We start from the raw sequence: 52577 nt of genomic DNA, 5'->3' as shown, positions 1-52577 counted from the left end.
GGCATGTCACCAGTAGAGTTCGAGAGGCGCTACGCGCAACGCAGCGACTGAGTGTCTACGGAAATCTGGTCGGTCCAATTACCCCCGGCGAAGCCGCGCACCTCAATGCGGGTGGCGCTTGAGCGACACCGGTTCGTCGCGATAGCGCCAGGTCATCCACATGCCGACCGCAATCGCGTAGCAGATGTTGGGGATGAAGGCGCGATCAAGCGTGGTGATACGCGTGGTGAGCGCGATGAAATTGGTGTAGGCGGCTTGTGAGAGCGTGAATGCCGCGACGATCAGCATGAAGCGGATCGGGATTGGCTGGCGTGTCTTCAGCGCCAGCACGGTGCCTTCGGATACCAGGATGCCCACCAGCACCGGCATCACGCCGCCCATCATCACCATCCACAGCAGGCTGTCCTGTTGGTGCATGCGCACCATCATGTCGGCAAAGGTGACATGCAGTGGGCGGCACAAAAGGAAGATCAATAGTCCGGTGCTGAAGGACATCAGCCTGACGTAGCGTTCGTTGCCTGCGGTCGCCAGGATCACCTTGAACGACACCCATGTCTGCCCGACGATCGTCATCAGGATCAGCATCTGTTGGATGATGGTGAAGGCGTCCCACTTCACGGTGCGGCGTAGTTCTCGGGCAACGGCGCCCGAGCATACGTGGCTATACCTTGGTTGGGAAGCATGGCACCATCGGCCGCGCCAAGGGAACGTCGCGTCAGGGAGGGCGCACCGATGAATGCCGCGAAAGTCGTATTCCTGCTTGTCCTACTCGTTGCCGCGTTGCTCGCCGGCGCGTATCTATCGGGCTTGTTTGTCGGGTTGCTCATCGGTGTGGATGTGCCGCTTGGACCCAAGGTCTGGTGGTCGTACTGGCAAGCCATGGACACCGCGCGCATGCAGCCGTATGTCACCAAGGTCAAGGTTGCGGGGGCGCTGGGTTTCGGCAGCACGATGGTGGTCTGGTTAGGGTTTCTGGTCCTGGCGTTCAAGCGTCAGCAGAAGTCGGCGCATGGCGAAGCCCGCTTCGCGAGCCGGGGCGAAGTTGCACGCCATGGATTGCTCGATGACAAACCCGGTACCGGCATCGTGGTTGGGCGTCTGGGCGGGAAGCTGGTGACGTTGCCGGGCCAGCAATTCGCCATTTTGGCTGCTCCGACGCGCTCGGGTAAGGGCGTCGGCGTGGTGATTCCCAATCTCCTCGAGTACCGCGACTCGATCGTGGTGCTTGACATCAAACAGGAGAATTTTCAGCTCACGTCGGGCTGGCGTCGGGAAATCGGGCAGAGCGTTTACCTGTTCAACCCGTTTGCCGAGGATGGGCGTACGCATCGCTGGAATCCGCTGAGCTATGTCTCCCGCGACCCGGCATTCCGCGTATCCGATCTGCTTGCCATCGCGGCAATGCTCTATCCGGATGTCGGTGAAGAGCAGAAGTTCTGGGTCAGTCAGGCGCGCAACGCATTCCTCGCCTTTACGCTTTATCTGTTCGATTTTCACGATCACGAGATCGCCAGCGGGTTGCCCGCTGCCAAGGCGACGTTCCCTACGTTCGGGCATGTCTATCGGGTTTCGACCGGTGACGGCCGCGATCTCAAGGCCCAGTTCAAGGAGATGCTGGAGCGCCCGTTCGTCAGCCTGGCATGCCGCAATGCGTTCGCGGGTCTGGTGTCGCAGGCCGAGGAGACCTTCGCGTCCATCATCGGAACGTTCAAAGAGCCGCTCAACCCCTGGATCAACCCGGTGCTTGATGCGGCCACGTCCAGCAATGATTTCTGGCTGACCGACCTTCGCCGCAAGCCCATGACGATCTACATCGGCATCACGCCAAACAAGTTGGCGGAAGCGCGTCTGATCGTGAACCTCTTTTTCAGCCAGCTGATCAACGTCAACACACGTGAGTTGCCTCAGGACAACCCGGCACTGAATCATCAGTGCCTGCTGTTGATGGACGAGTTCACCAGCATCGGCAAGGTGGACATCATTGCCAACGCGGTCAGCTACATGGCGGGTTACAACCTGCGTCTGCTGCCCGTCATTCAGTCGATGGCGCAGTTGGACGCCACCTATGGTCACGAGACTTCACGGACCTTGATCACCAACCACGCGATGCAGGTGATCTTCGCGCCGCGCGAGCAGCGCGACGCCAACGACTATTCCGAAATGCTTGGCTACACCACGCTACGCAAGCGAAACCTGAGCCGATCGCGTGGTGCCAATGGGAGCGTTACCCTCACAGACGTCGAGGAGCGCCGCGCGCTCATGCTCCCGCAAGAGCTCAAGGCGATGGGGCGAGAGAAAGAGGTCATCCTCTGCGAAGGGCTGGCCAACCCGATCATGGCCCAGAAAATCCGCTACTACGAGGATCCGCATTTCACCGAGCGCCTGCTCCCGGCCGTGGATGTGGAGCCACTTGCCTTCATGCAGCGCATCAGCCGCACGTTCTGAGCCCCTTGATGGGCCCAAGACTATTTGGCGGTCGCGACGTGACGCAGGGGGTTGAAATGTGACGTAGAGCGTTGCATCATTGCGAAAATTGGACGCAGCGCACTGTCTTTCCAGTTGCCGTTCACCCCATCTTAAGCAATGCGCGGGAAAGGAATCCTCCGTTGAAGTCTCTTTTGCTATCGCTAGCCACGCTGTTTGCGATCTCCGCATGGGGGGCAGACGCCCAGCAGAAGCCCGCCCCGCCGTGCATGGGCGCCTCGATGGACAAGGGCTGTTACACCGAGCTCAGGGATTCCAGCGGCAGGTTGTTCCGCGACGACGATCCATTCCTGTTCTGCGATGACGGGATGAAGGAGCGCCCGCGTGCGTGGAACCCGGTCTCGCCCGCACAGGGGATATGGGCGCCGACACCAGGCTATTGCCCGTACCCGCTGCAGACCTGTCCCTATCCGCTGACGATGCTGAAGGGGTGGTCACAGCGGGAAATTGATGGCGTCTACCTGTTTATGCGCGTGTGTCCCGCAGCCGGGGGCACGGGCAAGTGGGAAGGGAATGGGCGTCCCGAAAACACGCCGCATAGCCACTGAGTCGCCAAGCGTAGCCAAGCTTTGAAGGGGAAGTACACGTGGGGTTCTACCGTAGTGTTTTACCGCTGGTGTTCGCACTGGCGGCCAGCGCATGCCAGACCCAACCGCCGCCGGAATTCCATGGGCGTTGGCGCCCGGTCAACAGGTTGCCTGAGAAGACGCAGGCAATTCCGCTAAACCCAACTTACTTGTTCTACGCCACGCCTGTGGACGGCACGCTGAAGGCGTTGCTGACTCGTTGGGCGCGTGACAGTGGGCTTCAGCTTCGTTACGGCATCAGCACTGACTTCTCGTTGCACGCGCCGGTGGCGCAACTGCATGCGGTCACGGTGGATGACGCGGTGAGCCAGCTGTCGGCCCTCTATGCCGAGCAGGGCATAGCCATCACCACGTCAACGGGCGCCATCGCGGTGGACGCTCGCCCAGCGGCGGCCTCCAACTGAGGCAAGGCGCAACGGCGGCCCAATGGCCGTCGCATCACCGGAATGGGCACTATGTTGAAGCGCAAGACCACGGGCGAAGCGATCGATAAAGCGGTCAAGCGTTCCGTTGATTTCGAGAACACCATTGCCGACATGGCCCGCCGCAGCGAGAAGCGCGCATGGCGCGTCGCGGGTGCGTCACTGGTGATGTCTTTTGTGTTGGCGGGCGGCGTCATCTATTTGATGCCGTTCCTGGAGCGGCGTGAGCCGTACCTCATCATGGCTGATGCATACACCGGCACGGCCTCCGTGGCGCGGCTTTCCAGCGGCAGCGACTTCGTCAACATGCGCGCCAGTGAAGCGGTCAATCGGAGCAACATCGTGCATTACGTACTGGCGCGCGAGTCCTACGATTCCGGGGCCATAAACGAACGCGACTGGCGGACCGTCTACACCATGTCGGCGCCGAAGGTGCGAGAGCAGGTTCGCACTGAACGCAATCCATCCAATCCACAGAGCGCTGCCGCGATGTATGGACCGAACCGCGCGTTGCGCGTTCGCATCCTCAGCGTCACTCCGCTGGGCGCCTCGCAGGGGCGGCCGCCGACCAGCGCAACGGTCCGGTTCCAACGCGTCTTGTTCGAGAAGGCATCGGGTAACACGCGCGTACTCGACAACAAGATCGCGACGATGGAATTCGAATACAAGCCTGACATTCGCATGAACGACGCGGACAGCGTCGAGAATCCGCTGCGTTTCCAGGTCACCAACTACCGCGTCGACAACGATGCCTCGACTCTGGTGCCAACCGAAACAGCCTTGGCCCCAGCGGTTGCTTCGCCGCTCCCGGCTGCTCCGGCGGTTGAACCCGTCGGCCAACCCATCGACCCGGCAGCCCTCCCGGCAACCGCTGCTCCCGCCACCGTAAACAGGTCCCCGGCGCCGGCCGTGGCCACCGAGTCCCCATGATGAGTGCGATGAAAGCAACGAGGCTCGCCTCGGTCCGCCTGCTGCTGCTGTTGCTAGCCATGGTGGCTGGCACGGCCAATGCCCAGGTGATGAAGGAATACATGCATGTGCCGGACGGCATCTACGCCGTACGCACCGGGCTTGGCATCACCACGATGATTGAGCTGAGCCCAAGCGAAACCGTTCTGGATTACAGCCTGGGTTTCACTAGCGGCTGGGACGTGAGCCGCCGCGACAACATCTTCTATCTGCGCCCCAAGAATGTGGACGTCGATACCAACCTGCTGGTGCGCACGGAAACCCACTCTTATGTTTTTGAGCTGAAGGTTGTTGCGACCGACTGGCGTGACCTTGAACAAGCCAAGCGTGCCGGGGTCAATTACAAGGTGATCTTCAAGTACCCGGCCGATGCGCGCTTTGTTGCCAAATCGGAGGACAAGCCGGCGATGCTCAATACCGGCATCCAGGCCGGCCGCGTGTACAGCTTCGACTACGAGTATGCGACCTATTCACGTGCCGCTTGGCTGATTCCGGCGCACGTCTATGACGATGGTCGATTCACCTATATCCAGCTCAAAGACATGCGCGGCCTGCCTACCGGCAGCTTTCCAGCTGTGTACGCGAGAGAGAAAAAACGTTCGGAAGAGTTCCTGCTCAATACGACGGTAGAGGGCAACACCATCATCGTTCACGGGATCTATCCCTACATGGTGATGCGTCAGGGAGACAACGTGATTGGCCTGCGTAGAGGGTTTCTGAAATGAGCAACAACTTCCCTCCGGATTACGATGAGCCCGCGCGGGGCACACAGTCCGCCGCCGATCAACGGTCATCCGCCGCGGACGGCAATCCGTATATGCGCCAAAACGAGCAGGCTTCTCCACCCGACCTTGACGCAGCGGCGCCGACCCTGACCGTCAACGAAGTCCGCCAGCTCAACCGGAAGGCCATGCTCTTCCTTGGCGGGATTGTGGGCCTGCTTTTGTTGATGGCGTTCTGGTTCATGAGCTCGTTGTCCAATCGTGAAAAGGCAGCGCCGAAGAAAGCAGGCGCCGAAGTGGTTACGACGCCGGACCTTCCACAAGTCACGCCGCAGCCCGCGCTCGTGGAGCCGGCACAGCCAATTGACGTGGTCCAGAACGCGCCGCCGTTGCCGCCGCCGCCGCAGAGTTCATACGATGATGGTTACGGCGATGACATGGGTGCGTCGCGCGCGCCGCTACCGCCACCCAGCTTGACCGAGCGGCGCATCGCCGATGGCGGCGGGCAGGCGGGCCAGGGGAGCGGCGCGACGCAAGGGATGGTGCCCGGCATGATGCAGCCACCGGCGCCCATCCAAGCTGAAGTGACCAAGCCCCGCACCGTGGCCAAGCTGCTCAACAACCCGGATGCGCTGATGGTGCGGGGAACCTATATCCGCTGCGTTCTGGAGACGCGGATCGTTACCGATGTGCCGGGTTATACGTCTTGCCTGGTCGCGGAGCCGGTGTACTCGGTCAACGGCCGGAGCCTGCTCTTTCCCAAGGGCACCAAGCTGCTCGGCCAGTATGGTGGTGGGGGTGGTGGCGCCCGGGAACGGGTGGCCGTGGTTTGGGATCGCGCCATCACGCCGCAGGGCGTCGACGTGACCATGGCCAGTCCGGGCATCGACAACCTGGGTGGCGCGGGTCATCCGGGCCAATACGACGCCCACTGGGGCAGCCGCATCAGCTCCGCCATTTTGATCAGCATGGTCAGTGACCTGTTCAAGTACATGGGCGAGAAAAATGGTCCGACCACCGGCGTGGTCTATCCCCAGTCCGGTGTGGTGATCGAGCAGCCGTACCAGAGCAATACCGCGCAGACCGTTCAGCAGCTGGCCCAGCAAGCATTGCAGGAAGGCGCCAATCAAAGGCCGACGATCACCATCAACAATGGTTCGATCCTGAGCGTCTACGTCTCCCAGGACGTCGATTTCACCGGCGTGCTCCGCAGCCGTTGATGCAGGCTGACCACTGGCATGGATGAAGACATTTCCCCGGTCGCCAGGATCTCCAACGAGTTCCTGGAGTACCAGTACGCGGTGTTGGGCGTGCAGGACTTCCTGCGCTCGGAACGAGTGACGGAAATCTGCATTAACCGACCGGGTGAGTTGTATCTGGAGACTCTGGATGGCTGGGAGCGGGTCGACGTGCCGACGCTGACTTTCGAGCGCGCCCGCCAGTTCTGTACCGCGGTGGTCAATGAAAGCAACACGGGTCAGCGCATCACTGATGCGGATCCGATGGTGTCACTGACTTTCCCTACCGGGCAGCGCGCGCAGTTCGTCATCCCACCGGCCTGCGATCCGGGCAAGGTATCGATCACCATCCGTTTGCCGGCGCGGCAGACGCGTAGCCTCGAGCAGTACGAATCCCAGGGATTTTTTGCGGAGATTCTTGAGGGTGACCGCCAGTTGAGCAGTCATGATGCGCACCTACTGGAGCTGCGCGCGCGGCGCGAGTACGGCGAGTTCTTCCGTCATGCGGTTGCCTACCGGAAGAATGTGGTGGTCGCCGGCGCGACGGGCAGTGGCAAAACCACTTTCATGAAGTCGCTGGTTGACCATGTCTCCACGCAAGAGCGACTCATCACCATCGAGGACGCGCGCGAGCTATTCATCTCGCAGCCCAACGTGGTGCACCTGCTCTACTCGAAGGGAGGCCAGAGCGCCAGCAACGTCACGGCCAAGTCATGCATGGAGGCATGCCTGCGGATGAAGCCGGACCGCATCATCCTGGCGGAGCTGCGCGGCGATGAGGCGTTCTATTTCATCCGCAACTGCGCCTCCGGCCACCCAGGCTCCATCACCAGTTGCCATGCGGGGAGCATCGAGCAGACCTGGGACCAGATGGCGCTGATGGTGAAGGCTTCGCCCGAAGGTGCTGGTCTTGAATTCAGCACCATCAAGCGACTGCTCATGTTGACCATCGACATCGTGGTTCACATCAAGGCCCATGCGGGGCGTCGCTTCATCACGGGCATCGACTTCTCGCCCGATCGCGCGCTGGGCGGTGCCGGTGGAGCTTTGCAATGACACGTTCGCAAGCCGCAACATCGCACTTGTTTATCGATGCGCGCGGCTCGGAAGGGGCCAGCAGAAAAGGGGAGGGGAGATGTTGCCGGGAATGGAACTGATGGGTTGCGCGTTGGAAGTGCCTGCCAATGTGATGCACCACGTCGTCAAGGTGGAGTCGTCCTACAACCCCTTTGCGATTGGGGTGGTGGGTGGCCATCTGGCGCGCCAGCCGCGCAATCTGCCTGAGGCCATCGCCACCGCCGAGATGCTCGAAGACCGGGGTTTCAACTTCTCGCTGGGCCTCGCGCAAGTCAATCGCCACAATCTCAAGAAGTACGGCATCACCAGCTATCACGCCGCCTTCCAGCAATGCCCCAACCTGCTGGCGGGCTCACAAATCCTGCGCGAGTGCCATGGTCGTGCCGGAGGGCAGTGGGACAAGGCTTTCAGCTGCTACTACTCCGGCAACTTCACCACTGGCTTCCGCCACGGCTATGTGCAGAAGGTGCGGCAATCCATGCTCGCCCAGCAAGGGAGTGAAGCGCCGTCGTTGGCCATTCCTGTCGTGGATACGCGCAAACCCACCGTCAAGGCCCTCGGGGCGCCAGCCAGTCGGGCGGTAGCCGTCCCCAGCCGTGCCATGCAGGCAGGCCTCGCCGGTACGCCCGGCGACAGCCTCCTGCAGCGGCGCATGCAGGTCGTCATCGCGCCCACCCCCCCCGTTGCTGAGGCGCCTGCGCCCGTTGCGACCGCGGCCGCCGACGTTGGAGTGCAGGCACCTCCCGCTGTCGCCGTCTTGACGTCCTCAGCACCCCCGCAACCCGTTCCCCCAAACCCACGTCCGTCGAATCCCGATTCTGCGTTCGTGTTTTGACCCCTGGCCTACCACCCAAGCGAAAGGAAACTGCAATGAAGAATCGTAAGAAGTCCGTTGGCCGCAAGCTCAAGCTCGCCTCTCTCCTGATCCTGTTGGCCTACTTGGTCCTGCCTGCCGTCGCCATGGCGTTTGGCCAGGATCCGTCGCCGGGTGGCACCGAAGCTCAAGCCAAGCTGTGCGGCGTGATGGGAAACGTGCACTCGATCCTGAAGGTCGCATCCATCCTCATCGTGACTGTCGCCATCATCTTCGCCGGCTACCAGATCGCGTTTGCCCACAAGCGCATCTCCGACGTCGCTCCGATTCTCATCGGCGGCCTGCTCATTGGTGCGGCTGGCCAGCTGGCGGTGATGGTCATTGGCAATGGTGATTTCAGCCAGGATTGCGCCACCGCGATGGTGATGCCCGCCGACCAGGTCTGGAATGCGTAAGCACACCGTATTTCGCGGTTGCACACGGCCCCCCATGTTCATGGGGGTGCCGTATGTGCCGTTCTTCATCGGCGCGGGTAGCGTTCTTTTGCTGGCGATGTACAGCGGCCAACTGTTGCTGCTGCTGCTGGCGCCCGCTGTCATTTTTGTGATGCGGATGATGGCCAAGCGCGATGAGCTGATTTTCCGCCTGCTGGGGTTGTCGATGCTGTTCCGCATGCGGGCACGCAACCTCCGTGAACACGACGGCTTGCTGGTACTCAACCCCAATCCCTACCGGGAAAAGCCGGCTCGCAAGAGCTGACCAACCCATCAGGAACACTTTTCTTCATGTTCAGCCCGGACACTTCGACCAGCGAGTTCCTCCCGTTCTCGACCCATGTATCGCCCACCGTGGTCAAGACCACCGATGGTGATTTCATGGTGTCCTGGGAACTGGCGGGCATGCCTTTCGTCGGGCGGCTCGAGGAGGAACTGGAACACAAGCACGGCGTGTTCAATCGGTTGTTGCAAACCTTGCGTGCACCGGATTTTTCCAACGTGGCGTTTTGGGTCCATGACGTGCGCCGGCGCCGCACCATCGGTGATGGCGGGAAATTTTCCGCCGCGTTCAACCAGGACCTGTCCGACCGCTACTACAAGCGCTTGTCGGCCGAACGCATCATGCAGAACGAGCTGTTTCTGACAATGATGTATCGGCCGATGCCGGAGGGTAAGCGCCTTCGCGAGAAGACCGCGGACATCAGGCGTTTGGCGGCTTTGCAGCAGGATGCCATCGACAAGCTCGACGAGATGTCGATCAACCTCGAGACCGTACTTCGCGACTACACGCCACGGCGATTGGGCATGTACGAGGCCGAGAACGGCGTGGTGTTCTCGGAGTTGCTGGAACTCTACGGTTTCATCCTCAACCGCGTGGATGAACCGGTACCGGTGTTGGATGCGCCGGTGCGCAACTACCTGCCTGTCAGCCGCCACATGTTTTCCAGCAAGAGCGGCGATTTCGTCGTCAACACGCCGGACAATCGCAACCACTTCGGCGCCATCCTGAACATCAAGGAATACGCCGAGGGCACCTATCCGGGCATTCTCAACGGAATGAAATACCTGGATTTCGAGTACGTCATCACCCACTCGTTCAGTCCCAAGGGGCGACACGATGCGCTGAAGACCCTTGAACGCACCCGCGGAATGATGATCTCTTCGGGTGACAAGTCGTTCACCCAGATCGAAGAACTCACCCACGCCATGGACCAGTTGGCCTCCGGCAACTTCGTCCTGGGCGAGTACCACTTCATCGTCACCGTCTACGCCGACAGCCAGGAGAAGCTGGCGCAACAGATTGCGCAGACCCGCGCCGAGCTGTCCAATGCAGGGTTCGTGTCCTCCAAGGAGGACATTGCGGTTGCTTCGTCGTTTTTCTCGCAGTTCCCTGGCAACTGGAAGTACCGCACCCGGCTGGCCAACCTCAGCTCCCTTAACTTCCTGGGGCTGTCGCCGCTGCACAACTTTGCCACCGGCAAGCGTGACCAGAACCCGTGGGGTGAGTGCGTCACGACCCTGCAGACGACGAACGGCCAGCCCTACTTCTTCAATTTCCATGCCACCCTGCCGGGCGAGAACTCGTTTGGCGAAAAGGCCATCGGCAATACGATGGTCATTGGAAAGTCGGGTACGGGCAAGACCGCCCTCATCAATTTCCTGCTCAGCCAGACGCAGAAGCTGGACCCCGCGCCCACGATATTCTTCTTTGACAAGGATCGCGGCGCCGAGATTTTCGTGCGCGCCTGCGGGGGCAACTACATGACCCTGCAGAACGGGGAGCCGACCGGGTTCAATCCGTTCCAGTGTGAACGCACGGAAGCCAATGCCCAGTTCCTGGCAGATCTCGTGAAGGTGCTGGCTGGCAAGCCGACTTATACCGCGCGCGAAGAGGAGGACATCTTCCGAGCAGTCGCTGCGATGCTGGACATGCCCATGCATCTGCGCAGCATGAGCAACTTCCAGAAGAGCCTGCCCAACCTGGGCGATGACGGCCTGTACGCACGGCTCCGCAAGTGGACGCAAGGCAACTCACTGGGCTGGGTCTTCGACAACCCACGCGACACCATCGATCTGACCCGCGCCAACATCATCGGCTTTGACTACACCGAGCTCATCGAGAACGAAGAAGCGCGCGTACCGGTCATCAACTATCTGATCTACCGGTTGGAGTCACTGATCGATGGGCGGCGGCTGATCTACGTGATGGATGAGTTCTGGAAGATCCTCGATGGCAAAGGCGGCTTGAAGGAGTTCGCCAAGAACAAGCAGAAGACCATCCGGAAGCAGAATGGCCTCGGCATCTTCGCCACCCAGAGTCCGGAAGATGCGCTGAAGAGCGATATCTCCGCCGCGCTCATCGAGCAGACCGCAACCCTGGTCCTGTTGCCCAACCCCAATGCGAGCCGCGACGACTACGTGGAAGGTCTCAAACTCACCGATGCCGAATATCAAGTGGTGGTCAATCTGGATGAGCGTTCACGCGCATTTTTGGTAAAGCAAGGGCATGCGGCCAGCATCTGCCAGCTGAACCTGCGTGGCCTGGACGACCAGCTCGCGGTGATTTCCGCCAGTACCGACAACATTGAAGTGCTTGACCGCGTCACCGCACAGGCCGCCTTGGACGCAGGGATTGGCGTGGACGAATTGCAACCCGAGCAGTGGTTGCAGGATTTCTATGACCAGCGAAAGGGATCGGGTAAGGCGCCGCGCATCCTGCGCGCGCCGCGCGCCATCCTGTCCAACCCAGTCACCACCCACGATGCAGTTTGACCAGAATTGCCGGAGGAAAGACATGACGCGTACCGCCCGATCCAAACCCGCGAACCACTCGCGCGGGCCCCAGCGCGCCCTGCGCACTGCTTTGTCGATCTTGATGGGCGCCGCGCTGACGGTAAGCCTCTCCGCCTCCGCCGACTGGCGCGTCTACGACGATGACGTGCATGACGAACTCAAGGAAGTCAACAAGAAGCTTGATGCCCGAAATAAAGTGGGGCAGGGCGACTTTGAGCAGAATCCCACGATTGGCGAGCAACAGGGACGTTACAAGGATCCGCCGCGCATGTTCACCCAGGCCGAGCAGGACTCGATTTCCCAGGTGAGCTTGACCGAGGGCGACCGGTGCCCCGAGCCGCCAACACCGGAAGCGCCTGAGGTCGAAAACGTGTCGATTCCCTCAGTGCCATCAAGCGCCAACGGGATTGCGCAGCAGCAATGGACGATATGCAAGGAATTGCTGGAAACCGAAAAGGCCCAGTTCAAGTACAACTTGATGATGAGTGATTTGGCGCAGAAGCGCTTCGATCGCCTGCAAGTCATCCAGCGTGAGCGCAGGAACAACATCGACGATGACAATGCGGGGCGGATAGAAAGCAACACCAACAAGATCTTGGCGTTGTTGACGCTGATCCAAATCGATCAGCAGCAACAGAAGGCCTATAACGACGCCTACACCGCGCGCATCGCCTATCTCCGAGCAATGCAGGATCGCCTGGGCCAGAAAGCCTTTAAAGGCACGGGGGGCGAGGGCGTCGTAGGTCCCGGTGGCGCGACGAACCACCTGGCCGGCGACATCGCCGCCTTCAGCGTCATGCAATTGGCATTTTCGGATGGGTCACCCATTCATGCCGCGCGTCGCGACTAAACATTTGGGCATGCCTGGCAGCCACCTGGAATAAATATAATGGAAAGCATAGGTCAGTGGTTGTTCTTCAAACTGATATTCGATTTCATTGATACGGAAATCGAGACCTTCCGTCACAACCTGATGACCGGGCTGATTGAATGGATCCTCCTGTTCGGCACGATCATGATCACGGTCTGGATCATTTTCCAGGGGTGGCTCATCGTCACCGGCCGCTCGCGCGAGCCGATGATGGCGTTGGTGACCCAGGCTATGAAGGTGGTGATGATTACCCTGCTGGCCACCAGCTTCAGCTTTGGCGGGCAGAGCATCTCCAACCTGCTGAGCAATACCCTGCCCAAGGCCGTCACCGGGCTGGTGAGTACCGAAGAGGACAATCCGGCAACCGAGATTGACCGCAATCTGGCCTACATGCAGCTGATAACCGGCTTGATGGATGGGTATGCCGCCACGTCCAGCGGCCAAGGGTGGAAGGAGCAGATCGACAAGGCCTCCAACATGAGTGCAATCGGCGTGGCAGGACCGGCGGTCATCGGCGGCGCGCTGCTGCTCACCTATAAGGTCGCCTTGGCCCTGTTCGTCGGCTTGGGGCCACTGTTCATACTCACCCTGCTATTCAACAGCACCAAGCCGATGTTCGCCAAATGGCTGACATACGGGATAGGCACGATATTTTCCCTGGCCGTGCTTTCGTTCATGGTGGCCGTGGCAATGAAACTGGTGGGTGTAGTCGCGGTCGCGATGTTCGTCAAGTACCAGATCATCATGGCTACCTCGTCGGGTGTGGGTTCCGCCGGCATCAGCAGCGTGGCCATGCAGCAAGCCGGTCTGGGGGTGATCCTGACGGTGCTGCTCATTGCCACTCCGCCCATTGCGGCAATGTTCTTCCAGGGCACGTTGGCGAACTTCTCTGCGTATTCGCAGTTCGGACAGGCGCAGGCAAGGGATTCGGCGGGGAATCCGGTGGGAACTGGACCGCGCCATACTTCTGTTGCATCGGCAGCAGACACAACGACTGCCCCACCGTCATATTCGGTTGGAACGGCACGGGCTCCAAAAGGGGCGTAGCTTCGTGATGGTTAAGGTGCAGAACGGCTGGAGCGCTAATATAAGGGTTGCCTGTGAATAAGTCTCAGGATAAGCTTTTTTTGAAGATCGTATTTTTGTTTTTCTTTTGCGCCGCTTCATTCGCACAGGCTCCGCCACCAGGCCGGGGACCTTGTCCAGTGGGTGCTCCCGTTAATGGGTCTTGCGGATCACCATCCAATCAAGGTCATTCCACTCCGCCTGCCGAATACTGGCAAGATCGATTCGGCGCAATGGCTGTAAGTCCAAGGGGGGAGCTTATTGTGATTGAGGGTCAACGCAGCGCTCGACGTGCAAAGAGACTGGTACTGGATGACTGCGGGAAAGATTGCATCTTGCTCATGGAGGTCAGAAACGCATGCCAAGTGTTACTCAAGGCCCCGCTAGGTGACGTAGCAGCGGGGGGGGGCACGATCAGTGTCGCGATAGACAAGGCGCGTGCCCAGTGCACTGCTGCGGGCAACCCGACGTGCGAAACAATTTTCTATCAGGGCTGTAGTCTTCCTGTGCGTATCCATTAGTTGCTAAAAAAATGTTTTCGCAGACAGCTGCCCGGTAGTTAAATGCGCGTGAAGCTGAGTAACGATTTATTCCATACCGTAGCGGTCGCAGTGTTCGTCAACTGCCAGATCATCATGGCGGCGTGTGCGGGCGTGGGTTCCGCGTGCACAGCGCGTGGCCATGTGTCGGGGCAGCTGATCCAGAGGCGACGCGTAAATTGCTTCTCTTAAATTGTTCTTCGGACAATCGCCCTAGCCGTGAGGTGATGGACTTGGGGTGTAGTTATCCTGGTGCGTGTACGGTAGTCCCGTTTTGTTTCTAGGCGACAGGGTTGGGGCAGATGATATATCCATCGCAACACGCGCACGGCTAAATCATAAGCTGCGTTGCGACTATTGCCGCTGACCGCGCTTGCGGCTTGAAAATAGATGATTAGAAGAGGGTTGCGAAGATGCGCTTCATTCCTATTTTATTTGTCGCTGGGCTGGCGCTCACGCTGGGTGCCTGTGATGCGCCAGCTGCGCGGTTCGATACCGCTTCGACGCAAGCGGCCTCCAAGTCAGGGGCCCAAGACAACGGAAAGCACGAAGGAAAGGTTATGGGTAGCGCCATGAGGGAAGAGGGCAATACATTGGTGCAAGAGCAGCCGCCGTCGGTGCCCACCATTCTCTATTTGCTCTACGGTCAGGATGGCGACGGCGCGCACGCTTACGAGATCGCCAACCACATGCGGGTGTCGGTATGGGGGCACCATGCTCTGCGCATTGGGGGCCGGCAGTTCTATACAGCTTTTGCCCAAGATACCCCGGCCAAATACGGCAACCCCCCTCAGCCTGAGGATCCAGCGGAAGGTGTAATGCTCTCGGCCGCGACCTTCGAGCTGGTTCGCCCGGGTACGGAGAAACCCTGGAAATTCGTCGGAGGTGAGCTGGCCTTAGGCTTGTATGGATCGTATGGCCGCGAGATCCGGGTTGATCCGACGCGTCTCAAGGTGGAGCACAAGGTTGACGAAAAGCGTTTGTTGCTCGCGATCCCCACCGTGCAAACTTCACTTGCCGGGGATTCCGATGATTTCGAAATGTCGCTATTCTCGTTCGATCTGCCTGATGACAATGCAGATCACAAGCATGCGTGGCGCTATCTCGGAAGCGTGTTGACCGGCGTCGACAACTCCCGGCTGTGCAAAACCAACCCCAAGGCCGACTGCACCAAATGGTCCGGCACATTTGAGATCGTTCCTGCGCCCGACGAAATGCCGGCGCTGCGGGTGGTCAAAAAGGGCACGACCATCGACGATGCGACCGGAAGCATCCGGGCAGTGGATGCAAGCGATACGTCGCTGTACGTGTACGACCAGGAAGAAAAGCGCTATCGCTACAAGTGAATTGGTATTGTCTTGCTGACTGCCTGTATCTGGCGCAAGGATGCGCCCTGTCGGCTCCCACGCGGCCATGGCCGTTCAAGCAGGAGCTGGTGATGAAACTGAAGTTTGAAGTGAAACTACTGTCCCGGATGGAGGTGATCCGTGACTGATCCCGTGATCGTGAAGGTGACTCCACCCACCGACCAGCGTCGCACATTCCAGATGAGTGACGGCAGTATCGTGGTTCGCGATGGCGGCACAGTCGCATGGCGCAACAACAATCCTGGCAATCTCAAGTTCGAGTACAAAGGAGATGCCGACCAGACCCACAACGTAGCGCGGTCCAAGGAACAGGCCTTGGCCTCCGCGCAGCGACGCTATGACGGTGTGGTGGATCTGGACCAGTGGGGCAATGCTATTTTCGCAACTCCCCAGCAGGGCCGGGCAGCCAAGATCAAGCTGCTGACCAACAATGGCGATTTGACCGTCAAGGAGTTGCTGCCGAAGTATTCAACGGCCGATTATTCCGGAAATACCAACCATGCGGCCCAGGAACAGGCGATTTATGCGGTGGGTGATGCTCGTGGAGTGAATCTGCGGGGCAAGCGGATTTCCCAGATGACGCCCACCGAGATTGCTGCTCTTGCCGATGGTATCGGCAAGTTCGAGGGCATGCGTGTTGGGACCGAGTCGGTGGTTCGTGCTCCGTCGGCACAGGCTACGGCAGTCGCAAAGCCGGCGTTATCGCAGGAGGGGACTGGCCAGAGTCCAGGCATCCAGCTGACAGCTGCGTATGCGATGGGGGTGAAGTACGACGATGTGAAATATGCGATCAATGTTCCGGGACATCGTTTGTTTCACCCGGGGGTGAGCGGCAAGGACCTGTCGCAGGGATATATCGACTGCTCGGGCTGGGTTAGCCATCTGCAGAACGCGACCATGTTCGAGATCAACGAAAAATCCGGTCGTGAGGTGTTTTCAAAAGCCGACAGGCTGTATCCGAACATGATGGGATCTGGGGCGATTGTAAAGCTCGGCTTTGACCGCTCCAAGATCCTGCTCAACGACGCCCAGGTCCGCGCCGGTACAGACCTGAAAGAGGGCATGGTGATTGGCGTGGACAGCGGCCGCACCCGGCATGAGCACTGGAAGGGCATCGACCATATCGTGATGGTGGTCCGGGACCCCCAGAGCGGCGTCCTGCTGGCCAGCCAGTCCTCCGGCAGCAAGGGGGTGCACAGCATGCCGCTGGCCGAGTACCTGCGGGGCGTGCCTGCCAGCTACACGCTCGTGGCCAGCGACCCGTTGGCAAAGGCGCGTGGGCTGTTGCAGGGCAAAGTGGAGTCGCGTGAACAGGCGCCTGCGAACCCGGCCCCCAATGGCCGCGCGCAGCAGGCCGCCCCCGGGAACGGCAGCGCGCGTGATGGCCTCCTTGAGCGTAATGACAGCGGCCCCGCCGTGGTTGAGCTGCAGAAGCGCCTGAATGCATTGGGGTATGGCGGAAAGGACGGCTATCAACTGCGCGGTACCGGCAATTTTGGCGCCAACACCGAGAGCGCGGTACGCGAGTTCCAGCGTGCGCACGGTCTGGCGGTGGATGGGATTGCCGGACCAAAGACCTTGGCGGCGCTGGAGCGCAGTGTCGCGCACCCTCTGCTGTGCGAACGCGCGCACCCCAACAACGGCTTGTATCAGGCGATTGCCAGCCGACTGCCAGCCGGTACGCGGCGTGAGGTGATCGCCAACGTGGTTGTGCAAGCTACGGTGAATGGCATCACCGACGCATCGAAGCTGCGCGATATCGTCCAGTTGGACAACGGCGCCGTGCTGGTGCGCGGCACCACGATTGGCGCCGCGACACGCGTGGATCTGGACGCGCCCACGCCCGGGTTCCAGGCCATGAGCGAACACCTGTCACGCGAGTCGGCTCAGCGCCAACAACAGGCTGCAGAACAGGAGCAGCGGCGCCAGCAACAGCCGGTATTACAACCGGCCGGTCAATAGAAGTGGCTACGGGCCCGGAAAACCGGGCCCGTAGCTTTCTCACCTTATTTTCAATTAGGCCGGTCGCAGCTCGCAACACCCAATCTTCGATTTAGAGCCCTCGCGATGAGCTCAACGTTCCCAGTTTCACGCATCCTCATGATCGGCGTCGCCATTGCGCTGCTGGCCGCCTGCGCCGCGGATGCCGTACCGCCCAAAAGCAGGCCCAGAATGACCTCCATGAACGAGCCACTGATCGTCGGTCCCACCGATGGGAATTTCACCTATACCAACGAGCCGCAGTTGACGAAGTTGGGCCCGCACCGGTTCATGATCCCGGCCAACTACTTCACGGATCAGATCGGTCCGGACTTTCAGGGCGGAGCGATATTGGAACTGGTTTGGCCCAAGCTGGAAGCGGCCCCGCCGGGCTGGACGCGGACCACGAATGCCCTGCAACAGGCGCATCTGGTACGAGCAAATCTGGACTACATCGACAAATGGCCATTGCAGAACGCCATGGACAGCTCGTTGCGCACCGGCTCAGAGGATCCGATCCTGCGCCAGGATCCAACGGACAACATCGATTACCGCACCCGCAGGGAAGACGTGTTGGGCCTGGAACGCTGGGTGGTCAGCGAAGAAGACAAGACGCGCTACCTCAAGCTGACCGAAGGGCAGCGCGATCGTTACGGATTGCCCGCAGATCCCTGGGATTTCGAGGATTGGTATCTGCGGCGGGATTCGCATGGTCATGTACTGACCCATATAGAGTGCGCTCCGGCGACCCAGCCTGATGGCTTGATCATCGTGAATGATTCCTTGTTCCGAGAGGACACCACCCGGGTAGCTCTATGTTCGCACGCGTTCTCTGTTCCGAAATACGGTGTTTCGCTCAACGTCACCTATCCCCGCGTGGTGATGCATGAGTGGGAGCACATCGAAGCGCGCTATCGAGCAGTGCTGGATCGGTATTACATCGGCACTGAGCGCGGCAGTCACAAGCCATGAGCGGATTGACCGGGGAGGATTTGGCCATCCTCAAGCACTATGCGTACAAAGCTAAGAACCGCGAGCTCTATTGGAATTACCTCGCCCACCTTCCTGGTAACGATGGCTACGGATTGCTGGCGCTTGGCGTTGTTCGCAACGACAGCATGCCTGGCGCAGTGGCTAATGCCTATGCGCAACACAACGGCGGGCGCAAGCTGAGCGAGCGCGAGTGGGAAGCATTCGGGCAGCAACTGATCAAGGAAGATTTCGAACGCAGACGCCTACAGTTTGAGAAGAATCATGATCCCCAAGCTGCGCTGAACCTGCCAGTCAAGGATGTCCAAGACGCACACGACGTGTCGTTTTCCGTACGTGGCCTGCATCGCGATGCCTGGACCCCTCGCCGCCTGCTGGAAGCCGCGCGCAAGCAGGACGGTGAGCAGGCCGCAGAACATGTGTGGTCCAACATGCTGGACAACTCATGGAAGGGGCTCTCGCGCGGAAGTGATACCGTCAATGCCATTCGGCGCTACATGCCGGTATCCGAGGCGGCTGGCTACACGGCGAAACTGGGCCTGGCCACCTTCATGGCCAAGTACAGCCGCGACGCGGTCAATCCCGATGTCATTGGCGGGGACGCTTTCCACTATCGCTACAGTCCACGCGACCGCAGTTGGTCTTCCATCACGGAGCCCAGTCAGGGAGGCTTACCGGTAATCCAGACCGTCACCGACCCGCGCACGCTGCGCGAACTCAACGACGCCCGGCAGCTGCGTCTGGAACGGCAGGAAAAGGCGGGGCAGTTCCATCCGGACGACCCCTACCGGGAGATCGCACAGAGCCCGCGGACCATTGCACAGCGGGAGCCGGCTGACACCGACCTGCCAGGGCGAGCTTCGCTCACACGCAGCCTTCCCACTGGCTTCGCGCCTGCGCTGCAGGCGCCTGCCGACATCCGCCATGCGGGGCATCCAGGGCACCACGCCTTTGCCGACGCGCTGGACGCGGTGCGTCGCATGGAGGCGAGCAGCAGAATCACCTCCGGTGCGCACAGCGAAGTACTGGCGGCACGTCTTGCGGCCGAAGCCGCCGAGCGCGGACAGGGCATCACCCATGTGGAGCTTGGCCGCGATGGGCAGATCCACGTGATCGAACGGCATTTCGCATTGGAACCCGGCAAGCGCTTTTCCATTCCTGGCAGCGCAGCCATCCGCGACAACATCGAGCAGAGTTCCAGCCGATGGCTGGAGGCCAGCTCGCCACACCATGCCGCGCCGCCGGCGGGTGCGCGCAGCGCAGAGCAGACGGAAGCGCTTGCGCGCCTGAGCCCTGAGGACAGGGTGTTGTTCGCTCATATCCGTGCTGCCGTCCCGGCGCGTCTCGATGACGACATCGTGTCACGGAGCATGGTCGAGGCGAAGCGGGCTGGCATCCATGGTCGCGACGACATCCGGCTCATGGGTTTGAATGGCAACGCGCTTTACATATCGGGCAACTTCCCCGGACGCAGCGCGATTACCGATGTCTCGCAGCCCGCTCCGTCATTGCCACACTCGCTCGAAGCCAGTAGTGCGCTCAGCCAGCAGCGAGAGCAGCCCGCCACACAGTCATCGCAACCTGTTGAACAGGAGCGCGCGCAGATGCAGGCACGCAGCCTCTCGATGGTTTGAGCGTTCTGGGGACGGCAAGGGTGCGGGCTTCGCGACTAGTTCGTTTGCAAGGCCGATGCAAATGACGCTGCCCTGTTTGGATTCTCCCGCCCTTCTGGGCGGCAGCGGTTTTCCGCGCCGCTAGCGTTCGCTTCCCGGATCCATGCGCCTTGTGGCGGGGAGGGCGGGGAGTTCGTCATGCAGCCGGGCAAGGGCGTCGGCCAACCGGCTCGCGCAGCTGTCCAGGCCGCCCCCGTCCTCGCGGCGGCAGGCGTCTTCGATGTCGGCGCAGAGGTCCGCGATCAGCGCGGCGCCCATCGCGCGCGATGAGGACTTCAGCCGGTGGGCTTCGGCGGAGGCCCGCGCATAGTCCCGCGCGCGGGCCGTGGCCAGCATGTCCGCGATCGACGCCGGCGCCATCTTGCCGTACTCCGACAGCAGGTCCTGGACCGCGGCTTCGTCGTCGCCGATCAGGTTTCTCAGCACGGACAGGTCGATGATGGGGTCGTTTCCGCTGCGGGCCGGCGGCGCCGGGGCGACAGGCGCGGTGTCGATCGCGGCGCTGTCCGCCAGATGTTTTTCCAGCGCGGCCTCCAGCTGTTTCAGCCGCAGCGGTTTGGTCAGGTAGTCATCCATGCCCGCGGCGAAGGCGGTTGCGGCCTCGCCGCGCAGTGCGTTCGCGGTCAACGCGATGATCGGCATCCGCCCGTCGCCGGATTCTTCTTCGCGGATGCTGCGGGCCAGCGTGTAGCCGTCCATCAGCGGCATGTGGAGATCGGTGATGAGCATGCCGAAACCGCCCTTGCGCCACAGCGCCAGGGCCTCCTCGCCATTGCCCGCCACTTCCGCGGCGTACCCCAGGATCTCCAGCTGGCGCAGGATGACCTTCTGGTTGATCGCGTCATCCTCGGCCACCAGCACCAGCTGGCCCGCCGCGCGCGCCGCCGCGACGCTCGGCGGCGGGGCGGGCTTCGTCCGCGAGGGCGCCGCAGGAATCCATGCCGGCTTTGTGATGGTGAAGTGGCCGGTCGCGGCGGCCACCGCGCGGATCAACGCATCGCGCCTGAGGATGTTGCCGTCCAGCGACACGATGCCCTCGGCTTCCAGGCGCGGTGCCCTGCGGTTGCCGCGGGTGATGATGACCCTGGCCTGGGTGCCGGATCTGGCTCGGGCGTTCTCCAGCAATCGGCCCTGCTCGGCGCGGTTGGCGATGCCCTCGATGGCAACGCGTTGTGAAGGGGATTCGGACAGGAACGCGTCCAGGTCGTCCACCGGGCCGATGACGTCGGCGCCCGCCGCCCGCAGATAGTCGCCGATGTCGATGAGTTCATCCACGTCGCCATCCGCAAGGACGCAGGTGATGCCGTCCAGCCGCAGCGCCTTGGCGTCTTCCTCCACGGCGTCCACCCGCGCCATCGGCAGGAACACGGCGAAGGTGGACCCGATCGACAGCCGGCTGGAGACCTTGATGCTCCCGCCCATCAGGTCGACCAGGCGTTTGCAGATCGCAAGCCCGAGGCCGGTGCCGCCGAAACGGCGGGTGGTAGAGGCTTCGCCCTGCTTGAACGGGCTGAACAGCCCGGCGATCACCTCGTCCGACATGCCGATGCCGTTGTCGGAAACCGAGATCGAATAGGAATCCGACAGCGCATGCATCCGCACCTCGACCCGGCCCTGCTTGTCGCTCCCGCTGGGGCTGAACTTGATGGAGTTGCCCATCAGGTTCACCAGCACCTGCCTCAGCCGCACCGGGTCGGTGTAGATCCAGGCGGGAAGCGACGGGTCCACGTACAGCGAGAGCTGCGTGCCACGATGCCGGGCAACCGGCAACAGGTTGTCGCATACCTGCTCGGCCAGGTCGCGAAGGTTGACGGGTTCGCATTCCAGCTGCATGTGGCCGGCTTCGATCTTGGAGAAGTCCAGGATTTCGTCGATCAGGCCCAGCAGCGAAAACGCGGATTCGCGGATGGTCTGCACCGCATCGGTCTGCGCGTCGTTCAGTGCGCTGTGCGCCAGCACCTCGATCATGCCGATCACGCCATTCATCGGCGTGCGGATCTCGTGGCTCATGGCGGCAAGGAACGCCGACTTCGCGTGATTGGCCTGTTCCGCCTCCACCCGCGCCCGCGTCAGGTCCTGGATCAGCCGTTCGCGTTCGCTCAGGTCGCGCAGGGTACCGATGAAGAAGCGCTCCCCGTGCGCGCTGTACTGGCTGATCGACAGCTCCAGCGGCACCGTCTTCCCGGACCTGTGGATCGCCCGCACCGAGTGCGCATCGAAGGCCGGCGATGTTCCGGCACGCGACGCCTGCAGTCGCAGGAAGCCGCGGTATCGCATCCGATCCTCTGCCGTCATCAGCATCGACACATTGCGGCCCACGACTTCGTCGATCCGGTAACCGAGCATCCGGCTCACCGCGGGATTGGCGCTGCGGATCGTGCCGGCCTGGTCGATGGAAATGACGCAGTCGTTGAGGTTGTCGAGAAGGGCGCGGTGTTCCTGCTCCTTTTCGTTGAGTTCGGCCAGTGCGCCCTGGTGTTGCCTCACCCGCAGCGCGAGATCCGCGGCGAGTGCCTGGGTGCGCAGCTCCGCGTCGTGCTGGCCGGTGATTTCCCTGGCCACGGCGAGGACCTGGCCGGGAGGCGACGGGTCGGCTCCGAGCGGGCTCGTCTGCACGTCCCACCAGGCGAAGCTTCCGTCCCAGCGCCGCACGAAGGCCCGGAACCGGCCGACTTCACCGGCCAGGGCCTGGTCAAGCGCGGCCTGGGCCGCATGGCCCTCATCGGCGCTCCACAGGTCGAACCAGCTGCTGCCGGCCGGCTCCTGTCCCGCGGGCACGCGCAGCATGTCGCGGGCGGCACCTTCGACCTGGACGATCCTGCCTTCGGCGTCCAGCACGATGATGCAGTCCTGGCTGGCCGCTGCGATCTGCTGCGCGGAAACCGGCGCTCCCGGCGAGCAGCTGGCCGCCGGACGCTGCGCCGACGGCACAAGGCCCTGGCTGTCGGCGTCCCTGGTCATTGCCGCATCGCCTGTGTTCGGCGCGGCGTCAGGGTCCGGCCGCGGTCGCGGGCGATGGGCGTTGCGCCCAGTCCGCCAGCCAATGGCCGAGTTCGGCGATGGGCAGGCCGGGTGAGATCAGGAACCCCTGCGCGCGCGAGCAGCCCCGTTGTGTGCAGGCCTGCCACTGCTCGGGCGACTCGACGGCAACGGCCGTGCAGCGGAGCCGCTGGTTCGTGGCCCGCGTCGCCATGGCGTTGAAGCCTTCCTGCTCGGCCACCGAGTCCGAGGTGCCGGTGTGCGCTCCGATGCGGATTTTCACCTCGTCGAAAGGCGTGCTGCCCAGGGCCGCGGAATCCCGTCCGCCGCTGCCGAACCGGTCGATGGCCAGACCGACGCCCTGCATCGCAAGCCTTGCCAGATTGGCGAGCAGTGTGGCGTTCGGGCTTGGCCCCAGATCCGCTTCCTGGATTTCGATCCTCAGGGCGGCTGCAGGCACGCCGGCGGTGACCAGGAGCTCGGAGAGACGCTCGGGAAAATCGGTCGTGCCGGCCAGGGCCGCGGACACGTTCACGCTCACGAACGCTTCCCCGACCAGCCCGCGTATTGCCGGCAGGTCGGATGCGACGTGCAGGAGGACCTGCCAATCCAGCTGCGCCAAGCCATCCGCCCGCATGGCCGGCAGGAACTCGTTCGGCAGCGCCAGTCGCCCGCCGGGCACCGGCAGTCGCGCCAACGCCTCGAACCCCGCCGGCCGATCGCTGGCGACGTCGATGATGGGCTGGTAGAGGATGCGCGCCTGGTGCATCGCCAGCACCCTGCGGATGTCATCCGCGTCGATCATTGGACTCGGCGCGGCATCGCCGCGGTAGGCCTGCAGCAGGTGCGTGAGCACATCGGGAGGTACCGGCTTTTCGGCGTACGCCACCATGTTCAGCCCATACGCCTTGCCCACCGCAAAAGCGGTCTTCAGCGTGGCCGCGCCCGCGCCCGAGAGCAGCACCACGCCGCCGCGGAAACCGATGTCGGACAGGTGCCTGAGGAACTCGATGCCGTCGATTTCGGGCATGACCAGGTCGCAGAAGAGCAGCCCGACGTCGTGATCCGCGTTGGCCAGCAGTTCGATGGCGGGCCTGACCCGGTCCAGCGAAGTCACCCCGGTGAAGCCGCGGTCTTTCAGCCGCAGGTTGCGCAGCTGGATGTCCAGAAGCCGGGGAAGAAAGGGGTCGTCGTCGACGATGAGGATCTTCATGGATGCTGTCCTTGACGCTGTCAAGTTCGAGGCGGGGTGCAACAGCTCTGCCAGCATGACCATAACTCCGGGCCGGTGATAAGGACAGCAGGGCCGCCCATCAAGCATTGCCGCGCCAGGCAGTTCGCGCCGGCAGGGCAGCCGGTCGCGGGGCCGGGATCGGGGATAATCGCGGGCACTGGATGGGATCGCGTCCGCGCCGCCGTGGTGCGCGGCGGGCATGGAACGGGAGGGCGGTACACACGATGCAAGCAAGCGCGCCCCTGTTCGAGCTGGTGCCGGCCGGCCTTTTCGGCCCGCTGGCCTCGGCCAACCGGCAGCACCACTGGGCGCTGCTGTGCCGGCTGTACGACGAATTCTTCGGGCCGGACGCGCCGCTGGCGCCGCCGATCGGATTCCAGCGTCGCGAGGTCACCGCCGCCATCGAGCGCTACCTGCTCAGTGACGATCCGTGGGAGGACGAGGACGGGCAGGCGCCGGACGCGCCGCTGAACGTCCGCGCCAACGCCATCCACGAGCGCTTCCGCGCGGCCGGCTGGCTGCGCCAGGAGCGGGTGGGTGCGCGCGAGATGGTCAGCATGCCGCCACTGGTGGCGCAGTTCCTGGCCACCCTGGTGGAGTTCGCCGAGCACGGGCCGACCTTCGTGTCGGTGAAGGTCCGCTCGATCGAATGGCAGCTGCGCCAGGTGGTGGAGGGCAGGGCCGGCGGCGATGCGCTGGACGAAGCCGCCGACCAGGCGCGGCGGCTGCTGGTGTCGCTGAGTTCGATGAGCCTGAAGGTGCGCGACCTGATGCCGGAGCTGTCGCGCGCCGAGAGCACTGCCCAGTTTGCGCGGCTGTGGTTCGAGCGCTACGTGTCCGGCTTCTTCGTCGGCGATTACGCCGAGCTGCACAAGGCCGACCATCCGCTGGCGCGGCGCGGTGCGATCCTGGCGATGGCGCGCGAGATCGACACCGGCGACCGGCGCGCGGCGGTGCTGGGTTGGTACGCCGAGTACCTCACCTCGGGCGACATCGGGCGGGCGGAGGCGCGGCTTGCGCGCAGCCTGCGCCGGCTGCACGAGCTGGAGCGCATCGACGAATACCTGGGCCGGCTGGACGAGGATATCCGCCAGGCCAACCGCCGTGCGCTGGCCTTCCTTGATTACCGCCTGCGCGCGCCGGCCAGGCTCGACGTGCTGCTTGCGCGCGCGATCCGCGGTGCGCTGGCGGCGCCGGACGATGCGCTGCGGCTGCCGGTGGCGCCGGGTGCGCTGATGGACGACGAGCAGCTGCGTCCGCCGCGGCGCAGGCCCGCCGCCATCGCCCGCAGCGCCAATGCCGTGGCCCGGCCCACGCCGGAGCAGCAGGCGCGGCTGGCGCTGCTGCGGCGGATCAAGCGCGCGCGGCTGGTGACGGCCGAAGACATGGCCCGCTACGTCGGCCGCCACCTGCAAGAAGGCGGCCGGGTGGACTCGGCCCAGCTTGCCATCGACGGCATCGCCGACCTGCGCGCCTACCAGACCCTGCTCACGCTGGCGCTGCGCAGCCAGCGCATCGGCGGCCTGCGTCGCGACGATCCGCTGACCCGCCTTGCCAAGGGCTTCCGCGTGGAGCTCATCGACGCCGGCGAGCGCAACGACAACGGCTACCTGCGCGCCCCGCGCTTCGCCATCCACCGCATCCGAAAGACCGCATGAAACGCAGCTGGAACGTCCTCTCGCAACTCTCGAACGGCACCTACGCGGTGGCCGATTTCGAGCGCGCCGCTTATCGCCTGGTCACCGAGCAGGTGTTGTACGCCAGCGACCGCGGCGCGCGCATCGCCTACCACCTGGTGGAGGATCATTTCGACGACTACCTGGCCGCGCTGGCGCCGCTGGGCATCCGGCTGGAGCGCAACCCGCACTACCGCTACGTGGTGGCGCTGCCGGCGCATGCCGAGGGCGTGCCGGTGACGCTGGAGGAAACCCTGCTGCTGCTGGTGCTGCGCCAGCGCTACGACGAGGCCGCGCGGCAGGGCAACATCGAGGAGCTGGGCGAAGTGGTGGTGGAACTGCCCGAGCTGCAGGAGGCCTACCAGGCGCTGATCGCGCGGCCGATGCCGGAGGTCGGCAGCCTGCGCGCACTGGCGCGCACGGCCAGGCGCTGGGGCGTGGCGCGGCTGGTGGACTCCGAGCCGGACGATCCGCAGCCGTTCCACCTGCGCGTGCGCCCGGCCATCGTCGACATCGTGGGCGAAACCTGGCTGCAGCGGCTGGACCAGCACAACCGCGACGACGAGATCGAAGACGCCGAAGCCGCGGGCATGGAGGACGACGATGCAGCTGCTTGAGCGCGTGCACCTGGTGCAGTTCTTCCTGTTCGAGGCGCAGACGCTGGAGCTGTCGCCCACCAGCGCCATCATCGCGCCCAACGGCGCCGGCAAGAGCGCGCTGCTGGACGCGCTGCAGATCGTGCTGCTGGGCGGCGACCGCTCGCGTATCCGCTTCAACGCGCAGGCCGGCGGCAGCGCCCGCGCGCGCTCCATCCGCGACTACTGCCTGGGCACCTGGCGCAGCGGCGAGGAAGGCCGCAAGCGGCGCACCGCCACCACCTACATCAGCCTGGTGTTCCGCGACCAGGACAGCGGCCTGCCGCTGACCGCCGGCATCGCGCTGGGCGCCAGTGCGGACGAGCCCGATCATCGCGTCTACGGCCAGTACATCGTCCCCGGCGTGGCGCTGTCGCTGGAAGACCACCTGGAGCGCGCCAACGGCCGCGAACTGCCGCTGGCCTGGGCCGGCTTCAAGGAACTGCTGGCAAAGCGCTGCCGCGAAGCGGGCAGCGGGCCGGGCCCGGAGCTGCATGCCGGCAGCGAGCGCTTCCTCAAGGACCTGCTGCTGCGCCTGCGCGCCGCGCCCGCCGGCCAACCCGACGTCAATGCCTACCGCAAGGCGTTCCAGAACGCGCTGAACCTGCAGCGGGTGGAGGACGTGGACCTGTTCGTGCGCACGCTGGTGGCCGAGGACCGGCCGACCGACATCGCCCGTTTCCACGCGCTGCTGGAGACCTTCCGCCAGCTCAAGGACAAGGTCGAGCAGGTGGTGGCGCGGATCGCCGCCGCCGAGGGCGTGGACGCGCAGTACGAGAAGATCGCCCAGCAGGCCACCCGCGCCGCCAGCTGCCGCGCGCTGGCCGCGGAATTCGCGCGCGATCTGCTGTCGGAGCAGGTGGAGCAGGCCGAAGCGGCTTGCGAAGCGGCCACCCGCCAACTGGCCGACACCCGCCGCGCGCTGGGCGAAGCCAGCAGCGAACAGGCGGCCATCGAAGACGCGCATGGGCAGGCGCAGGCACGGCTGCAGGGCAGCGCCGGCTACGGCGAGCAGGCGCAGATCGACGAACTGGCCGGCCGCGACCGTGGCGAGCTGGCGCGGCTCAAGCGCGAGCTCACCCGCAGTGTCGGCATGGTGCGCGAGCAGTGGCAGGCGGCCGCCAGGCTCGAGCTTCCCGCGCTGGACGCGGCCGCGCTGGCGCAGGCGCAGGCGGCGTGGCAACGCTGGTATGACGCGCTGGCGGCGCTGCCGGTCGATGCCGAACTGCCGTGGCAACCCGCCGCGCTGTTTGCCGAGGCGCAGCAGGCGCTGGCTGCCGCGCAACCGCTGATCGCCGCCGTCGACGGGCACGCCCGCGCCCTGCATGCCGGCGTGGACGAGGCGCAGGGCCGCTTGGCCGCGGCGCGGCAGAACCAGAAGCGCTTGGCCGCAGGCAAGGCGGAGCTGCATCCCGACGTGGTGCGGCTGATGCACTACCTGCAGGACGAAGGCATCGCCGCGCGCCCGGTCTGCGATCTGGTGCGGGTGCGCGATCCGGCCTGGCAGGGCGCCATCGAGGCCTATCTGCGCGGCAACGTCGAGGCGCTGCTGATCCCGGCTGCCGACGAGGAGCGCGCGGTGAAGCTGTATCGCGCGCTCAGCGGCGGGCGCAGCGTGTACGGCGTCAAGCTGGCGCTGTCCAGCGCGGCGCGGCGCGGAAGCGAGGATCCCAGGCCGGGCAGCGTTGCCGCTCTGCTGGAAGGCGACAACGCCGAGGCGCTGGCGTTCCTGCGCCGCACCCTTGGCGAGCTGCGCTGCGTGGACAGCGAAGCCGAGCTGGTCGCCAGCCGCCAGAGCCTGACCCGCGACGGCCTGCTGGCCAAGGGCGGCAGCATCGAGCGTCGGCGCCTGCCGGCGGCCGACGAGCTGAAGATCGGCGCCAGCGACAACCGCGCCCGCCTGCGCGTGCTGCGCGAGGACATCGACGCCGCCGAGCGCGAGCTGCGCGAACTGGAACCCGCGCTGCGCCGCGCCGATGCCTGCCAGCGCGGGCTGGCGCCGCTGGCCGATCCCGAACCGCTGGCGCAGGCGCTGCACGATGTGGCGCTCGAACATCGGCAGGTGCTGCGCCGCTACCGGGACGCGCAGGAAGGCCGCGAGGCCGCGCAGAACCCCGACCTGCTGCGCGCCTCGGAACAGCTGCGCGAACTGGCCGAACAGCTGGCCGCCTGCCGCAGCCGTCGCGACGGGCTGCTGGGCCGGGTGGCGCTGGACGAAGGCGCGGAAACCGCCGCGCAACGCCTGCTGGACGGCCTGCGCGGGCAGGAGGAACTGGTGGCGCGGCGCGCGGTGGAGGCCTTCCGCGACGCCGACGTCGATCCCAACCGGGTCGAGCGCCTGCGCGAGGAAATGGATGGCAAGTGGCCCACGCTGAAGGAGCGCGGCGACCGCTGCGAGGAGCGCGCCAGGGACAGTGATCGGCAGCTGGACAACCTCAAGCCCGAGGCATGGGGCACGCTGTCGCAGTACGCCAAGGACCACGGGCTGGCGCTGGAGTTGGCGCCCGCCGACTGGCGCGCCGCGCGCCGCCTGCTGGCGAGGGAGCTGGCGCAGCTGCGCGAATCGGAGCTGGCCAATTACCAGCGGCAGGCCGACGAGGCCTACGCCACCGCCACCGAGACCTTCCGCAGCAACGTCGCTTCGGCGCTGTACGACAACTTCAGCAAGCTGAAGTACCAGATCGGCACGCTCAATCGCACCCTGCGCGCCAGCCCCGCGTTCTCCAACAACGAGCGCTACCAGTTCCACTACGAGGTCGCACCCGAATACCGCGAGCTGCACCGCTTCATCCAGCGCGTGGCCGACGTGGGCGGCGAGGATGGGCTGTTCGGCAGCGCCGGCGAAGTGCCGGCCGCCTTCCGCGAGCTGATCGAGGACAACGCCGCGCAGCGCGGCGCCGCCTCGGCGCTGGACGACTACCGCCGCTTCTTCCGCTTCGAGGTGCAGATCCGCCAGGACGACAAGGTGATCGGCTCGCTGTCCGAGCGCATGCGCTCCGGCTCCGGCGGCGAACACCGCGCGCCGCTGTACGTGATCGCCGGCGCCGCGCTGGCCGCCGCCTACGGCAAGAGCGCGGCGCATCCGGGCGGGCTGGGGCTGATCCTGCTGGACGAATTCGGCGACAAGATCGATGCGCAGAACGCACGCGCCACCGTCGACTACCTGCGATCGCTGGGCCTGCAGCTGGTCCTGGCCGCGCCCGACACCGCGCAGGGCACGCTGTCCGGCGTGCTGGACAGCTACATCGAACTGTTCCGCGACGGCGACCTGCTGCAGGCCGAACGCATCGAAGTGGGCGAAGCGGCGCGCGCACTGCTGCTCTCCGACCAGTTCGACCTGCACCCGGAACTCCTGGCCGAGGAGGCCGCGCGCATCGCCGCCGGCAAGGCCGAGGTGTGAGCGCGGCAGGCGCGTCGCGGACCGGCGCCTGATCTTTCGCCGCGGCCCCGGCCTAGGCCGCATCCGGGCCGGCCGCGCGCAGCCGTTGCTACACTCGGCCCATGATCGAAGCGCGCCGCTCCCGCAAGAAGACCCGGGTCACCTCGCTGGACATCGCCCATCGGGCCGGGGTGTCGCAGGCCACGGTTTCGCGGGTGCTGGCCGGCAGTCCGCTGGTCAACGCGGAGACGCGGCGGCGGGTGGAGCTGGCGGTGCGCGAGCTCAACTACAAGGTCGACCGCCATGCCTCCAGCCTGCGCACGCAACGCGCCGGCACGCTGGCGCTGCTGTTGTTCGAGGACCCCACCCAGGACGATTCGCACATCAACCCGTTCTTCCTGTCGATGCTGGGTTCGATCACCCGCGCCTGTGCGCGCCACGGCCACGACCTGCTGGTGTCGTTCCAGCAGCTGTCCGACGACTGGCACGCCGACTACGAGGACAGCATGAAGGCCGACGGCCTGATCCTGCTGGGCTACGGGGACTACCTCGCCTACGAGAGCAAGCTGGCGCGGCTGGTGGAGCAGGGCACCCATTTCGTGCGCTGGGGCCAGGTGCAGCCGGGCCAGCCGGGCATTTCCATCGGCTGCGACAACCACGCCGGCGGGGTGCTGGCGGGCCGGCACCTGCTGGCGCAGGGGCGGCGCCGTATCGCGTTCCTCGGCGATGCCTCGACCCGGTTCCCGGAGTTCTTCGCCCGCTACCAGGGCTGCGACGCGGCGCTGCGCGAGGCCGGTGCGGCGATGCTGCCGGAGCTGCAGGTGGACGCCGACAGCACCGAGCAGGCCGGCGCCGATGCCGCCAATGCGCTGCTGGCGCGCGGGCTGCCGTTCGACGCGGTGTTCGCCGCCAGCGACCTGATCGCGATCGGCGCGATGCACGCGCTCAAGCAGGCCGGGCTGCGCATTCCCGAGGACGTGGCGGTGGTGGGCTTCGACGGTACGTCGATGGCGCTGTATGCCAACCCGCCACTCACCACGGTGGTGCAGGACACCTCGAAAGCCGGCGAGTTGCTGGTGCAGGCGCTGCTGCAGCAGGTCCGCGAGCAACCGGCGCAGAGCGCGATGCTGCAGCCCACGCTCGCGGTGCGGGCGTCCAGCGGCGGCTGAATTATCGCGGCAGCCGCGCGCCCGCCATCGCCGCATCCAGCGCCGCGACCAGCGCCGGTTCGGTGACCGGCGCATCCAGCAGGTAGACCTGCACGCCATGCGCCGGCACGCTGGCTTCGAGCTTTCCGCCCGCGGCGACCTCGATCGCTTCGCCATCCAGCGCCGACGTCCAGCGTCCCGCCTGCAGCATCGCATCGATCGCGAAACGCGCCGTCGCATCGCCCTTGTTCAACAGCACCAGCGCGATCTGCGCGTTGCCGGCGTGCTGGTACACCCGGTAGAACGCCGCGCGTGTGCCCTGCAGCTCGACGTTGACCTGCAGGCCACGCTGCAGCGCCGGCGCGGCTTCGCGCACCTTGGCGATGCGCGAAAGCGCCATGCGAATCGGGCTGGCCTTGGCCGCGGTGATGCCCTCCACGCCGAAGTAGTTGCGGTTGCCGCCGTGCTCGGGCCGGCCGCGCATGAAGCCCATCTCCGAGCCGTAATAGACCACCGGGATGCCGCGCGCGGTGAACAGCCAGTTGTGCGCGTCGATGAAGCCGGCGTCGCTGGCATCCATGCGCGGCATGTCGTGGTTGTCGTAGAAGGTGGCGAGGTCGTAGGGGTTCGCATACGGCCCGCCGGTGAGGTGCAGCGCCGGCGCCAGCCGTTCGAAGCCGGCCTGCTTGTGGCCGAAGGCCTCCTCCATCGCCTGCTTCATCGGGAAGTCCAGCACGCTGGTTTCGCCGTGGCCGGGCAGGGTGTGGCGGGCGATGGTGCCGGCGTTGTAGTCGAAGGCTTCGCCGAACATGAAGAAGCCGGGGTGCTTGGCGCGGATGCGGCTGGTGAACTGCTGCCAGAACGCATCCGGCATCCACGCGATGGTGTCGATGCGGAAGGCGTCGGCGCCCTGTTCGATCCATTGCTCGTAGGCGCCGGCCAGGTAGTCCAGCACCGCGGGATTGTTCTCGTTGAGGTCCGAGAGCTGGGCGAGGTTGCCGCTGGCGTATTTTTCACCGTCGACCGGGCCGACGTTGTTGTAGAAGCGGTGCAGCGGGTTGCGCGCGGGGTCTAGCTTTTGCGGCGGCAGGTTCTGGTGGTCGGCCAGCAGCTTGCCGTCCTTGTCGTAGAGCTTGCCGAAGCCGGGCTGATCGCGCTCCATCCCCCACGCCGGCGAGCCGTGGTTGCCCACGATGTCCAGCACCAGCTTCATGCCCTTGCCGTGGACGGCGTCGGCCAGCCCGCGGAAGTCCAGCCCGGGGCTGGGCAGGTGCTCGTCGAGCTTGTGGAAATTCACGCCCCAGTAACCGTGGTAGCCGGTCTTGCCCTTGTCGGCGAGGCTGCCCCCGCAGGTCGGCGCGGTGCCGCCGGTGAACGGCTCGTCAGGGTTGTCCACGACGGGCGTGATCCACACCGAGGTGAAGCCCATCCCGCGGATGTAGTCGAGGTTGTCCGCAAGCCCCCTGAAGTCGCCGCCGAGGTAGCCGATATTGCCGGCCACGCCGTTGCAGGGCGCCAGCGGGAGGTCGAAGGTGCCCTGGTCGCGCTGGTCGTTGGCGGTGTCGCCGTTGACGAAGCGGTCGGTCACCACGAAGTACACCGCCTCACGGGCGAACGGTTCCAGCGTGCCGTAGTAGTCGTTGGCGGTGCGCGCGGCGGGTGGCGCGATGCTGGCGCAGCCGCTGGCGGCGGCGAGCAGGGCGAGAGCGAGGAGGGTGCGGATCTGGCGCATGGCGGGCCTCAGGCGTGGGCGGCGGGTTCGGGCACGCGCAGCACGCAGGCCCCGGCGACAAGCATGCTGGCGCCGCCCAGCACGAGGATCTTCGACGGGTCGTCGGCGAACACGTGCTTGAGGATGTAGCCCAGCGTGGCCACCGCCACCAGCTGCGGGATGACGATGAAGAAATTGAAGATGCCCATGTACACGCCCATCTTTTGGGCGGGCACGCTGTCGGACAGCAGCGCGTACGGCAGCGACAGGATCGAGGCCCAGGCGATGCCGACGCCGGCCATCGACAGCAGCAGCCAGTTCTCGTCGGGCAGGAACGGGATCGAGGCGAGGCCCAGCCCGCCCAGCGACACGTTGACCAGGTGGCTGCCGCGCAGGCCGAAGCGGCGCGCCATCCACGGGATCGCGATCGCCGCCAGCGCGGCGAAGCCGTTGTAGGCGGCGAACAGCACGCCCACCCAGTTGGCGCCGGTGTTGTAGGCGGCCGAGGCGGTGTCGGTGCTGCCGTAGTACACGCTGGTGACGGTGGCGGTGGTGTAGATCCACATCGCGAACAGCGCGAACCACGAGAAGAACTGCACCACCGCCAGCCGGCGCATGGCGGTCGGCATCGCGTAGATGTCGTGCATGACGTGGGCGAAGCCGTTGTCGCGCCCCACCACGTTCAGCGCCAGCAGGGCCACGCCGTAGGCGGCCAGCAGCGCGCCCAGCAGGTACAGCTCGCGCGGCAGGCCCTGCCATGCCACCCCGGCCAGCCCCAGTCCGCCCAGCAGCAGCCACAGCAGGCCGAAGCGGGTGGCGCGCGGCCGGTCCAGCGGCGCGCGGTCCAGCGGCGGTGCCTGATCGAAGGCCTGCAGCGTTTCCGGAGGATATTCGCGGGTGCGCAGCACCGTCCACGCGATCGCGCCCAACAGCACGCCGGCGCCGGCGTAGAAGGCGTAGCGCACGGTGTCGGGGACCTCGCCGGGACCGGCGGTGTTGGCGACGCCCCACTTCGCCAGCAGCCACGGCAGCAGGCTGGCCACCACCGAACCGATGCCGATGAAGAAGCTCTGCATCGCATAGCCCTTGGCCCGCTGCGATACCGGCAGCTGGTCGCCGACGAAGGCGCGGAAGGGTTCCATCGACACGTTGATGGACGCATCCAGCACCCACAGCAGCCCGGCGGCGATCCACAGTGTCGGCGAGTCGGGCATGAACAGCAGCGCCAGCGAGGCGAGCAGGGCGCCGGCGAGGAAATACGGCCGGCGCCGGCCCAGCCCGGTCCAGGTGCGGTCGGACAGGTAGCCGATCACCGGTTGCACCAGCAGGCCGGTCAGCGGCGCGGCGATCCACAGGCCCGGCAGCGAATCCATCTCCGCGCCCAGGGTCTGGAAGATGCGGCTGACGTTGGCGTTCTGCAGGGCGAAGCCGAACTGGATGCCGAGGAAGCCGAAGCACATGTTCCAGATCTGCCAGAACGACAGCTGCGGTTTGGCGGTGGTGCCGGTGGTATGCATGCGGTCCCCAGTGCGCGCGATGGCCGGCCGGAACGGGCGGCGGGGTAGATATACCGCACCGCTTCCGCCGCGCCGTGCATGTAAACGTATTCACGCGCCAGCGGTGCCGCAGCCGTGGCGGCGCGCGGCATAGTCCGCGCTTGTTGCAGGGGCGTGGAGCGGGAATGGCTGGACAGCACTGGTGGCGCGGCGCGGTGATCTACCAGATCTACCCGCGCAGCTTCCTGGACACCAACGGCGATGGCGTGGGCGACCTGCCGGGCATCCTGGCGCGCCTGGACTACATCGCCTCGCTGGGCGTGGACGCGATCTGGATCTCGCCGTTCTTCACCTCGCCGATGGCCGACTTCGGCTACGACATCGCCGACTTCCGCGGCGTCGACCCGCTGTTCGGCACGCTGGCCGATTTCGACCGGGTGCTGGAAAAGGCGCACGCGTTGGGCCTGAAGGTGATGATCGACCAGGTGCTCAGCCACTGCTCGGTCGACCACGCCTGGTTCCAGGAGAGTCGGCAGGATCGCGACAACGCGAAGGCCGACTGGTTCGTCTGGGCCGACGCCAGGCCCGATGGCACCCCGCCCAACAACTGGCTGTCGATCTTCGGCGGGGTGGCGTGGACGTGGGAGCCGCGCCGCGGCCAGTACTACCTGCACAACTTCCTTTCGTCGCAACCCCAGCTCAACTTCCACAACCCCGAAGTGCGTGCGGCGCAGCTGGACAACCTGAAGTTCTGGCTGGACCGGGGCGTCGACGGCTTCCGCCTCGACTCCATCAATTTCCCTTTCCACGACGCGCAGCTGCGCGACAACCCGCCCAAGCCCGCGCACCTGCGCACGGGGCGTGGCTTCAGCGCCGACAATCCCTACGCCTTCCAGTACCACATCCACAACAACACCCAGCCGGAAAACCTGGGCCTGCTGGAGGAAGTGCGCGCGCTGCTGGACCGCTACCCGGATGCCGGCGCGCTGGGCGAGATCTCCTCCGAGGATTCGCTGGCCACCACCGCCGAGTACTGCACGCCGCAGCGGCTGCACATGGGCTACAGCTTCGAGCTTCTGACCGCGGACTGCAGCGCGGCCTACATCCGCGCCACGGTGGAAGCGCTGGAAGCGAAGATGACCGAAGGTTGGCCGTGCTGGGCCATCTCCAACCACGACGTGCAGCGCGCGGTCACCCGCTGGGGCGGCGGCGAAGACGCCGCGATGGCCAGGCAGCTGCTGGCGCTGGTGTGTTCGCTGCGCGGCAGCGTCTGCCTGTACCAGGGTGAGGAGCTGGGGCTGCCGGAGGCAGAGGTGCCGTTCGAGGCGCTGCAGGATCCCTACGGCAAGGCGTTCTGGCCCAGCTTCAAGGGCCGCGACGGTTGCCGCACGCCGATGCCGTGGACCAGCTTGGACGACGCCGGCTTCAGCAGTGCCTCGCCGTGGCTGCCGGTGCCGGCAGCGCATCGCGCGTTGAGCGTGGAGGCGCAGGAGCGCGACCCCGCCTCGGTACTGCACGCCGCGCGCGCCTTCCTGCGCTGGCGCAAGACGCAGCCGGCGCTGGTGCAGGGCACGATCCGCTTCCTCGACGCGCCGGCGCAGGTGCTGGCGCTGGTGCGCGAACACGCGGGCCAGCGGCTGCTGCTGGCGTTCAACCTTTCCGCGCAGGCCTGCGACTGGACGCTGCCGGTGCCAGCGACCCTGCTGGACGTACCGGGCCTGCCTTCACCCGCCGTGGAGGCTGGCGTGCTGCGGCTGCCGCCGCGCGGCGTGGCCTGCGCGTTGCTGACCGACTGAACGGAGGAGCAGGGCATGCAGGCGAAGACGATGGAGATGCCGGTGCGCGTTTCGCTGCTGGCGATCGCGCTGGTCCTGGCGCTGCCGGGCGGGGCCAACGCCGAACAGGTGGCGCAGGTGAAGTCGCCGGATGGGCGCATCGAGGTGCAGCTGGACCTCAACGGCGAAGGCCGGCTGGCCTATCGGGTGTTGCGCGACGGCAAGCCGGTGCTGAAGGATTCGCGGCTGGGGTTCATCTTCCGCAACGGCCGCCAGCTGCTGCGAAATCTTGCGCTGGACAAGCAGGCGCAGCGCAGCGCGGACCACACCTGGGAGCAGCCCTGGGGCGAGCGCCGCTACGTGCGCGACCACTACAACGAGCTGCGCGCGGGCTTCGTCGAGAAGGACGGCGACCATCGCCGCTTCGACATGGTGTTCCGCGTGTTCGACGACGGCATCGGCTTCCGCTACGACGTGCCGGCGCAGCCGGCGCTGCGCGAGGCGCAGATCGTGCAGGAACTGACCGAATTCGCCGTCGCCCGTCCGGCCACCGCGTGGTGGATCCCGGCGCTGGAGTGGAACCGCGAGGAATACCTCTACCACCGCACCCCGCTGTCCGGGGTCGGGGTGGTGCAGACGCCGATCACCCTGCGCACCGACGATGGCCTGCACCTGAGCATCCACGAAGCGGCGCTGGTCGATTACGCCGGCATGAACCTGATGCGTGGCGGCGACGGCGAACTGCGCGCGCTGCTGACGCCGGGCAGCCCGGCGCCGGTGGTGCGCAAGACGCCGTTCGTCACCCCGTGGCGCACGATCACGCTGGGCGAGCGCGCCGGCGCGCTGGTCGAATCCAACCTGATCCTCAACCTCAACGAGCCCAACGCGCTGGGCGACGTGGGCTGGTTCAAGCCGTCGAAATACGTCGGGGTGTGGTGGTCGCTGCACTTGGACAAGGAGAGCTGGGCGACCGGCCCCAGGCATGGCGCCACCACCGCCAATACCAAACGCTACATCGACTTCGCCGCCGCCAACGGTTTCCGCGGCGTGCTGGTGGAAGGCTGGAACGTGGGCTGGGACGGCGACTGGTTCGCCAACGGCTGGGGCTTCGATTTCAGCAAACCCACCCCGGACTACGACCTTGCCGCACTGGCGAGGTACGCCGGCGGCAAGGGCGTGCACCTGATCGGCCACCACGAAACCGCCTGCGCGGTCAGCCACTACGAGCGGCAGATGGACGCCGCGTTCGCGAAGTTCGCAGCGTTGGGCATCGACGCGGTCAAGACCGGATATGTCTGCGATGCCGGCCAGATCGAGCGCCAGGACGCAGCCGGCGCGCCGGTGCTGCGCGAATGGCACGAGGGCCAGTGGATGAGCAACCACCACCTGCGGGTGGTGCGCGACGCGGCCAGGCACCACGTGGCGATCAATGCCCACGAGCCGATCAAGGACACCGGCCTGCGCCGCACGTATCCGAACTGGATTTCGCGCGAAGGTGCGCGCGGCATGGAGTTCAACGCCTGGGGCAACCCGCCGAACCCGCCGGAGCACGAGGTCACGCTGGTGTTCACCCGCCTGCTGGCCGGGCCGATGGACTACACCCCCGGCATCGTCAGCCTGACCGGCCGCAACGGGCAGGAGATCCAGAGCACGCTGGCGCGGCAGCTGGCCCTCTACGTCGGCATCTACAGTCCGATCCAGATGGTGGCGGACCTGCCGGAGCATTACGCCGCGCATCCCGAAGCGTTCCGCTTCATCAGGGATGTCGCGGTGGACTGGGATGAGTCGAAAGTGCTGGCCGGCGAGGTCGGCGAGTACGTGGCGATCGCGCGCAAGGCGCGCGGAAAGCCCGAGTGGTTCGTCGGTGCGATGAACGACCGCAATCCGCGGACGTTGGCACTGGCGCTGGACTTCCTCGAGCCCGGCAAACGCTACCGCGCGCAGATCTATCGCGACGGTGAAGGCGCTTCCTTCCAGGGCGACGCGCGCTTCCGCTTCGTCAGCGAGGAAAAAACCGTGGCCCGCGGCGACGTGCTGTCGCTGTGGCTGGCTGGCGGGGGCGGCGCAGCCGTTCGGCTGCTGCCGGTTGTGCCCGAATCGAGTTCCCCGGCAGCACCCTGACTCGTGCCCTGGCGGTACAAGGACGGTGCGTGGGACGCGCCTGCGGGCGGCATTCGATTTTTGCTGCAAGCCAGCATTGGCGCGGGCTGCACGGCATCCGCCGGGAGCGGCAATGAATACGTATGCAGCATCTTCTGTTGGCCGATGGCGCGACTACCATCGCAATGTTCATGTGATGCGCGTGGCGCAGGCATGAGGAGCGGACGACCACAGTCCGCCATTTCCGAGAACCATTTCTGGAGGGGAACATGGTGCAGTTGAAGCGAAACCTGTTGAGCGTGGCGCTGGCGTCGGCCGCGATGATGCTGACCGCCCAGGCGTTTGCGCAGGAGGCACAGCCGGCCGCGCAGGACGCGCCGGCCGCGAAGAAGAAGGCGGATGCCAAGAACCTGGATACCGTGGTGGTGACCGGCATCCGTGGCGGCATCGAGCGCGCCATCGACATCAAGAAGGATTCCACCTCGATCGTCGAGGCGATCTCCGCCGAGGACATCGGCAAGCTGCCCGATGTCAGCATCGCCGAATCGATCGCGCGCCTGCCGGGCGTGGCCGCGCAGCGCGTGGCCGGCCGTGCGCAGGTGCTGAGCGTCCGTGGCCTGTCGCCCGACTTCTCCACCACGCTGCTCAACGGCCGCGAGCTGGTCAGCACCGGCGACAATCGCAGCGTCGAGTTCGACCAGTACCCGTCCGAGCTGATGGCCGGCGTCACCATCTACAAGACGCCCGATGCGGCGCTGGTGGGCCAGGGCCTGTCCGGCACGATGAACATGCGCACCGTGCGTCCGCTGGACTACGACAAGCCGGTGATCGCGATCAGCGGCCGCTGGCAGCGCAACTCGCTGGGCTCCGCCGCCAACCAGGGCGCCACCGGCAACCGCTTCAATGCCAGCTATATCGGCCAGTCCGCCAGCCGCACCGTCGGCTACTCGATCGGCTATTCGCATTCCGATACGCCGATCCAGGAGAACCAGGTCGGCCTGTACGAGCCGTGGAAGACCGATGCGCGTCCCGGCCTGCCGGCAGGCACCTGGGCGTCCGACGGCATCAAGGCGCTGCGGCGTACCGGGTACACCAAGCGCGACGGCGTAATGGGGACGCTGGAGTTTCGCCCCAGCGACCGCTGGATCAGTACCGTTGATCTTTTCCACTCGCGCGCGGAGCAGGAGAACACCGCCAACCAGTGGGAAATGAACACCCAGTACAACGGCAGCTTCCCCTGCAATCCGGATTGCACCTACAGCGATGCCGACGTCAACGGCAATGGCACATTCACCGGCGGCAGCATCGCCGGCGTGTACCCGCTGGTGCGCGGGATGTACAACCATCGCGACGACACCATCAATGCGGCGGGTTGGCGCAACGAGTTCTTCTTCGGTAACGGCGTCACGCTGACCGCGGACGCAAGCTGGTCAAAAGCCAACCGCGAAGAGCTGAGTCTGGAGAACAACACCCAGCTGGTGCCGGCGCCGCAGTACGACAATGTGCAGCTGACCTACCGCGAGGGTGGGTTCTCCCAGATGGTGCCGACCTTGGATTACTCGGACGCCAGCAAGCTGTTCCTGCGCAATTCCATTTACGGGTCAGGCTACGGCAAGGTGCCGAAGGTCGAGGATGAGCTGAAGGCGCTGCGTTTCGACCTCCAGTTCCCGACGCCTGCGGCGCTCGCCAATGCATTCTCGGAGCTACGTGTGGGCGTGAACTACGCCGACCGGAGCAAGCAGAAGTGGCAGCCGGAAGGCAATATCGATGTGGGCGCGCAGGGTGACGTGGCGATCGAATCCGATCTGCAGTACGGACTGGTCGATCTGGGCTTCGCCGGCATCGGCCTGATCCCTTCGTGGAACGTGCCGGGCGCGGTGGCGCGCTACATGACGTTCAACCCGACCGACGACACCGCCGCCTACCTCATCCCGAAGGCGTGGACGGTGAACGAGAAGATCGGTACTGCTTACCTGCAGGCGAGTATCGACACGATGTGGGGGGCGGTGCCGGTGCGCGGCAATGTGGGCGTCCAGGTGCAGCACACCGACCAGTCGTCCGATTCGCGGGTGTGGGACAGCTCGCAACCGGCCGGGCAGGAGATTCGCCCGTACCGCAATGGCACCACCTATACCGATGTGCTGCCCAGCCTCAATCTCGCCTTTTCGCTGGCCAATGAGCAGACGCTGCGCGTGGCGCTTGCGCGGCAGGTCGCGCGCGCCCGGGTCGACCAGCTGCGCGCGTCGGTGGAATTCGGCGTGGATACATCCAACGGCAAGCCCGGTGCCGGCGGCGGCAATCCGTTGCTCAACCCGTGGCGTGCGAACGCCTTGGACATCTCGTGGGAGAAGTACTTCGGCTCCAAGGCGTACATCGCCGCCGCCTACTTCTACAAGGACCTGCGCAGCTACATCTACACCCAGCTCCGCGATGGCTACGACTTCTCCGACTTGCTGGTCGGCTGGGTCCCGCCGGCCGGCATGACGGTGCCCGTGCAGACCAGTGGCACGATGACGGCGCCGTTCAACGGCAAGGGCGGCAAGCTGCAGGGCCTCGAGCTGACCGCATCGATGCCGCTGGACCTGATGTTCGGCGATGCCTTCACCGGCTTCGGCGTGGTGGCAAGCGCCAGCTTCACCGACAGCAGCATCAAGATCCTGGACCCGGAAAGCGCAAACAGCGTCGGCAGTGCCCCGATCAGCCTGCCGGGCCTGTCCAAGCGCGTCTACAACCTCACTGCCTACTACGAGCGCAACGGCTTCGAGTTCCGCGTGAACAACCGCCGCCGCTCGGACTTCATCGGTGAGATCGGCAACTTCGATGGTGCCCGGACGCTGCGCTACGTGGTCGGCGAGAACATCACCGATGCGCAGGTCAGCTACAGCTTTGGCGAGAGCAGCAGCCTCAAGGGCCTGAGCCTGCTGTTGCAGGCCAGCAACCTCGGCGACGAGTCCTACGCTACTTATGCCGGCAGCAAGGATCGCCCGCTGGAGTACATCAAGTGGGGCCGCACCCTGCTGCTGGGCGCCAGCTACCGGTTCTGATCGATCCCAAGCCTATCCCTGGCAATGCCAACCCCGCCGGTGCGAACCGGCGGGGTCTTTCTTGCCGGAGGCGGAAATGGCCAGCCGGATCTGTCCTGTGGGCCGTTTGGCGAGCGGATGTTTGTGCAGGCCCGCAGTCGGCGAGCGGGAAGGTGCGTGCTTCTACGGCTTTCGCGTCAGCGCCGCCGCCTCGCGCGCCAGCTTGCCGATGCGTTCCCAGTCGCCGGATTTGATGGCATCGGCAGGCAGCATCCACGAGCCGCCCACGCAGGCGACGTTGGGCAGCGCCAGATAGGCCGGTGCCTTCGCGATGTCGATCCCGCCGGTGGGGCAGAGGCGCGCCATCGGCAGCGGGCCGGCGAAGCCCTTGAGCGCGGCCACGCCGCCGCTGGCTTCGGCGGGGAAGAACTTGAAGCGCTGCCAGCCGTGTTCCAGCCCGCGCATCAGCTCGGAGGCCGTTGCTACTCCGGGGATCAGTGGGGTTGCGCATTGCTTTGCGGATGCATAGAGCGCATCGGTGCAGCCGGGCGAGATCGCGAACTGCGCGCCGGCCGCTTCGACGCGGCGCAGGTCGGCTTCGCTCAAAACAGTGCCGGCGCCAACGCAGGCCTGCGGCAGTTCGCGCGCCAGCAGGGCGATGGCATCCAGCGCGCAGGCGGTGCGCAGGGTCACTTCCAGCACCGGCAGGCCGTTGTCGGCCAACGCCCGGCACAGCGGCAGCGCGTCTTCGATGCGGTCGATGGTGATCACCGGTACCACCGGCGCGCGGGCGAACACGGCGTCGACGAGCTGGCTGTGGCGTGCGGTGTCGAACATGTTCAGAGCTCCGTGGCGCGCAGCGCGCAGGCGGCGCCGAGCAGGCCGGGGTGGGGATGGGTGATGACCTGGACCGGCAATGACTCCAGCAGCGGCGCCAGCCGGCCCTTGGCCAGGAAGCGTTCGCGGAACGCGCTGCTGCGCAGGAACGGAATGAAGCGCGGCACGATGCCGCCGGCGATCACCACGCTGCGCGCGCCGTGGATCAGCGCGCAGTCGCCGGCCACGCTGCCCAGCACCGCACAGAAGCGGGCCAGCGCGCGGCGCGCCGCCTGGTCGTGGCCGTCCAGCGCCGCCGCCACCACCTGGGCCGGATCGCGCAGCAGGGGCGCGCGCAGGGTGGTTTCGCCCGGCTGCGGCAGCTGTCCCGGCAGCACCGCGCCGGAGCCGCGCAGCACCGCGTCGATTTCGGACAGACCCTTGCCGCACAGCAGGCGCTCGGTGGAGGTGCGCCCGTGCTGCGCGGTCAGCCACGCCGAGATCGCGCGTTCCTCGTCGCCGATCGGCGCGAAGCCGACGTGGCCGCCTTCGGTTTCCACCACGTGCCAGCCGCTCGCCTCGCACCCCACCAGCATCGCAACGCCCAGCCCGGTGCCGGGGCCCAGCACGCTGATCGGGCCGCGCTGCGGTGGTTCCGGCGCGCCGTGCAGGGTTACCAGGTGTTCCGGAGACAGCGCCGGGATCGCCCATGCCACCGCGCCGAAATCATTGAGCATGCGCAGCTCGGAGAACCCCAGCGTGCGCTGCAGTTCGCTGCGCGAAAACGACCAGGCGCGGTTGGTCAGGCGGATCTCGTCGCTGCCCACCGGGCAGGCCACCGCCAGCGCGGCGCGCGCGGGCTTGTGGGTGACGCCGGCCAGATAGTGTTCGATGGCGTGCTGCAGGCTGGCGAAGTCGGCATTCGGCAGCGATTTCGATTCGCGCAGTTCGATCTTCGACGCGTCCAGGTCGACCAGCGCGAAGCGTGCATTGGTGCCGCCGATGTCGCCGACCAGGGCGAGGCTGGAATGGCTCATGCGTCGTTCCCGAACAACGAGCAGGCGCCGCGTTCGGCGGAGCCGACGCCGCTGCGCATCAGCCCGAACAGCTCGCGGCCCATGCCCGACTGGTTGCCGGCCAGATCCGGCAGCGCCACGCCGCGCGCCTGCCATTCGGCGGCATCCACCAGCGCGTCCATGCCGCCGGCCTCGGCGTCGATGCGGATCAGGTCGCCTTCGCGCAGTTTCGCCAGCGCGCCGCCGTCGGCGGCTTCCGGGGTCACGTGGATGGCCGCCAGCACCTTGCCGGACGCGCCGGACATGCGCCCGTCGGTGAGCAGGGCGACGCGCTGGCCGCGGTCCTGCAGCGCCGCCAGCGTGGGGGTGAGCTTGTGCAGTTCCGGCATGCCGTTGGCACGCGGGCCCTGCCCGCGCACCACCGCGATGAAGTCGCCCTCCAGCCCGCCGGCCTTGAACGCGGCCAGCAGCGCGTCCTGCGATGCGAAGATCCGTGCCGGCGCCTCGTGCCGGCGGTACTGCGGCGCCACCGCGGAAATCTTGACCACCGCGCGGCCAAGGTTGCCCTGCAGCCGGCGCAGGCCGCCCTCGCTGTCGAACGGCGCGGACACGGGCCGCACGATGTCGATGTCCCGCGATACCGCCGGCGGATCGCGCCAGCGCAGGGCAAGGTCGTCCAGATACGGCTGCCGGGCCTGCTGGCGCAGGCTGCCGCCGTGCACGCACAGGATGTCCTCGTGCAACAGGCCGGCATCCAGCAGCTGCGAGATCACGAAACCCATGCCCCCGGCGGCCTCGAAATGGTTCACATCGGCGGAACCGTTGGGGTACACCCGCGCCAGCAGCGGGGTGGCCTTGGAGAGTTCGTCGAGGTCGTTCCAGTCGATCAGCAGGCCGGCGGCGCGCGCCACCGCGACCAAGTGCAGGGCATGGTTGGTGGAGCCGCCGGTGGCCGCCAGCCCGACCATCGCGTTGACGATGGCCTTCTCGTTGACGGTCTGCGCGAGCGGGCGGTAGTCCGCGCCCAGCGCGGTGATGCGCAGCGCCTGTTCGGCGGCGGCCACGGTCAGCGCGCTGCGCAGCGGCCCGTTCGGCGGCACGAAGGCGGTGCCGGGCAGGTGCAGGCCCATCACTTCCATCAGCATCTGGTTGGAATTGGCGGTGCCGTAGAAGGTGCAGGTGCCGGGCGCATGGTAGGAAGCGGCCTCCGCATCCATCAGCTCGTCCTGCGTCGCCTGCCCCAGCGCATAACGCTGGCGCACCTCGGCCTTCTGCTTGTTGGGGATTCCCGACGGCATCGGCCCGGCCGGTACGAAGATCACCGGCAGGTGGCCGAAGCTGAGCGCGCCGATCAGCAGGCCCGGCACGATCTTGTCGCAGACGCCCAGCATCAGCGCCGCGTCGAAGCTGTCGTGCGAGAGCGATACCGCGGTGGCCAGCGCGATCACGTCGCGCGAGAACAGCGACAGCTCCATGCCGTCGCGGCCCTGGGTGACGCCGTCGCACATCGCCGGCACGCCGCCGGCCACCTGCGCGCTGCCGCCGGCATTGCGCGCGGCCATCCGGATCAGCGATGGGTACTGCTCCATCGGCTGGTGCGCGCTGAGCATGTCGTTGTAGGCGGTCACGATCCCGATGTTGCCGCCGCGCCCGCCGCGCAGCGCCGGCTTGTCCTCGCCGGATGCGGCGAAGGCATGCGCCTGGTTGCCGCAGGACAGCTTGTAGCGGTACGGGCCGGCCGCGTGTGCGGCGTCCATGCGGGCGAGGTAGTCACGGCGCGTCGCCAGGCTACGCGCGGCGATGCGGGCGGTGACGCGTTCGACGGCGGGATGCAGCGCGGCGGTGGACATCATGGACTCCAGTGGATGTGGATCGGCGCCGGCGCATCCGCGTGCAGCAGGGCGGCCAGCGGATACGGCGCGGAGGCGCTGGCCCGGCAGGCATCGAGCACGGCGCGCTTGTCCTCGCCGGTGGCGAGCAGGTGGATTTCCCGCGCGCGCAGCAGCCGCGACAGGGTCAGGCTGATCCGTGGCCATGGCGCGGACGCAGGCAGCGGATGCGGGGTGATGGCGACCACATCGGTGCCGGTGGTCGGCGCAAGCGCTTCCTCGATCCCGGCGGCGCCGGCAAACAGCGAGGCGAAATGACCGTCGGCGCCCATCCCCAGCAGCACCAGGTCGAACGGCTGCGGATGCGCCGCCATCGCCGCGCGCGCGAGCGCCAGCGAATCGTCCGCGCCGCCTTCCGGCGACGTCAGCGCCAGCACGCTGGCCTGCGGGTTGCCGCCCAGCGTGGCCTGCAGCTGGCCGACGTTGGAGGCCGGATGCGCATGCGGCACGCAGCGGTCGTCGGTGGGAACGGCCAGCACCCGGCCCGCCCAGTCGATCGCACCGAGCCAGGCGTACAGCGGCAGCGGCGTCTGCCCGCCGGCCAGGGCCAGAAAGGCTTCGCCGTCGCGCTGGATGGCGGCGCGGCAGGCGCGCTCCAGCGCGGTGCCTGCGTGTTCGAGCAGCGAGAACCTGTCAGCGTGGTCGTTCTGGATCCAGTCCATGGTCAGCTCCCGTGTCCGTGGCTATTCGCGCCAGCCGTGGCCGAGGCGATCCACCAGCGATACCGACGCGCCCGGCCCCCAGGTGCCAGCCGGGTAGGGCTTTGGCAGCATGCCGGCGTCGCGCCAGCCATCGGCGATGGCATCCACCCACTGCCATGCGGCCTCGGTTTCGTCGCGGCGCACGAACAGGGTGCCGTTGCCTTCGATGGCATCCAGATAGAGGCGTTCGTAGGCGATGCGCTTGCGTGAGTTGAGGAATTCCTCGTGGAAGTCCAGGTCCAGCGCCACCTGCGACAGCCTCAGGCCGGCGCGATCGAGACCCGGGGTCTTGCTCATCAGGTCCAGCTCGATGCGCTCCTCCGGCTGCAGCTTGATCAGCAACCCGTTCGGCCGCATGTCGGTGTCCGCCGGGCCACCGAAGATCGAATAAGGCACCTTGCGGAACTGGATGTAGATCTCGGTGCTGCGCGAAGGCAGGCGCTTGCCGGTGCGCAGGTAGAACGGCACGCCCGACCAGCGCCAGTTGTCCACGTGCGCGCGCAGGGCGACGAAGGTTTCGGTGCGGCTGGCACGGCCCAGTTCTTCGGCGTAGCCCGGCACCACCCGGCCTTCGCTGGCGCCGGCTGTGTACTGGCCGATCACCGATTCGGTGCCGACGTTGCCGCGGTCGATCGGCCGCAGCGAGCGCAGCACCTTGATCTTCTCGTTGCGCACCGCGGTGGGCTCGAACCGCGCCGGCGGTTCCATCGCCACCAGGCACAGCAGCTGCAGCAGGTGGTTCTGCAGCATGTCGCGCAGCGCGCCGGAATCGTCGTAGTAGTCGCCGCGGCCCTCCACGCCGACCGTCTCGCCGACGGTGATCTGGACCTGTTCGATATGGCGGGCGCTCCACAGCGGCTCGAACAATGAATTGCCGAAGCGCAGCGCGATCAGGTTCTGCACGCCTTCCTTGCCGAGGTAGTGGTCGGTGCGGAAGATCCGCTCCTCGTCGAAGGCCATGGCAACGCTGTCGTTTATCGCGATGGCAGAGGCCAGGTCCTTGCCGATCGGCTTCTCCAGCATGACCCGCGTGCCCGGGCCGGCCACGCCGTTGGCGGCCAGCGCCTGGCAGGCCGGGCCATAGAACCGGGGCGCGGTGCTCATGTGGTAGAGCACGTCGCCGTTGCGCAGCGCATCCACCCGGCCGGCCAGCGCCTGCATCGAAGCGTCGTCGTCGGCCCCGGCGGCGCAGTAGTCCAGCCGTTCCAGCAGCCCGCGCAGGGCTTCGTCGCTGCGTTCGGCGGCGGGGATGCGCTCGGCGATGCTGGCGGCCACCAGATTGGAAAATCCTTCCCGGTCCAGCTCGCTGCGCGCGGTGCCTAGGATGCGCATGCCGTCGGGCAGCAGGTGTTCGGCCTGCAGGCTGTACAGCGAGGGCAGCAGCATGCGCCGGGCAAGATCGCCGGTGGCGCCGAAAATGGTCAGCAGCGAAGCTGGCGTGGCTTGCGACACGGGGGATTTTCCGGCAGGGGCGTTCTACCGCAGCTTAAATGCTTTGGTGCCGGGTGTTGCGGTGCACACGTTTGCAGTCGTTTTACCCGGACAAACCGGAACCGCGTTGCGGAACCGGCATACGCCTAGGTATCGCGCGGCTGTCATGTTTACAATCGGGAGTTTCCCCCTAGGGCCATTCCATGACCCGCGCTTCATCGTTCAACCGCGAACAGCTGCTGGCCAGCGCACGCGGCGAGTTGTTCCCGAACAGCCTGGCCCGCCTGCCGGCCGACCCGATGCTGATGTTCGATCGGATCGTCGACATCAGCGACGACGGCGGGGCCCACGGCAAGGGTTTCGTCCGCGCCGAACTGGACGTCCATCCCGACCTCTGGTTCTTCAAGTGCCATTTCCTCGGCGACCCGGTGATGCCCGGCTGCCTGGGGCTGGACGCGATGTGGCAGCTGGTCGGCTTCTACCTGACCTGGCTGGGCGCGCCCGGCCGCGGCCGCGCGCTGGGTTGCGGCGAGGTGAAGTTCACCGGCCAGGTGCTGCCCACCGCCAAGGTGGTGACCTACGAGATCGATGTCACCCGCGTCATCAACCGCAAGCTGGTGGTGGCGCAGGGCGACGCCCGCACCCTGGTCGATGGCCGCGAGATCTATACCGCCAAGGACCTGCGGGTAGGCCTGTTCACTTCCACGGAGAGCTTCTGACATGCGTCGCGTCGCCATCACCGGCATGGGCATCACTTCCTGTCTCGGCAACGACCTGGACAGCGTCTCGCGCGCGCTGCGCGAAAGCCGCTCCGGCATCCGCACGCTGCCCGACTCGGTGGAGCGCGGACTGCGCAGCCAGGTCGGCGGCGCGGTGGACCTGGACCTCGACGCGGTCATCGACCGCAAGCTGAAGCGCTTCATGAGCGACGCCGCGGCCTACAGCTACGTGGCGCTGCGTGACGCGATCGCCGATGCCGGCCTGTCCGAGGCGCAGGTCAGCGACCCGCGCACCGGCCTGATCGCCGGTTCCGGTGGCGGTTCCAGCCGCTGGCAGGTGGAGACCGCCGACATCCTGCGCGACCGCGGCGTGCGCAAGGTCGGCCCGTACATGGTGCCGCGCACGATGTGCTCCACGGTGTCGGCCAACCTCGCCACCGCGTTCAAGATCAAGGGCCTGAGCTATTCGATCAGCGCCGCCTGCGCCACCTCCGCGCACTGCATCGGCGCCGGCGCCGACCTGATCCGCCACGGCGCGCAGGACATCGTGTTCGCCGGCGGCGGCGAGGACCTGGACTGGACGATGACGGTGATGTTCGACGCGATGGGCGCACTGTCGTCCGCCCGCAACGCCGAACCGGAAACGGCCTCGCGCCCGTACGACGCCGGCCGCGACGGTTTCGTCATCGGCAGCGGCGGCGGCATGCTGGTGCTGGAAGACTGGGACCACGCGGTCGCGCGCGGCGCGCGCATCCACGCGGAGCTGGTCGGTTACGGCGTGACTTCCGACGGCGCCGACATGGTGGCGCCGAGCGGCGAGGGTGCGGTGCGCTGCATGCGCATGGCGCTGGAAGGCGTGAACCGCCCGGTCGACTACCTCAACACCCACGGCACTTCCACGCCGCTGGGCGACATCGTCGAGCTCAACGCGGTGCGCGAGGTGTTCGGCGATGCGGTGCCGCCGATTTCGTCCACCAAGGCGCTCTCCGGCCACTCGCTCGGCGCGGCCAGCGTGCACGAGGCGATCTACAGCCTGCTGATGCTGCGCGACGGCTTCATCGCCGGTTCCGCCAACATCGACGACCTCGACCCCGGCGCAGAAAGCTTCCCGATCGTGCGCGAGAGCCGGGATGCCAAGCTCGACGTGGTGATGTCCAACAGCTTCGGCTTCGGCGGCACCAACGCCGCGCTGGTGTTCGCGCGGGCCTGAGGCCCGACGATCCCGACAGTGAGACCGGTCGCCGCATTCGTGCGGCGACGTTTCCCACGATGACCCTGCCGATGTCGCCGCCTGGCGGCGGCGGGGTTTTTCGTGATGGGGACGACGGATTCGTCTGCAGGATGCCGGTAAAATACGGCTATGTTGATGTTCCATACATCAAATATGCTGTTTTTCTATCGCATTGCCGGAGCGGAGAGCCCGTGATCACCTCAGCCCAGATGCGCGCCGCGCGCGCCCTGCTTGGCATCGACCAGAAAACGCTGGCGCAAAAGGCCGGCCTGTCCCTGCCCACCATCCAGCGCATGGAACTCAGCCATGGACATGTGCGCGGCGTGGTCGATTCGCTGGTCAAGGTGGTGGCCGCGCTGGATGCGGCCGGGGTGGAGCTGATCGGCGAGCGCGCTGCCAGCAGCGGCGGCGGACGCGGCGTGCGGCTCAAGGCGGAGGAGCAGGCATGATCGCGCTGGTCGAAGCCGCGCGCGCGGGGCTGTTCCGGCGCGCCCAGTGGCTGCCCAACATCACCGCCGGGGTGATCGTCGGGGTGGTGGCGCTGCCGCTGGCGATGGCGTTCGCCATCGCGTCCGGGGTCAAACCCGAGCAGGGGCTGTACACGGCGATCATCGCCGGCATCGCGGTGTCGCTGTTCGGCGGCTCGCGGATACAGATCGCCGGCCCGACCGGCGCCTTCATCGTGATCCTGGCCGGGGTGGTGGCGAAGTTCGGCGTCAGCGGCCTGCTGCTGGCCACGCTGATGGCCGGGGTGATCCTGGTGGCGATGGGGCTGGCACGGCTGGGCGCGGTGATCCGGTTCATTCCCGACCCGGTGATCGTGGGCTTCACCGCCGGCATCGCGGTGATCATCTGGGTGGGCCAATGGCAGTATTTCTTCGGACTGCCGGCGCCCGGCGAAGGGCCGTTCTACCTGAAGACCTGGCATCTGCTGCAGTCCTTCAATCACCTGCATCCGGCGACCTCCCTGCTGGCCCTGCTCAGCCTCGTGCTGGCGGTGTGGGGGGCGCGCATCCCGGGCCTGGCGCGCGTGCCCGGCCCGCTGCTGGCGATGGTCGTGGCCACCGCCGTTGTGATGGTCTTCGACCTGCAGGGTGTTGCCACCATCGAATCCACCTTCGGCGCCATCCCGCGCGCGCTGCCGGCGCTGCAGCTGCCCGAGGTCGGCTTCGATCGGTTGGTGGAGCTGCTGCCGGCGGCGTTCACCATCGCCATGCTCGGCGCGATCGAATCGCTGCTGTCGGCGGTGGTGGCCGACGGCATGGCCGGCACCCGCCACGATTCCAACCAGGAGCTGATCGGGCAGGGCGTGGCCAACATCCTGTCGCCGCTGTTCGGCGGCATCGCCGCCACCGGCGCGATCGCCCGCACCGCCACCAACATCAGGAACGGCGGCACCTCGCCGCTGGCCGGGGTGGTGCACGGGATCACCCTGCTGCTGATCCTGCTGGTGCTGGCGCCCTATGCCGGCAAGGTGCCGCTGGCCGCGCTGGCGGCGATCCTGTTCCTGGTGGCGTGGAACATGAGCGAAGCGCGCCGCTTCCTGCGGATGCTGCGGCAGGCGCCGCGCGCGGACGTGGCGATCCTGCTGATCACCTTCGTCCTGACCATCGTCACCGACCTGGTGGTGGCGGTGAACATCGGCGTGATCCTGGCGATGTTCCAGTTCATGCGTCGGATGAGCGCGTCGGTGTCGGTGGTGGAACACGGCCAGGCCAGCCTGCGCCAGGAGCTGGCCGAGGCCGGGCTGGAGGTGCTGCCGAAAGGCGTGCTGGTCTATGCCATCGAGGGGCCGTTCTTCTTCGGCTCGGTGGATTCGCTGGAGCGCGCGCTGTCGTGGTCGCGGGAACCGCCGCGCTGGGTGCTGCTGCGGCTGGAGCGGGTGCCGCTGGTGGATGCAACCGGCCTCAAGCGGCTGGAATCGACCATCGAGAACCTGCGTCGTCGCGGCGTTGAAGTGCTGCTTAGCGGCGCCAACCTGCGCGTGCTGCGCAAGCTGGTGCGCGCGGAAATCGTGCGCCGCGAGGGGCCCGCCGTCTATTTCGGCGATCTTGCCACCGCGCTGCGCCACGTGGACGCAGCGCGCGAGGCGGGTTACAGCACTTCGGAAGCGTAGTCCGCCAACCGCGAACGCTCGCCCCGGCGCAGCGTCACGTGGGCGCTGTGCGACCAGTTCTTGAACCGATCCACCGCGTAGGTCAGGCCGGAGGTGGTCTCGGTGAGGTAGGGCGTGTCGATCTGCTCGACGTTGCCCAGGCAGACGATCTTGGTGCCGGGGCCGGCGCGGGTGATCAGCGTCTTCATCTGCTTCGGGGTGAGGTTCTGCGCCTCGTCCAGGATCAGCCAGCGCGACAGGAAGGTGCGCCCGCGCATGAAGTTCATCGAGCGGATCTTGATCCGCGAGGCCAGCAGGTCATTGGTGGCCGCGCGGCCCCAGGCGCCGCCGTCCTGGTTGTGGGTCAGCACTTCCAGGTTGTCGGTCAGTGCGCCCATCCACGGTGTCATCTTCTCCTCCTCGGTGCCGGGCAGGAAACCGATGTCCTCGCCCACGCTGACGGTGGCGCGGGTCATGATGATCTCGCGGTAGCGCTGCTGGTCCATGGTCTGCGCCAGGCCTGCGGCCAGCGCCAGCAGGGTCTTGCCGGTGCCGGCGGTGCCGAGCAGGGTGACGAAGTCGATGTCCGGGTCCATCAGCGCGTTGAGCGCGAAGTTCTGTTCGCGGTTGCGCGCGGTGATGCCCCAGACCGAATGCTGGGCGTGGCGGAAGTCGTCGACGATCCGCAGGGTGACCCGGTCGCCCTCCACCTTGGCCACCTTCAGCTCCGACTGCTCGTCGCCGGGGAGGAAGGTGAACTGGTTGGGGTACCAGTCCTCGTCGTCGCTGCGGGTGATCTCGTAATAGGTGCGGCCCTTGTCGGTCCACGACTTCAGGTCCTGGCCGTGGCGCTGCCAGAAGTCCTCCGGCAGCGGCGTGGCGCCGGTGTAGAGCAGGCTGAAATCGTCCAGCGCGCGGTCGTTCTCGTAGTCCGCGCTGACGATGCCGGCGATCGAGGACTTGATCCGCAGGTTGATGTCCTTGGACACGAACACCACGTCGGCCTCGGGCTGCGTTTCCTTCAGCGCCAGGATCGCGCCGAGGATGGCGTTGTCCGGCACCACCGCGCCGAACCGCTTGCCGGCATCGAAATTGCCGGTCTGGAAACGCAGGCAGCCGGTGCTGGCGGCGCCGCGCAGCTGCAGCCCGCCGGGGCGCTGCAGGGCGATGCCGCGGGTGACGTCGGTGCTGCCGTGGGCTTCGATCAACTCGTTGAGGAAGCGGCTGACCTGGCGCGCGTTGCGGCTGGCTTCGCTGGTGCCCTTCTTGCCGTTGTCCAGTTCTTCCATCACCTGCATCGGCAGGTAGACATCGTGTTCCTCGAACTTGAACAGCGCGGTGGGGTCGTGCATCAGCACGTTGGTGTCGAGGACGTAGATGCGCTTGCTCCGGGTCATGCGGAAATCCTTTCGGTCGGACAGCAGCAGGCCACCGC

The 52577-nt window shown here is 66.0% G+C and carries 40 protein-coding genes; 29 read left to right on the top strand and 11 right to left on the bottom strand.

Going from position 1 to position 52577, the window contains the following annotated elements; translation table 11 throughout:
- Positions 1–102: 102 nt before the first annotated feature.
- Positions 103–585: a hypothetical protein gene (locus tag E5S66_RS12855; RefSeq protein ID WP_138349871.1), complete on the bottom strand. Its 483-nt coding sequence runs from the start codon at positions 583–585 to the stop codon at positions 103–105.
- 147 nt (positions 586–732) lie between these two features.
- Between E5S66_RS12855 and E5S66_RS12850 the strand changes: the two genes are divergently transcribed.
- From E5S66_RS12850 to E5S66_RS12765, 18 genes are all read left to right on the top strand, one after another.
- Positions 733–2445, top strand: a complete 1713-nt coding sequence (locus E5S66_RS12850; protein ID WP_138349869.1) for a type IV secretory system conjugative DNA transfer family protein — start codon at positions 733–735, stop codon at positions 2443–2445.
- Positions 2446–2606: 161 nt separating this feature from the next.
- Positions 2607–3032 carry a hypothetical protein gene (locus tag E5S66_RS12845; RefSeq protein ID WP_138349868.1) on the top strand — a complete coding sequence of 142 codons (426 nt, stop codon included), beginning with the start codon at positions 2607–2609 and terminating at the stop codon, positions 3030–3032.
- A gap of 38 nt (positions 3033–3070) precedes the next feature.
- Positions 3071–3475 carry a hypothetical protein gene (locus tag E5S66_RS12840; protein WP_138349866.1) on the top strand — a complete coding sequence of 135 codons (405 nt, stop codon included), beginning with the start codon at positions 3071–3073 and terminating at the stop codon, positions 3473–3475.
- A gap of 51 nt (positions 3476–3526) precedes the next feature.
- Positions 3527–4423 carry a VirB8 family type IV secretion system protein gene (locus E5S66_RS12835; RefSeq protein WP_171033561.1) on the top strand — a complete coding sequence of 299 codons (897 nt, stop codon included), beginning with the start codon at positions 3527–3529 and terminating at the stop codon, positions 4421–4423.
- The gene (locus E5S66_RS12830) at positions 4423–5187 is read left to right on the top strand and encodes a TrbG/VirB9 family P-type conjugative transfer protein (protein ID WP_138349863.1); all 765 of its coding nucleotides are present in this window, start codon (positions 4423–4425) and stop codon (positions 5185–5187) included. Before E5S66_RS12835 ends, E5S66_RS12830 begins: the two co-directional genes overlap by 1 nt.
- Entirely contained in the window at positions 5184–6404 is a 1221-nt protein-coding gene (locus E5S66_RS12825; RefSeq protein ID WP_138349861.1) for a TrbI/VirB10 family protein, read from the top strand. The genes E5S66_RS12830 and E5S66_RS12825 overlap by 4 nt, the downstream gene beginning before the upstream one ends.
- A gap of 18 nt (positions 6405–6422) precedes the next feature.
- On the top strand, positions 6423–7478 hold the full coding sequence (gene virB11, locus E5S66_RS12820; protein WP_138349859.1) for a P-type DNA transfer ATPase VirB11: 1056 nt from the start codon (positions 6423–6425) through the stop codon (positions 7476–7478).
- Positions 7479–7569: 91 nt separating this feature from the next.
- Positions 7570–8334, top strand: coding sequence for a lytic transglycosylase domain-containing protein (locus E5S66_RS12815; RefSeq protein ID WP_138349857.1), 765 nt, complete (start codon positions 7570–7572; stop codon positions 8332–8334).
- 35 nt (positions 8335–8369) lie between these two features.
- Positions 8370–8768: a TrbC/VirB2 family protein gene (locus E5S66_RS12810; RefSeq protein ID WP_138349855.1), complete on the top strand. Its 399-nt coding sequence runs from the start codon at positions 8370–8372 to the stop codon at positions 8766–8768.
- Positions 8761–9072 carry a VirB3 family type IV secretion system protein gene (locus E5S66_RS12805; RefSeq protein ID WP_138349853.1) on the top strand — a complete coding sequence of 104 codons (312 nt, stop codon included), beginning with the start codon at positions 8761–8763 and terminating at the stop codon, positions 9070–9072. Before E5S66_RS12810 ends, E5S66_RS12805 begins: the two co-directional genes overlap by 8 nt.
- A gap of 26 nt (positions 9073–9098) precedes the next feature.
- Complete coding sequence (locus E5S66_RS12800; protein WP_138349851.1) at positions 9099–11582, top strand: VirB4 family type IV secretion/conjugal transfer ATPase; 2484 nt, start codon at positions 9099–9101, stop codon at positions 11580–11582.
- 22 nt (positions 11583–11604) lie between these two features.
- Complete coding sequence (locus E5S66_RS12795) at positions 11605–12453, top strand: hypothetical protein (RefSeq protein ID WP_138349849.1); 849 nt, start codon at positions 11605–11607, stop codon at positions 12451–12453.
- A 60-nt stretch (positions 12454–12513) separates the two neighbouring features.
- Positions 12514–13521 (top strand): TrbL/VirB6 family protein, encoded by a 1008-nt coding sequence (locus E5S66_RS12790; RefSeq protein ID WP_171033560.1) that lies wholly within the window; start codon positions 12514–12516, stop codon positions 13519–13521.
- 251 nt (positions 13522–13772) lie between these two features.
- Positions 13773–14060, top strand: coding sequence for a DUF4189 domain-containing protein (locus tag E5S66_RS13930; protein WP_138349845.1), 288 nt, complete (start codon positions 13773–13775; stop codon positions 14058–14060).
- 431 nt (positions 14061–14491) lie between these two features.
- Complete coding sequence (locus E5S66_RS12780) at positions 14492–15424, top strand: hypothetical protein (protein ID WP_138349843.1); 933 nt, start codon at positions 14492–14494, stop codon at positions 15422–15424.
- A gap of 141 nt (positions 15425–15565) precedes the next feature.
- Positions 15566–17407, top strand: coding sequence for a peptidoglycan-binding domain-containing protein (locus tag E5S66_RS12775; protein ID WP_138349841.1), 1842 nt, complete (start codon positions 15566–15568; stop codon positions 17405–17407).
- A 138-nt stretch (positions 17408–17545) separates the two neighbouring features.
- On the top strand, positions 17546–18397 hold the full coding sequence (locus tag E5S66_RS12770) for a hypothetical protein (protein ID WP_138349839.1): 852 nt from the start codon (positions 17546–17548) through the stop codon (positions 18395–18397).
- Positions 18394–20049: an XVIPCD domain-containing protein gene (locus E5S66_RS12765; RefSeq protein WP_138349837.1), complete on the top strand. Its 1656-nt coding sequence runs from the start codon at positions 18394–18396 to the stop codon at positions 20047–20049. Before E5S66_RS12770 ends, E5S66_RS12765 begins: the two co-directional genes overlap by 4 nt.
- A gap of 120 nt (positions 20050–20169) precedes the next feature.
- Here E5S66_RS12765 and E5S66_RS12760 read toward each other — a convergent pair whose 3' ends face one another.
- Positions 20170–23049 (bottom strand): PAS domain S-box protein, encoded by a 2880-nt coding sequence (locus E5S66_RS12760; protein ID WP_138349835.1) that lies wholly within the window; start codon positions 23047–23049, stop codon positions 20170–20172.
- Positions 23050–23077: 28 nt separating this feature from the next.
- Positions 23078–24280, bottom strand: a complete 1203-nt coding sequence (locus tag E5S66_RS12755; RefSeq protein ID WP_171033559.1) for an EAL domain-containing response regulator — start codon at positions 24278–24280, stop codon at positions 23078–23080.
- A 245-nt stretch (positions 24281–24525) separates the two neighbouring features.
- Between E5S66_RS12755 and E5S66_RS12750 the strand changes: the two genes are divergently transcribed.
- The 4 genes from E5S66_RS12750 to E5S66_RS12735 all read left to right on the top strand — a co-directional run bounded on the left by E5S66_RS12750 (position 24526) and on the right by E5S66_RS12735 (position 31160).
- Positions 24526–25959, top strand: coding sequence for a Wadjet anti-phage system protein JetA family protein (locus E5S66_RS12750; RefSeq protein WP_138349831.1), 1434 nt, complete (start codon positions 24526–24528; stop codon positions 25957–25959).
- The gene (locus tag E5S66_RS12745; RefSeq protein WP_138349829.1) at positions 25956–26594 is read left to right on the top strand and encodes a DUF4194 domain-containing protein; all 639 of its coding nucleotides are present in this window, start codon (positions 25956–25958) and stop codon (positions 26592–26594) included. The genes E5S66_RS12750 and E5S66_RS12745 overlap by 4 nt, the downstream gene beginning before the upstream one ends.
- A complete protein-coding gene (locus tag E5S66_RS12740; RefSeq protein WP_138349827.1) occupies positions 26581–30012 on the top strand; it encodes an SbcC/MukB-like Walker B domain-containing protein in 3432 nt (1143 codons plus the stop codon). Before E5S66_RS12745 ends, E5S66_RS12740 begins: the two co-directional genes overlap by 14 nt.
- A 101-nt stretch (positions 30013–30113) precedes the next feature.
- Positions 30114–31160, top strand: a complete 1047-nt coding sequence (locus tag E5S66_RS12735) for a LacI family DNA-binding transcriptional regulator (protein WP_138349825.1) — start codon at positions 30114–30116, stop codon at positions 31158–31160.
- A gap of 1 nt (position 31161) precedes the next feature.
- On the opposite strand, the gene E5S66_RS12730 is transcribed toward E5S66_RS12735, so the two are convergent.
- On the bottom strand, positions 31162–32871 hold the full coding sequence (locus E5S66_RS12730; RefSeq protein WP_138349823.1) for an alpha-amylase family glycosyl hydrolase: 1710 nt from the start codon (positions 32869–32871) through the stop codon (positions 31162–31164).
- Between the two features lie 8 nt (positions 32872–32879).
- Positions 32880–34367: an MFS transporter gene (locus tag E5S66_RS12725; protein ID WP_138349821.1), complete on the bottom strand. Its 1488-nt coding sequence runs from the start codon at positions 34365–34367 to the stop codon at positions 32880–32882.
- Between the two features lie 164 nt (positions 34368–34531).
- Between E5S66_RS12725 and E5S66_RS12720 the strand changes: the two genes are divergently transcribed.
- The 3 genes from E5S66_RS12720 (at position 34532) to E5S66_RS12710 (ending at position 41265) form a co-directional block, all read left to right on the top strand.
- Positions 34532–36142, top strand: a complete 1611-nt coding sequence (locus E5S66_RS12720) for an alpha-glucosidase family protein (RefSeq protein ID WP_138349819.1) — start codon at positions 34532–34534, stop codon at positions 36140–36142.
- 15 nt (positions 36143–36157) lie between these two features.
- The gene (locus E5S66_RS12715) at positions 36158–38242 is read left to right on the top strand and encodes a glycoside hydrolase family 97 protein (RefSeq protein ID WP_138349817.1); all 2085 of its coding nucleotides are present in this window, start codon (positions 36158–36160) and stop codon (positions 38240–38242) included.
- Positions 38243–38490: 248 nt separating this feature from the next.
- On the top strand, positions 38491–41265 hold the full coding sequence (locus E5S66_RS12710; protein ID WP_138349815.1) for a TonB-dependent receptor: 2775 nt from the start codon (positions 38491–38493) through the stop codon (positions 41263–41265).
- Positions 41266–41427: 162 nt separating this feature from the next.
- Here the strand turns inward: E5S66_RS12710 and E5S66_RS12705 are convergent, their stop codons facing one another.
- Genes E5S66_RS12705 through zwf form a run of 5 tightly spaced genes read right to left on the bottom strand, consistent with a single transcriptional unit; the run spans position 41428 to position 47118 of the window.
- On the bottom strand, positions 41428–42081 hold the full coding sequence (locus tag E5S66_RS12705; RefSeq protein ID WP_138349813.1) for a bifunctional 4-hydroxy-2-oxoglutarate aldolase/2-dehydro-3-deoxy-phosphogluconate aldolase: 654 nt from the start codon (positions 42079–42081) through the stop codon (positions 41428–41430).
- Positions 42082–42083: 2 nt separating this feature from the next.
- Positions 42084–43097, bottom strand: coding sequence for a glucokinase (glk, locus tag E5S66_RS12700; RefSeq protein WP_138349811.1), 1014 nt, complete (start codon positions 43095–43097; stop codon positions 42084–42086).
- The gene (edd, locus tag E5S66_RS12695) at positions 43094–44926 is read right to left on the bottom strand and encodes a phosphogluconate dehydratase (RefSeq protein ID WP_212745361.1); all 1833 of its coding nucleotides are present in this window, start codon (positions 44924–44926) and stop codon (positions 43094–43096) included. Before edd ends, glk begins: the two co-directional genes overlap by 4 nt.
- Positions 44926–45627, bottom strand: coding sequence for a 6-phosphogluconolactonase (locus tag E5S66_RS12690; RefSeq protein ID WP_138349807.1), 702 nt, complete (start codon positions 45625–45627; stop codon positions 44926–44928). The genes edd and E5S66_RS12690 overlap by 1 nt, the downstream gene beginning before the upstream one ends.
- 21 nt (positions 45628–45648) lie before the next feature.
- On the bottom strand, positions 45649–47118 hold the full coding sequence (gene zwf, locus E5S66_RS12685; RefSeq protein WP_138349805.1) for a glucose-6-phosphate dehydrogenase: 1470 nt from the start codon (positions 47116–47118) through the stop codon (positions 45649–45651).
- Between the two features lie 182 nt (positions 47119–47300).
- Between zwf and fabA the strand changes: the two genes are divergently transcribed.
- Genes fabA through E5S66_RS12665 form a run of 4 tightly spaced genes read left to right on the top strand, consistent with a single transcriptional unit; the run spans position 47301 to position 51163 of the window.
- Positions 47301–47816 carry a 3-hydroxyacyl-[acyl-carrier-protein] dehydratase FabA gene (fabA, locus tag E5S66_RS12680; RefSeq protein WP_028838789.1) on the top strand — a complete coding sequence of 172 codons (516 nt, stop codon included), beginning with the start codon at positions 47301–47303 and terminating at the stop codon, positions 47814–47816.
- Between the two features lies 1 nt (position 47817).
- Positions 47818–49026 carry a beta-ketoacyl-ACP synthase I gene (fabB, locus tag E5S66_RS12675; RefSeq protein ID WP_028838788.1) on the top strand — a complete coding sequence of 403 codons (1209 nt, stop codon included), beginning with the start codon at positions 47818–47820 and terminating at the stop codon, positions 49024–49026.
- Positions 49027–49085: 59 nt separating this feature from the next.
- Entirely contained in the window at positions 49086–49496 is a 411-nt protein-coding gene (locus tag E5S66_RS13810) for a helix-turn-helix domain-containing protein (RefSeq protein ID WP_246037235.1), read from the top strand.
- Entirely contained in the window at positions 49493–51163 is a 1671-nt protein-coding gene (locus E5S66_RS12665) for a SulP family inorganic anion transporter (protein ID WP_138349803.1), read from the top strand. The genes E5S66_RS13810 and E5S66_RS12665 overlap by 4 nt, the downstream gene beginning before the upstream one ends.
- Here the strand turns inward: E5S66_RS12665 and E5S66_RS12660 are convergent.
- Positions 51142–52539 carry a PhoH family protein gene (locus tag E5S66_RS12660; RefSeq protein ID WP_138349801.1) on the bottom strand — a complete coding sequence of 466 codons (1398 nt, stop codon included), beginning with the start codon at positions 52537–52539 and terminating at the stop codon, positions 51142–51144. The genes E5S66_RS12665 and E5S66_RS12660 overlap by 22 nt on opposite strands.
- Between the last annotated feature and the right edge of the window lie 38 nt (positions 52540–52577).

Source organism: Thermomonas fusca (assembly GCF_005862345.1).
In the GTDB taxonomy this organism is placed as follows: Bacteria; Pseudomonadota; Gammaproteobacteria; order Xanthomonadales; family Xanthomonadaceae; genus Thermomonas; species Thermomonas fusca.
Note: the sequence above shows the minus strand (reverse complement) of the source record. Positions and strands in the feature narration are given on the sequence as shown.

Coding starts and splice junctions, on each gene's coding strand:
- glk (WP_138349811.1), bottom strand. CDS start 43,097: ATGAGCCATTCCAGCCTCGCCCTGGTCGGCGACATCGGCGGCACCAAT.
- E5S66_RS12800 (WP_138349851.1), top strand. CDS start 9,099: ATGTTCAGCCCGGACACTTCGACCAGCGAGTTCCTCCCGTTCTCGACC.
- E5S66_RS12755 (WP_171033559.1), bottom strand. CDS start 24,280: ATGAAGATCCTCATCGTCGACGACGACCCCTTTCTTCCCCGGCTTCTG.
- E5S66_RS13810 (WP_246037235.1), top strand. CDS start 49,086: ATGACCCTGCCGATGTCGCCGCCTGGCGGCGGCGGGGTTTTTCGTGAT.
- E5S66_RS12665 (WP_138349803.1), top strand. CDS start 49,493: ATGATCGCGCTGGTCGAAGCCGCGCGCGCGGGGCTGTTCCGGCGCGCC.
- E5S66_RS12765 (WP_138349837.1), top strand. CDS start 18,394: ATGAGCGGATTGACCGGGGAGGATTTGGCCATCCTCAAGCACTATGCG.
- E5S66_RS12855 (WP_138349871.1), bottom strand. CDS start 585: ATGCTGATCCTGATGACGATCGTCGGGCAGACATGGGTGTCGTTCAAG.
- E5S66_RS12745 (WP_138349829.1), top strand. CDS start 25,956: ATGAAACGCAGCTGGAACGTCCTCTCGCAACTCTCGAACGGCACCTAC.
- E5S66_RS12835 (WP_171033561.1), top strand. CDS start 3,527: ATGTTGAAGCGCAAGACCACGGGCGAAGCGATCGATAAAGCGGTCAAG.
- E5S66_RS12760 (WP_138349835.1), bottom strand. CDS start 23,049: ATGACCAGGGACGCCGACAGCCAGGGCCTTGTGCCGTCGGCGCAGCGT.
- E5S66_RS12780 (WP_138349843.1), top strand. CDS start 14,492: ATGCGCTTCATTCCTATTTTATTTGTCGCTGGGCTGGCGCTCACGCTG.
- E5S66_RS12830 (WP_138349863.1), top strand. CDS start 4,423: ATGAGTGCGATGAAAGCAACGAGGCTCGCCTCGGTCCGCCTGCTGCTG.
- edd (WP_212745361.1), bottom strand. CDS start 44,926: ATGTCCACCGCCGCGCTGCATCCCGCCGTCGAACGCGTCACCGCCCGC.
- E5S66_RS12825 (WP_138349861.1), top strand. CDS start 5,184: ATGAGCAACAACTTCCCTCCGGATTACGATGAGCCCGCGCGGGGCACA.
- E5S66_RS12690 (WP_138349807.1), bottom strand. CDS start 45,627: ATGGACTGGATCCAGAACGACCACGCTGACAGGTTCTCGCTGCTCGAA.
- E5S66_RS12805 (WP_138349853.1), top strand. CDS start 8,761: ATGCGTAAGCACACCGTATTTCGCGGTTGCACACGGCCCCCCATGTTC.
- fabB (WP_028838788.1), top strand. CDS start 47,818: ATGCGTCGCGTCGCCATCACCGGCATGGGCATCACTTCCTGTCTCGGC.
- E5S66_RS12735 (WP_138349825.1), top strand. CDS start 30,114: ATGATCGAAGCGCGCCGCTCCCGCAAGAAGACCCGGGTCACCTCGCTG.
- E5S66_RS12660 (WP_138349801.1), bottom strand. CDS start 52,539: ATGACCCGGAGCAAGCGCATCTACGTCCTCGACACCAACGTGCTGATG.
- virB11 (WP_138349859.1), top strand. CDS start 6,423: ATGGATGAAGACATTTCCCCGGTCGCCAGGATCTCCAACGAGTTCCTG.
- E5S66_RS12730 (WP_138349823.1), bottom strand. CDS start 32,871: ATGCGCCAGATCCGCACCCTCCTCGCTCTCGCCCTGCTCGCCGCCGCC.
- E5S66_RS12705 (WP_138349813.1), bottom strand. CDS start 42,081: ATGTTCGACACCGCACGCCACAGCCAGCTCGTCGACGCCGTGTTCGCC.
- fabA (WP_028838789.1), top strand. CDS start 47,301: ATGACCCGCGCTTCATCGTTCAACCGCGAACAGCTGCTGGCCAGCGCA.
- E5S66_RS12850 (WP_138349869.1), top strand. CDS start 733: ATGAATGCCGCGAAAGTCGTATTCCTGCTTGTCCTACTCGTTGCCGCG.
- E5S66_RS12720 (WP_138349819.1), top strand. CDS start 34,532: ATGGCTGGACAGCACTGGTGGCGCGGCGCGGTGATCTACCAGATCTAC.
- E5S66_RS12710 (WP_138349815.1), top strand. CDS start 38,491: ATGGTGCAGTTGAAGCGAAACCTGTTGAGCGTGGCGCTGGCGTCGGCC.
- E5S66_RS12815 (WP_138349857.1), top strand. CDS start 7,570: ATGGAACTGATGGGTTGCGCGTTGGAAGTGCCTGCCAATGTGATGCAC.
- E5S66_RS12750 (WP_138349831.1), top strand. CDS start 24,526: ATGCAAGCAAGCGCGCCCCTGTTCGAGCTGGTGCCGGCCGGCCTTTTC.
- E5S66_RS12795 (WP_138349849.1), top strand. CDS start 11,605: ATGACGCGTACCGCCCGATCCAAACCCGCGAACCACTCGCGCGGGCCC.
- E5S66_RS12725 (WP_138349821.1), bottom strand. CDS start 34,367: ATGCATACCACCGGCACCACCGCCAAACCGCAGCTGTCGTTCTGGCAG.
- E5S66_RS12715 (WP_138349817.1), top strand. CDS start 36,158: ATGCAGGCGAAGACGATGGAGATGCCGGTGCGCGTTTCGCTGCTGGCG.
- E5S66_RS12810 (WP_138349855.1), top strand. CDS start 8,370: ATGAAGAATCGTAAGAAGTCCGTTGGCCGCAAGCTCAAGCTCGCCTCT.
- E5S66_RS12740 (WP_138349827.1), top strand. CDS start 26,581: ATGCAGCTGCTTGAGCGCGTGCACCTGGTGCAGTTCTTCCTGTTCGAG.
- E5S66_RS13930 (WP_138349845.1), top strand. CDS start 13,773: ATGGCTGTAAGTCCAAGGGGGGAGCTTATTGTGATTGAGGGTCAACGC.
- E5S66_RS12770 (WP_138349839.1), top strand. CDS start 17,546: ATGATCGGCGTCGCCATTGCGCTGCTGGCCGCCTGCGCCGCGGATGCC.